This window comes from Butyrivibrio sp. VCD2006, from assembly GCF_000423925.1.
Classification (GTDB): domain Bacteria; phylum Bacillota; class Clostridia; order Lachnospirales; family Lachnospiraceae; genus Butyrivibrio.
Genome location: NZ_AUIX01000023.1, coordinates 1 through 57,671, shown reverse-complemented (window position 1 = coordinate 57,671; position 57,671 = coordinate 1). Strand labels below are relative to the sequence as shown.

The 57,671-nt window shown below is 42.1% G+C and carries 31 protein-coding genes; 8 read left to right on the top strand and 23 right to left on the bottom strand.

Annotated features, from left to right (window positions below; all coding sequences use genetic code 11):
- Positions 1-39: 39 nt before the first annotated feature.
- From G586_RS0109995 to G586_RS24890, 3 genes are all read right to left on the bottom strand, one after another.
- Positions 40-4,299 carry a leucine-rich repeat domain-containing protein gene (locus tag G586_RS0109995; protein ID WP_026527656.1) on the bottom strand — a complete coding sequence of 1,420 codons (4,260 nt, stop codon included), beginning with the start codon at positions 4,297-4,299 and terminating at the stop codon, positions 40-42.
- Positions 4,300-4,523: 224 nt separating this feature from the next.
- The gene (gene cysS, locus G586_RS0109990) at positions 4,524-6,050 is read right to left on the bottom strand and encodes a cysteine--tRNA ligase (protein WP_026527655.1); all 1,527 of its coding nucleotides are present in this window, start codon (positions 6,048-6,050) and stop codon (positions 4,524-4,526) included.
- A gap of 181 nt (positions 6,051-6,231) precedes the next feature.
- Positions 6,232-9,558: a leucine-rich repeat protein gene (locus G586_RS24890; RefSeq protein ID WP_051204700.1), complete on the bottom strand. Its 3,327-nt coding sequence runs from the start codon at positions 9,556-9,558 to the stop codon at positions 6,232-6,234.
- Between the two features lie 138 nt (positions 9,559-9,696).
- Between G586_RS24890 and G586_RS0109980 the strand changes: the two genes are divergently transcribed.
- Both G586_RS0109980 and G586_RS0109975 read left to right on the top strand, forming a co-directional pair.
- Complete coding sequence (locus G586_RS0109980) at positions 9,697-10,377, top strand: hypothetical protein (protein ID WP_155834089.1); 681 nt, start codon at positions 9,697-9,699, stop codon at positions 10,375-10,377.
- Positions 10,364-11,338 (top strand): hypothetical protein, encoded by a 975-nt coding sequence (locus tag G586_RS0109975; RefSeq protein ID WP_026527653.1) that lies wholly within the window; start codon positions 10,364-10,366, stop codon positions 11,336-11,338. The genes G586_RS0109980 and G586_RS0109975 overlap by 14 nt, the downstream gene beginning before the upstream one ends.
- Before the next feature lie 25 nt (positions 11,339-11,363).
- Here the strand turns inward: G586_RS0109975 and G586_RS22470 are convergent, their stop codons facing one another.
- Entirely contained in the window at positions 11,364-13,142 is a 1,779-nt protein-coding gene (locus G586_RS22470) for an alpha-glucosidase (RefSeq protein ID WP_051204699.1), read from the bottom strand.
- Between the two features lie 22 nt (positions 13,143-13,164).
- Entirely contained in the window at positions 13,165-14,652 is a 1,488-nt protein-coding gene (locus G586_RS22465) for a glycosyltransferase (protein ID WP_051204698.1), read from the bottom strand.
- Between the two features lie 173 nt (positions 14,653-14,825).
- Here G586_RS22465 and G586_RS0109960 point away from each other — a divergent pair, with 173 nt between their 5' ends.
- Positions 14,826-15,716, top strand: a complete 891-nt coding sequence (locus tag G586_RS0109960) for a DegV family protein (protein WP_026527652.1) — start codon at positions 14,826-14,828, stop codon at positions 15,714-15,716.
- A gap of 1,344 nt (positions 15,717-17,060) precedes the next feature.
- On the opposite strand, the gene G586_RS0109950 is transcribed toward G586_RS0109960, so the two are convergent.
- From G586_RS0109950 to G586_RS0109880, 13 genes are all read right to left on the bottom strand, one after another.
- On the bottom strand, positions 17,061-19,619 hold the full coding sequence (locus G586_RS0109950; RefSeq protein WP_026527651.1) for an ABC transporter substrate-binding protein: 2,559 nt from the start codon (positions 19,617-19,619) through the stop codon (positions 17,061-17,063).
- Between the two features lie 214 nt (positions 19,620-19,833).
- Complete coding sequence (locus tag G586_RS24885) at positions 19,834-22,329, bottom strand: EAL domain-containing protein (RefSeq protein ID WP_051204697.1); 2,496 nt, start codon at positions 22,327-22,329, stop codon at positions 19,834-19,836.
- 100 nt (positions 22,330-22,429) lie between these two features.
- A complete protein-coding gene (locus G586_RS0109940) occupies positions 22,430-24,814 on the bottom strand; it encodes an HD-GYP domain-containing protein (protein ID WP_026527650.1) in 2,385 nt (794 codons plus the stop codon).
- Between the two features lie 46 nt (positions 24,815-24,860).
- Positions 24,861-25,616, bottom strand: a complete 756-nt coding sequence (locus G586_RS0109935; protein WP_026527649.1) for a response regulator — start codon at positions 25,614-25,616, stop codon at positions 24,861-24,863.
- Between the two features lie 20 nt (positions 25,617-25,636).
- Positions 25,637-29,851 (bottom strand): hybrid sensor histidine kinase/response regulator, encoded by a 4,215-nt coding sequence (locus G586_RS0109930; protein ID WP_196811576.1) that lies wholly within the window; start codon positions 29,849-29,851, stop codon positions 25,637-25,639.
- 17 nt (positions 29,852-29,868) lie between these two features.
- On the bottom strand, positions 29,869-32,010 hold the full coding sequence (locus tag G586_RS0109925) for an HD-GYP domain-containing protein (protein ID WP_196811575.1): 2,142 nt from the start codon (positions 32,008-32,010) through the stop codon (positions 29,869-29,871).
- Between the two features lie 141 nt (positions 32,011-32,151).
- Positions 32,152-34,245 carry an HD-GYP domain-containing protein gene (locus G586_RS24880; protein ID WP_051204696.1) on the bottom strand — a complete coding sequence of 698 codons (2,094 nt, stop codon included), beginning with the start codon at positions 34,243-34,245 and terminating at the stop codon, positions 32,152-32,154.
- 119 nt (positions 34,246-34,364) lie between these two features.
- The gene (locus G586_RS24875) at positions 34,365-36,932 is read right to left on the bottom strand and encodes an ATP-binding protein (protein WP_051204695.1); all 2,568 of its coding nucleotides are present in this window, start codon (positions 36,930-36,932) and stop codon (positions 34,365-34,367) included.
- Positions 36,925-38,028, bottom strand: coding sequence for a BMP family ABC transporter substrate-binding protein (locus G586_RS0109910; protein WP_026527646.1), 1,104 nt, complete (start codon positions 38,026-38,028; stop codon positions 36,925-36,927). The genes G586_RS24875 and G586_RS0109910 overlap by 8 nt, the downstream gene beginning before the upstream one ends.
- A 36-nt stretch (positions 38,029-38,064) precedes the next feature.
- Positions 38,065-38,952, bottom strand: a complete 888-nt coding sequence (locus G586_RS22445) for a transporter substrate-binding domain-containing protein (RefSeq protein WP_051204694.1) — start codon at positions 38,950-38,952, stop codon at positions 38,065-38,067.
- A gap of 886 nt (positions 38,953-39,838) precedes the next feature.
- On the bottom strand, positions 39,839-40,087 hold the full coding sequence (locus G586_RS0109895) for a hypothetical protein (protein ID WP_026527645.1): 249 nt from the start codon (positions 40,085-40,087) through the stop codon (positions 39,839-39,841).
- A complete protein-coding gene (locus tag G586_RS0109890) occupies positions 40,088-40,351 on the bottom strand; it encodes a hypothetical protein (RefSeq protein WP_026527644.1) in 264 nt (87 codons plus the stop codon).
- Positions 40,352-41,306: 955 nt separating this feature from the next.
- A complete protein-coding gene (locus G586_RS0109880; protein WP_035772967.1) occupies positions 41,307-42,497 on the bottom strand; it encodes an acyltransferase family protein in 1,191 nt (396 codons plus the stop codon).
- Positions 42,498-42,826: 329 nt separating this feature from the next.
- Here G586_RS0109880 and G586_RS24870 point away from each other — a divergent pair, with 329 nt between their 5' ends.
- Genes G586_RS24870 through G586_RS0109865 form a run of 3 tightly spaced genes read left to right on the top strand, consistent with a single transcriptional unit; the run spans position 42,827 to position 46,628 of the window.
- On the top strand, positions 42,827-44,113 hold the full coding sequence (locus G586_RS24870) for a helix-turn-helix domain-containing protein (protein WP_051204693.1): 1,287 nt from the start codon (positions 42,827-42,829) through the stop codon (positions 44,111-44,113).
- 11 nt (positions 44,114-44,124) lie between these two features.
- Positions 44,125-45,525 carry a DUF2130 domain-containing protein gene (locus G586_RS0109870; RefSeq protein ID WP_026527642.1) on the top strand — a complete coding sequence of 467 codons (1,401 nt, stop codon included), beginning with the start codon at positions 44,125-44,127 and terminating at the stop codon, positions 45,523-45,525.
- A 5-nt stretch (positions 45,526-45,530) separates the two neighbouring features.
- Complete coding sequence (locus G586_RS0109865) at positions 45,531-46,628, top strand: glycosyltransferase family 4 protein (RefSeq protein ID WP_035772966.1); 1,098 nt, start codon at positions 45,531-45,533, stop codon at positions 46,626-46,628.
- Between the two features lie 328 nt (positions 46,629-46,956).
- Here the strand turns inward: G586_RS0109865 and G586_RS0109860 are convergent, their stop codons facing one another.
- The 3 genes from G586_RS0109860 to G586_RS22435 form a co-directional block, all read right to left on the bottom strand.
- Entirely contained in the window at positions 46,957-49,344 is a 2,388-nt protein-coding gene (locus G586_RS0109860; RefSeq protein ID WP_330363262.1) for an ABC transporter permease, read from the bottom strand.
- A gap of 56 nt (positions 49,345-49,400) precedes the next feature.
- The gene (locus G586_RS0109855) at positions 49,401-50,099 is read right to left on the bottom strand and encodes an ABC transporter ATP-binding protein (RefSeq protein ID WP_026527639.1); all 699 of its coding nucleotides are present in this window, start codon (positions 50,097-50,099) and stop codon (positions 49,401-49,403) included.
- Positions 50,100-50,194: 95 nt separating this feature from the next.
- Positions 50,195-50,431 carry a Fur family transcriptional regulator gene (locus G586_RS22435; RefSeq protein WP_051204692.1) on the bottom strand — a complete coding sequence of 79 codons (237 nt, stop codon included), beginning with the start codon at positions 50,429-50,431 and terminating at the stop codon, positions 50,195-50,197.
- A gap of 194 nt (positions 50,432-50,625) precedes the next feature.
- Here G586_RS22435 and G586_RS0109845 point away from each other — a divergent pair, with 194 nt between their 5' ends.
- Both G586_RS0109845 and G586_RS0109840 read left to right on the top strand, forming a co-directional pair.
- Positions 50,626-52,359, top strand: a complete 1,734-nt coding sequence (locus G586_RS0109845) for a leucine-rich repeat protein (protein ID WP_026527638.1) — start codon at positions 50,626-50,628, stop codon at positions 52,357-52,359.
- A 138-nt stretch (positions 52,360-52,497) separates the two neighbouring features.
- Positions 52,498-53,652, top strand: coding sequence for an ATP-binding protein (locus G586_RS0109840; protein ID WP_196811574.1), 1,155 nt, complete (start codon positions 52,498-52,500; stop codon positions 53,650-53,652).
- Positions 53,653-53,747: 95 nt separating this feature from the next.
- On the opposite strand, the gene G586_RS22430 is transcribed toward G586_RS0109840, so the two are convergent.
- Entirely contained in the window at positions 53,748-55,568 is a 1,821-nt protein-coding gene (locus tag G586_RS22430) for a cellulase family glycosylhydrolase (RefSeq protein WP_242832002.1), read from the bottom strand.
- A gap of 276 nt (positions 55,569-55,844) precedes the next feature.
- Positions 55,845-57,671: InlB B-repeat-containing protein (locus G586_RS22425; RefSeq protein WP_035772964.1), on the bottom strand; the 1,827-nt coding region annotated here is incomplete at its 5' end.

Genomic DNA, 57,671 nt, shown 5'->3' with positions numbered 1-57,671 from the left:
GGCAGCCTTACGGCCGCCCTGCAATGTAAAACTTGTGAATTACTTTTTCTTCTTTTTGAACTTAAAGTTTGCATTCTTAAGTCCGCCTTTAGTCAGCTTCTTTACATTAGCATCAAAGGTTTTCCTATCCTTAGCCATTAGTGTAACCTTAACCTTAGAATTAACTCCCTTGAATGCTCCCTTCGCAACACTCTTCAAGTTATTGGCATTAATCTTCAGTGTCTTAAGATTCTTACAGCCTTTGAAAGCATTCTTCTGAATAGTTTCTATCTTAGACCCTGAGAGATTTACTGTCTTAAGCTTGGAAGCACCCTGGAATGCACTTGATTCAATCTTGGTTACGTTCTTACCAACTGTAATCTGCGTAATTTTCTTGTTGTTCTTAAATGCATCAGCAGATACAGATGTAACAGGGTATGTAACTCCATTAATCGTCACAACATCAGGTACTGTAATCTTAGATGCCTTTGTATTGTTAGATGATGTAAACTGAACTCCACCATCAGCAGTTACTGTATAGGTAGCTCCTGTCCTTGTGTCAGTAAGAGTCTGGCCCTGAGTCTGCTGATTCTGGTTACCGTCTGCAGGATTGGTTGCAGGGGTTGTCTCAGGAGTTGTTTCAGAAGGTGTTACAGGAACCGATGTCGAAGCATTCGAAGGATCAGGTGTCTCTTCGTATTCATCGTAATCGTCATCTTCATCGTCATAGTAATCATCATCCTCATTGTACTCGGTTACCCTTACTACGCATGTGTCTGTCTTGCCACCGTATGTACAGGTTATTGTAGCTTCCCCGACTCCAACAGGCTTTATTTTTATAGATCCAGAATAATCAGGTCCCACTGTATAGTAATCATCATCATAATCGTCATCCTCCCCATAAGTTATTTTTTGATTATAGGGAACCAGCTCTACAGCATCGCCTTCAACGCTCCATTCTGCCTTGTATAAGATGTTACCGGAATAACTACTATATCCGGCGTAAGCTGTCAGAGTATTATATCTTCTGCCAAGATACATATTCATGTAGTTGCTGCTAAGCGTAATTTTGTCCAGAGCACTAACTGTAAATGTTGCAGGATAGCTTGTAGTCAGCGTAGTATCAGCATCAAGCTGATAGCTTGCATTAATCTTTACTGTACCGGACTCCTTTGCGTAGATATAGAAGGATCCGGAACTATCCTTTCTAAATATCTCAACCTTATCTTCGCCTTCCTCAAAAGTGAACTTAACCTTACTGTAATCCACATTTTTATTCGGATGAACATCTAAAGACAGATATGAGTATGTGCCCTCACTAATTGTTCCACTTGCATATATACTAATGGATGGCCCATATACTGTGATATCCATTGCACCCATGCGTTTTCCATCAGATACAGTTACCATAGCATGTCCTTCCTTCATCGGATAGAGCTTGCCGTCACTTGTCACGTTAAGTACATCTGTATCACTGCTGGTCCATGTAAGTTCAGAATCATATGCCTCATCTTCATAATAAGTGTACGATCCCCTTGAATTAAGGTAATAAACTGAAGGCTTTGTATATGATTCTCCCTCATAAAGGATACTATTTGTGGAAATATAGAGCTCCTGAGTTTTTGGCTGTATTCCTGATGTATCAACTGTTAAATTCGGAGTATCTTTAAGTGTCCCATCTGCATTCCTTACAGTAACATCTACCTCAAGAGATTTTATATCTCTCTTAGCAAGAGCGTAGGTTCTTCTGGGAATCTCAAAGTATCCATAAACCTTTTCTCCGGGTCTTATCTTGGCATTTTGTCCGCCATCCTCTGTATACCAGTTAATATTATCAAGAACATCTACTCCATTGATCTTCTCAACATTAAGGCTCACATCCATAGCCTCAGAAGATTTATTCTCAACAAATACAGTCACATCAGCTGAATCACCATATTTTATTACGGTAGAATTGTATGCTGTGTTGGTGAACTCTGAAATTGAAGTTGCTGTGATGCTCAGATCATTATTATTAACAATTTCCTTTTCACCACCTTTTACTCTCTCATATGTGATTCCATTCTGGCTGGAAATCGTGAAATCGTGATTGGCATTTCCTATTGTAAGCGCAACTTTAATCTCATCAATATTCATTGTTCCCAGCTGTGCAAAAGCTCTGGGATAAATAGAAAGTGTAAATTTCTGCTTTCCATTTGCATAAACATCAATGTATTGAGATGCACCAACATTATAGTAGTAGTTTAAATATGAATTATTATAGAACTTAAGTCCGTTTATACTTGTAATATTTAATGAACCTGACTGATACTTAGCCTCTTTATTATCAAACAAGAATTCCAGATTGTAATTACCATTACTATAGTAACCTCTTTCGAGAGTGACCTCCATGTCATCGCCGGAATATACTACTCTATTGGAATCAGGAATATTCAGAATAGGACCGTTGCTGGCTGCTTTCTGTACTTCCTCTTCTTCCGTTTTTTCCTCATCATCTTCCTGGGGCTTATCCTTCTGCGGCTCAAGGACCTCGATTTCACAGGTTTTTGTTATATCTCCCAGCGTCATCGTGATTGTTGTTTTTCCAACCTTCTTGGCACGTATTCTTATTTTGTTAATTTCATAATCATCATCATCATCATAATCCTCATAAGCTCTTGTGATGATCTCAGCAACAGAACTATCTGCAATAGTCCATGTCGGATTAGCTAAAATTGAGCCACTTGAATAGTTACTGTAAACACGTAGAGCTCTAGTTGTAGAGTAATCATCATAATCATCCTCTGTGCTTGTCTCGGGATCAAGATAGTACAAAGTGAGCTTATCACTTGAAAGTCGAATGCCTGCGCTTGTAAGCTTTTTAACCTTTACAAACTGGGAAGCTTTTATTTTTACCCCTGCACCTGTCGTATAGGTTGCTTCAACCTCTGCAACGCCTTCTTTTTTTCCTATCAGGTAATTCCCCTGTATCTCGAGGATATCCTCATTTTTGCTCGTAATTTCTAAATCAGGCTCATCCTCATATGGATCAGGTGTAAGTGTATATGAGAAATACTTCCTGGTTCCAACATAAATATCCTTAGTGCTAATGGTCATAACAGGATCTTTTACCTGAACTACCGTGGAAGCCACTGTACCGTTATACTCGGCTTTGATGACAGTAGTACCTGCATCAACCATTGTAAGGCGACCATCTTCTATTTTAGCTACATCCTCCTCACTTGATGTCCAGGTAACTTCACTATTAGGCATATAGGAGCTTCCTATTAACATCTGATAAGTGACCTCATCACTACCGTAGTAAACAACACTATTGCCGGTAATTGATGCATATGAATATATGGGGCTTTGAGGATTCCCTTTTGTAAGCTTTGCTAATTTCTCAGTGCTTATTGTCGTCTCAGCCAGGGCTTCAAAATTGCCCAGTTTATTTATCACAATTTTCAGATTAGATTCTTTAAGTACATCTTTCCAATAATCGCCTTCATTAATACCCTCATCCTGAATATTTCCGGTTAGAATAAAATTCTTATGTATCCCCGTGCTATTCAAGGCACCACTGTAATATACTCTTGTTTGTTCGGGATTAGATATCGTAATTGATATGTTATCATCAATTTCATTTTGTGCCTCACCATAAAGATAAGATGAAGCGTAGTTATTTGAATATGACTCATCGTATGAATTAAGATTGATTTTCAAAGAGCCTTTATCTGTATCCACTTTTATCTGACAAACAGCTTCATCTGAAAAAACGGATTGAGCCTGTGACTCCTCAGTAATAAGCTTATAATTGAAACCACCTACTGCATTGGTAGTGATTTCTTGTCCACCAATATTCTTAACCTTGAACCATCCTGAAATCTGTTCGATCTTATTTATTTTAAGAAAGTCAAAAGTCGCAGTTGAAACAACCGCATATCTGGTCACAGATGTCTTAGGATTAATTCTTACAAAATGACTCAGCGTCTCACTAGTTGCAGATGCCGTATTTGAAAATACATTATTTCTATCAAGCAGATCAATTCCTATATAACGATTATTAATTTTCTTGGCATACATCTGGACATAGATTGGCTGATTTGTGTTGTTCTTAAGCTCAACCTCTGCATTGTATCCGGTCTCGTTATATCCGCCTGAAGCATTATCCAGATGTGTACTAAGCACAGTTGCCGTAAGTACATCGTTATTAACCAAAACTACGTCCTTATTGTCCCTAACCTTAGCAGAAGCTCTCATTGCCACAAATGGCATAAAAAGAGTTATAATCAGTAATGGAAGAATTACTGCAAAAGTTAGGCGTCTGTTACCAAGCCTCATAGAAACCTCCTTGTTATTGAATACACGTAACACTTTCTTATCAAAATTGAGCACCTCTTTCGGAGACTCACTAAGTCGATAATATTCCAATCATATTCAAAATACAATAATGCATATTATTAAATTTTTATGATTATGTTTTAAAGATAATTTTTGCGCGAAAAAAAAGACTACCAGCCATCATAACCGGTAGTCTTTCTTAATTATTCTTATTTAACTTGTTGTCAGATAAGTGTCCACTTAACGCCTTCGCGTGTGTCCTTGATCTCAACACCCTTGGCAAGGAGTTCATCTCTTATAGCATCAGCTGTTGCAAAGTCCTTTGCCTTCTTAGCTGCTGCTCTTCTCTCGATAGCGTCCTTGATGTAAACTTCAAGCTCAGGATCGATGTCTGCAGAGTCATCTGCAAGTGCATGTCCGATGAGGTCCAAAGAAAGAACCTTGTCAAAGCTATCTACAAGTGCAAGCTTTGTAGCTGCATTTGTGTCAGCCTTAAGTACATCGTAAAGAAGTGTTATAGCCATTGAAGTGTTGAGGTCGTTTGAAACCGCATCCGCGAATTTATCCTCAAACTCCTTCTTCACATTCTGATCTACGTCTGCGCTGTTTCTGATTGCTTCAAGAACCTGTGCAACATCTGTAGCTTCTGCTGCCTCTGAGGCCTTATCCTGCTTGCATTTCTCTGAGAGTGCCTTCAATGTTTCATCAGAAGCGATGAGTGCCTCAACCTTCTTAACAAGGTTGTTGTAGGCTGTCACTGTGTTATCAAGAACCTCGAAGGAAAACTCGAGGGGCTTTCTGTAATGTGACTGGAGGCAGAAGAATCTGTAAACAAGGGGATCATAGCCCTTCTCCTGAAGTACGGAAACTGTGAGAACCGCACCCTTGGACTTACTCATTTTTCCTGCTCTGTCATTTAAGTGATTGGAGTGGAACCAGTATTTGCACCACTCGTGACCAAGGTAGCTCTCGGACTGAGCAATCTCATTGGTGTGGTGAGGGAAAATGTTATCAACACCACCACAGTGGATATCGATGAACTCACCAAGGTGCTTCATGGAAATGCATGAGCACTCGATGTGCCAGCCGGGATAACCAACACCCCAGGGGCTGTCCCACTTAAGAGCCTGGTCCTCAAACTTGGACTTTGTAAACCAAAGAACGAAGTCTGTCTTGTTCTTCTTGGCTGTATCCTCTTCAACGTCATCGCGGACACCGACTGCAAGCTGCTCCTTCTCGATAGCAGATGAAAATACATAGTAATCCTCAAGCTTGCTGGTATCGAAGTAAACGTTACCACCGGCAACGTATGCATAGCCCTTTTCAAGAAGAGTCTCAACCATGTGGATGAACTCAGGAATGCAGTTGGTTGCAGGCTCGATGACATCGGGGCGCTTATTGCCGACAGCATCGAAATCCTTGAAGAATGCCTTGGTATAGAAATCAGCGATCTCCATTACTGTCTTGTGCTCGCGCTTTGCGCCTGCAAGCATCTTGTCCTCACCTGTGTCAGCATCTGATGAAAGGTGGCCGACATCAGTGATGTTCATTACGCGCTTTACATCGTAGCCACAATATTCAAGTGCCTTGATGAGTGCGTCCTGCATGATATATGTACGGATATTACCGATATGTGCAAAATGGTAAACTGTGGGGCCGCAGGTATACATTGAAACCTTGCCGTCCTCTCTGGGGATGAACTCCTCCACATCTCTTTTAAGAGTGTTATAAAAGCTGAATTTATGTGCCATCTCTAGACTGCTCCTTAAAATCAAAAACTATATCATTCGACATTATATCAAAAAATCTAATGTTTTAACAAGATTCACAAAAGCTAAAAACTTGTTATAAACACTTTTTAAAAAGATGCATCTTCGAGAATCCTGCACTCTCAAAGATGCATCTGAAATCATTTATTGTAGCTTAGGTTTATCACTTGCTTGAGATTATTTTAATAAGTTTTTTCTTAGTTTTTCCCTTGACGCCGTTTATTTTAACGCTTGCATCCTTGCTAAGCTTGCCGAAAGCTCCCTTTCCTACTGAAAGAGATTTATTTGCCTTAACTGTAACCTTCTTTAGCTTCTTACAATTATAGAAGGCTTTGCTTTCGATCCTGGTGACATTTGATCCTATTGTAAGTGACGCGAGCTTCTTGTTGCCCTTTGCAGCATTCTTTGCAATTGAGGTTACAGGATATTCAACTCCATTCACTGTTACTACATTTATAGTAGCCCTCTTAACTGCGTCTATCTTTGCCACTGTAGCTTTTCCGTCAACGCCGATTTTGTAAGTAACTCCGTTTTCACTATAGGATATTGGAGTATTCTGCGTGTTAACAGTTACGGGTGTTGTAGCTGCAGAGGTTCCGTTTTCTGTGCTGCTGTTGCCACTATCAGAGCCGCCATTGTTGCTACCAGAACCACCGTTATCGTTGCCTGCTCCGCCATTGTCAGAGCCGCCATTACCGTTATCGCTAGCAGAACCGCCATTGTCGGAACCGCCGTTATCGTTGCCAGAACCACCATTATCACTACCGGAGCCGCCATTGTCTGAACTGCCGTTACCGGAACCACCATTATCACTACCTGAACCGCCGGATTCTCCACTATCGGAACCACCGTTTCCACCGCCGGATTCTCCACTATCGGAGCCACCGCCAGGTTCATCTCCACTACCATGCTCATCTCCGGGCTCTTCCTCAGCCGGAGGCTGATTATCAAAGCCGACATAATTCTTTCCAACCTTCTTACACTTCAGGTAGTTGAGACCATTTTCATCGGCGTACATGGTGTCTTCTAACGAGGTCAAGGTTCCATATTCATAGCATCCATAATTGAACCTGATTGCAAAAACATATTTAACCCCGGGCTTAAGACCAAAAATTCTGGCATTTGTATATTTTGAGTCTATACAGATTGATGCATAGTCTCTCGAATATGCCATCGATCTTGCAGCCAGATAGCAGTTCTTCAATTCCTTCTCTGTATACCTGGTCGGAAGTTCGCAATAACCTATAGCTGTTTGATATCCACCGGTTGTAAGTAATTTTGCGAAGCGCTCCTTGAAATAATCCTGAGCAAAGAATTTCTCTAAGGTTTTGCTCCAGTCAAGATATGCTTCACTTCCTTTTCTTGTCAGGGCTACGTTGTACATATCCGCATTTTTGGTAAATTTCTCTATGCCCTTACGAAGATCATAAGTACCCTTTTCTCCCTCTGTTACAATGCCGCGTTTATATGCGTACATCTTTTTATAGGATAAAGTTCCTTTTTTGAAGCTGCAGAGCATCATTACAAGATAAGATTTATCAGGATCAAGTTCTGTAAAAGTATACGTCTTATCTTTAGGATCGACTTTGATTAACCTTGCATCTACCTTTTTTACAGCCTCGCGTACATTCGGTCCGAAATTTTTCAGTGCTCCAAATTGCCGCTCGTCAGCTTCTTTGTCATAATTCGCCTCCTCAACACAAGCGAGGTAGATTTTCTTCTCATTATTTGGTCCACTTACTACTGCACCGCTGTCATCCTGCTTTGACCAGTCTACTGTGATAGTATCAGTCATGGCTTCTGCAGAAAATTGAAAACTACTGGATCTATAAATCGGATAGATCTCTACACTATCATCGAGATCTTTTCTAGTGTTTTTTTCATGCGATTCCTCTATAGGTGCAAAAACTGCGGAATCATCGTAACTCTCTGTAGTAACATCCGGCAAAACCGAATAGATGCTTTTGATTGTCTGATAGTTTTTCCCTTCTTTTACAAAGGTACTCTGAACGACAATTGATGTAACAAAGGTATAAGAATGCTTTGTGGAAAGTCCGCGTACAGTATAATTCCCCTGATTATAATGGAACCTATACTCCCCACTTCCCGCCATCGCTTTCGCATCTTTAAGAGCAGCTTCCTTACCCTCTGCCTGATCCGCAAAGCCAAGATATGCAGAATGCAGTTCAACGCGCTTTGCACCCTCAGCCAAGGATTCCTCTTTAATCTTCTTGATCAGCGGCCTGATATCTACCTGCGCCGTAGTTCCCGTAACACCTAAAACCTTCATGCTTCCTGCAGTAGAAGCTCCACCCGTATATGCTTCCTCAAGCGTGAAGGATTTGCTTCCTTTGGCCAGACTGCCTGATTTTTTCTTATATTCGTAATCAAACGAAACAGTTACATAATAGCCGGTATTTGGCTCAAGATTTTTGATCGTATGCTGTTTTTTATCAAAATCAACACTTACACGTTGTACTTTACTGAATTCATTTATTTTATAAGGCAGCTTCATGAAGCCAATTGTTGGTTTTTTTATCTTCCATGACTTAGCACCGGCATCCTGCCATTCTTCGATCATCTTTTCTACGCCGCAGCTCCAGTCAACAGTCATTGCCGTATCCGTTGCATCTGCCACAAAAAGTTCTCTGTTTGTGCTCTTTGGCTTTGGAGGGAGCGTTGGTTCACCGGGGTCTGTAGGATCCTTTTGATCATCAGATTCCTCAGAACCTTCCGGCCATGGAACATCACTAATCTCAGGGTCAGGATCCTCGTTAGCATCCTCAGGATCAGGATCATAAATATCAGTACACGCAGGACCAATTAAAATAACAGGCTCAGAGTTAGCATATTTATTTAAATTGCTGGTTAATACCTTAACCTTTATTTTTGTTTCATATTCACGTGCAGTAATAGTATCGTAATTCGTGTCGGAGCAATAAGTGCCTTGGTATCCGGTAGCCTCGATCAAATGAGCACGGTTTACATCCGACCAGGTAATCCAGTAGCATTTTTCTCCGTTCTTCTTTTTTACCTTGAGAGTTAAATCCTGAGGCTGTGGCATACGCTCGGTTATTGTTGTCGAATAGCTTGATATCACACAACCCGGCTCATTCTTATACGACTCTATCGAACCATATTCCTTCATCTTATTAAGTGAACCAATGACATAAAGCGTATATGTTCCAAGGTAATTAAAACCGTGATCTATTTCTGTGCTTGTTCCAGTGATCGTTTGAGCTATGTCCTGGTAACCGTTATAACCGGAAAAGATAAGTCTCTCTGTCCCGGTATCATCCTTGCAGACGAGCAAAACAGAATAATATCCCGGTGTTCTTGCCGTGAAAACATATCCGTCACCTTTAAAACCAAGATTCTCTGCAGGAATCATTGTTTCCGCTCTGGTAATTATGGATGAGCACCCAAATAAGACGATCATGCACATCAAATATGCGATGACCAAAAACAGATTGTTTTTGATTTTCCCCATTTTACTTTCCCCTAAAACTTTCTCCTTAAATACTACTGTCCCCTCAGAAGATGATTATAACACAGACCACCTCTTTCCAGACAGCATAAATGGTACATTTTGTGGCAATGAACCCTGCAATTTGGTAAAATGATTTCCATGAGCAAAAATAATAATACCGAAACGAAAAATGAATCTATATTTCTAAGTGATCAGCTTATGACAACTGCCTGCGCGCTAGTTGTTGTAACCAGTATCATTTGTCTTGTTTTTATTCCAAACGAGGGTGATTCCTTTAACAATTTTGAAATCCTGATTAAGCTATCGACGACCATAGCTATGTATCTGGCATATCGCAATTACAGCTGGGATGTGGCAAAAGGACTAATGGGCGGAGTTCTGTTCTGTATCATGTATCAGGAGGCTTATCTGGTTCTTGGAAAACTGTGGGGCGAGGAGGACTTTGATACTTACCTCATAGTTGGAGTTCAGGGTAGTATTTATCTGGCTGCTGCCGGAATGTCGTTTCTTATGACGATCATCATAACCCTCAATCATTTTCTGATAAATTATGCAAGGCACGGGAATCCTGAAAATGTCATACTAAACCGCATGGCTATCAGCTTTAAATTTGTTGTATATCTTTTGCTTCTCATTGCAAACAGCAAGCTTGGATTTACACGAATGTTACTGTGGAAAAATGCATTCCAATACCTGAATGACATGTCCATATTCCTGCTGCTTGTGAGCATCGAATCTCAATTTGACTCATTTAAACAGCTACATCAGGAACTGCTTGCAGAAAAACGTGAACGGAGAAAAAACAATGAACATACGTAAACGACTTTCCGGATTATGGCTTATGGCCATGACACTCCTTTCACTTGGAGCATATACTGCCTTTTTTGTTGCACAAATGTGGCTGAATGTATTGCACGGCTTTTATCTGTCACTGATGACTCTGCAGCTAATCACGCTTGTCATGTATTTATACGGCCCTGAAAAGATGAAGAATAAGCTGATGCGTGTTGTCTACCATGTTTTTTATGCAACATCGTTTTTGGTAATCCCCGCATTTATCTTCATTTTTATGGGACTGATTTCTCAGTATCATGTAAAAATTAAAGACAGCATCAATGCTACCAGAATGTCCACTGAAAAAATCCTTCCGGGGGATGAGACCTTAGTTTACAACACCGGCAAGGTTTACGTGATTTTTCCCGAGTATTCAGATGTTGAGCTTGTGTGCAAGGATCGTCCTTCAAAATTCGACAAATCAATAACCTGGTGCTCAGGAGCAGCCTTCCAGCACACTGTAAGTCTTGGCTTTTCTCAGGAAAATGTGGAGGGTGATCACGCCGTAAACGGTGAGCTGTATGAAAGCCCTTATAACAAGTCATCCTTCGCAGCCTTTACCTACTCAAACGGTGGTTTCTCATTTGAATTCGATGACCCGCAAGGTGCAATAAAAAAGGCCGCCTCTGAGGGAGGAAGCGGCTTCATGCAATTCGCACTTATAAAAGATAAAAAGACTGTTATGCGCTTTGACAGGCCAAGAGCCCGCTGCTACAGAACTCTCGCTGAGCTTAACGGAAGTCTTTGTATCATCGATTCCGTAAACATGCTTCATTTTGATGAATTCATGAAGGAGCTTAGAAGGCTCGGCGTAACAAACGCAGTCTACATGGACATGGGCGCCGGATGGAATTACTCCTGGTACCGCAATGCAGCCGAAAAGGTTGTAACTCTTTTCGGACTTCCTGTACCCTGGTCTCACAATTGGATCGTGTTTAGAAATTAAGACTTCCGCAGTGGGGAAGTCTTTTTTATTGAACCCTAAACCTGTAAACTCTCGCCTCATAGGGCCTGTACATTCCATGCTGAACCGCGATGGTGCACAGTTCCTTTCTCACAAGCTCCTCTCCTGCTTCAAGAGACTTTTCATCGAGCATACTCTTTGATACCTGCTTTATGGAATCACTGATCTTCAGATCTCCCACCATCTGTTTCCTGTCGGGATAATTGCAGAGCATGAGCTGTCCCTTTTTGCCAATGAACTTATCAGGAATGCTGACCTTCGCAGGAAGCCTTGAAAATGAGCAGATGATCAGATAGCTCACGGTTCCGAGTGAGCGCTCATACATATAAATATTGCTGTCCTTAGGGAAGTACTCCTTGTAATCTCCATAGAGAAGGGCCTTGGAGCTCTTTCTTAAGGAGAGGCATTTTCTGTAAAAATTGAGAACGCTGAATTCGTCCTTCTCCTCAGCTTTCACGTTGATCTTTTTATAATTGGGATTCACATAAAACCACGGCTTCACTGTAGAAAAGCCGGCATACCTAGAATCGTCCCACTGCACAGGAGTCCTTGCCGAATCCCTACTTGATAGGTGAATCCTGCGAATCCTTCTCTTTTCAGTATCCTTGAGATGATATGTGTTGTAATTCGTTATGCTTGATACATCGATATACTGGTCAATGGAGTGGAGACGGATGTTGGTCATGCCAATCTCCTGCCCCTGATAGATGAAAGGTGTGCCCTGCAGGAACAGGAAGCATGCCGCCAGCATGGTTCCACTCTCTCTGTGGTAATGCTCACTTCCGTAGCGGCTGATGATCCTCGGGTGATCATGATTTTCCAGATAAAGGCTGTTCCACGCTTTTCCTGCAAGCGCGTTCTGCCACTTCGTAAAGGCCCTTTTCAGTTTTACCAATGAAAATGGTCTGTGAACGTATTCTGTATAGAGACAGTCTGCCATCATGTGATCAAAGGAAATCATCATATCCAGCGACTTGTTCTCGCCTGTCAGATATTTCAAAGCAGAATTCACAGTGGTCATGGGTCCTTCACCAATCTGAAAGCAGTCATATTCCTCGCAGACCTTGCGGAATTCTCCAAGATATTCATGGATGTGCGGACCGTCCTTGTAATAGGGCATTCCGTTCACGGCAGGCAAAAACGGCAAGCCGTTCGGCAGTCCCTCCTGCTTCGATATAAAATTGATAACGTCCTCTCTGAATCCATCGACTCCCATATCAAGCCAGAAGCGCATTATGGATTTGACTTCCTCACGAACCTTAGGATTGTCCATGTTAAGGTCAGGCTGCTTTTTCGCAAAAATATGAAGATAGTACTGGCCTCTCTGCTCATCATATTCCCAGGCTTTTCCCTCAAAAAGAGAGTCCCAGTTGTTGGGTTTATCGCGCCAGATATAGTAATCGCTGTAAGGGTTGTCCTTGCCCTTCCTGCTCTCTATGAACCATGGATGCTCATCCGAGGTGTGATTGACCACGAGATCCATGATGACCTTAAGGCCAAGCTCATGGGCCTTATTCAGCACCTTTTTAAACTGATCAAGAGTGCCGTAATCCGGATGGATATCCTTGTAGTCGGAAATGTCGTAGCCGTAATCCGCATTGGGCGAAGGATACAGCGGCGAGAACCAGATGCCGTCAACTCCCAGATTTTTCACGTACTCAAGCTTATCGTAGACGCCATAAAGATCGCCTATGCCGTCTCCGTTACCGTCGGCAAAGCTTCGAACCCATATCTGGTAAAACGCCATGCGCTTGTACCAGTCTTTTTCTCTTCCTATATCACTCATACTACGCACCTATTTAAGAACGTTAATCCATTTTCATTCCGTTGATACTGATGTCCAGGCCTTCGCGAACGCTCTGCTCAGCATACTTTAGTCCGCTCTTTACGCCCTTCTTTGCAGCTTCGGAAAGCTCCTTTGACTTCTCGGAAAACTCCTTAACTCCCTCGGGAAGACGCTCTTTGAATTCCTCAAGATCCTCCTTGAAGTCTTCCTTGAAATCTTCAAAGTTTTCCTTCATTCCGCCATATATATTTCTGGGGATATCGAAAATGTGCTCAGTTCCCTTAACTATCATGGATGCTGACTCAAGAATATAATCGGAGCTCTGTTTCTTCCTCTTAGGAAGCGTACCATTTGCAACCATCTCCTTGATTATTCCATATCTCTCATAGGCTGCATGAACCGCATCCTCCCACGAGATGTAGATCTCGTCCATAGCATGCTGTCCAACATCCTTCATGGTGTCGTGTTTATCGGCCACTTCTTTTAAAAGAGCTGCCATCGATTCAGCGTTCTCTTCCACAAGGTAGCCATTTCGTCCATGTGTAATTCCTTCCGCTGCGCAGGAGCCTTTTATAAGAACACTTCCAAGTCCGCAGGCTGCTGCCTCGCGCACTACTATTCCATTGGTATCATATACCGAAGGGAACAGGAACAGATCTGCTCTCGTGTTCCAGGCTCTAAGACTCTCTCTGTCATGAACAGGTCCGACAAAGATCACCTTATCAGTGATGTTGTATTCCTTCACCTTTTCCTGCATCTCTTCAAGGTCAGCGCCGCCGCCGACAAAAACCATACGGAAGTCTATGCCGTCATCGGCAAGAAGCTTCATCGCATCGATTATTATGGGAAGTCCTTTATACTTCATCATTCTTCCGACAAAGAGGAAAACAGGCAGACCCTCCGGCAGATCAAAGTCCTTTGTGACCTCAGCCACCTTTTCAGCAGAAACTCTTCCCTTGGGGAAATCCACGCCGTTACTCATTACGTGATACTCACCCTCATAGCCAAGGGACTTAAGATTATCTCCCGCACCTTCGGAAACCACCCACACTTCATCGCAGGCAGCTATATTTTTGACCATAGCCTTTATGGTCTCATTTTTCAAAAAGCCCTCACCCACTGCTCTTGCAATATCAACGTCGAACTTGGTGTGATATGTGAAAACAATCGGCGCCCCTGTCTCATTCTGCAATATTCTAGCCATAATCGTGGAAGCCGCAGGACAGTGCGTGTGGATAATTTCGGGACCAAACTCAGCCATTTTCGTGATCTCGCGCATGGCAAGCGGATTCCCGGCACGATACCCCGCCACAATATCAGTTGTATCCATGCTGCTGTAAGGAATAACCTCATAGGGATATCCATTGTAATCAGCGTCAGGATAGCGTGGGGTTCCCACAACCACCTTCGCACCTATGTCCTGTGTGAGAATTCTTCCGTAATTCATTACTACATTTGCCACTCCGTCTATTACAGGCGGAAATGAATCATTAAGTAAGCAGACATTCATATTTAATCACCCTCATTTAAAACTTTAATAAAAATTGAATTCCTGATGTCAGTTGCGTCATATATCGTATTATTTATGATATAATGTAGTGGTTTAAACTACATGCATACTACATATTGCATTTTTAGTCTTAAACACCCTTATATTGTATAACTTTTTGGGAGGATTATATAGTGAGTTTTAAAATTGTAACAGACACATCCTGCAATCTGCCTCTAAGATTTCTGGATCCCGAGGACATTAAACAGGTCCCCTTCTCATACTATCCCAAGGACAATGAAAACGACATACGTCAGTGTTTTGACATAGAGAATTTCGATGGAAAAGGCTATTACGAAAGTATCAAAAGTGGTTTACTTTGCAATACCACACAGCCATCACCCCAGTTTTATTACGATGTGATGTCAGAACATGCTAAAGCAGGCTATGACGTTCTTTATATAGCAATGTCATCCGGAATCAGCGGTGCCTACAGCACCTCTCTTATAGCTAAGGAGATGCTTGAAGAAGATTTTCCGGACAGAAAGTTTTTCATGCTCGATACCAAGGCTGCTTCTCTTGCAGAAGGAATTGTTGTTCTTAAGGCAATAGAATATAGAAAGCAGGGTCTTTCCATCGAGGAATGCTACGAGAAGCTTACCTATGACGCAAAGTGTGTATATCAGATATTCACTGTAGATTCTCTTCGTCACCTCCAGAGAACAGGCAGACTTTCCAATGCTGCAATGATCATCGGAACAGTTCTCAATATCAAGCCTATCCTTCGAGGTAACGAGTTTGGTAAGATCATCAATTTTGATAAGGTCCGCGGAAACAAGAAGGCCATCCAGGCCATGGCTGATACCTATGACAGAATAGTCAAGGATGCAGGCTCCCAGACTGTATGCATAGCTCACGCAGATAATCCTGATGACACAGCTTACCTCATCGAGCTTCTTAACAAGAACAATCCTCCTAAGGAGATTCTTTCTGTTATGTATGAGCCCGTAACCGGCACACACGTTGGTCCCGGCACAGTCGCACTATTCTTCATGGGCGACGAAGACTGCAGATTTAAACAGTAAATAAGCCGTTTGATATTTAATAAGTTGTAACTGCAATGGTAACCACCGTTGCAGTTATTTTTTCCGCGGCCGCATCTTCTCTTTCACGGCTTTTGCGGCCGCTCTTTTCTCTATATTTCATCCTCTTCATCCCTTCTCTTTAGCTCTCCCGCGGCCGCAACTACACTCCCTCACCTTTTGCGGCCGCGGTTTTCTCAAAATTCTTCCAAAATCTTAAAGCTTCTATGAAATCAAGGTTTTTTCCAATTTCATAGACATAATTGCTTCTAAATATCTATGAAACCAACATTTTTTCTGTTTCATAGATTGCAGGTCATAGGTTATCTATGAAATAAGGCTTTTTTCAATTTTCATAGATGAATAAAGCTACAAGCATCTATGAAATCAGTATTTTTCACTATTTCATAGATTGCAGGCCATAGATTATCTATGAAATCATGTTCTTCCCTTATTCCATAGACATAGTAGTTTCCGCATATCTATGAAATCAACGCTTCTCACTATTTCATAGATTGAAGGCCATAGATTATCTATGAAATCAGGGTTTTTTCCAATTTCACAGACATAATAGCTTCTAAATATCTATGAAACCAACATTTTTTTCTGTTTCATAGATTGCAGGCCATAGATTATCTATGAAATCATGTTCTTCCCTTATTTCATAGACATTGTAGTTTCCACATATCTATGAAATCAACACTTCTCACTATTTCATAGACTGTACGCCAAAACCCATCTATGAAATCATGTTTTTTCCATATTTCATAGATGAATAAGTCACAGCCACCGCAAAGATTGCCCTACACAAATCGCCCCCATTCTTCCCATCCTGGAATTCTCATCTACAACCGCTGGCCAGGCCACCAGATTGTTCTTAGATTTTGAACCAGAGGCCCATACCTAGCCACCCGCAGGGCTTGCCCTTGACGGGTTCTGAAAGAAACGCCACAATGCAAATGCGACGGCAGAGAAATATCAGATTGTTCTTGAGTTTCTCACCGTCGGCACGATGAAGAGGCGTTTCTTTCAGGTTCAGTCAAGGGTGGCGTAAGATACCAGCACAATTTACCATTCACTCATGAAAGTTCAACAGACTCAAAATTTCTTACCAGATAAACTTACGCTACTCTCTCTTTACACAATAATGCGATTCCATTCATCGTCTTTAAAACTCGAAACTTTGCAAATAAAACACCCTCTTTACTGCTTAGCACAATAAAGAGGGTTTCAGTCAAAATGACAATTCCTTCAAAAATTGATTTTTCAATTACCTACTATAGGCAAGTATTCACTAATAATTGACTTCCCAATTACCAATTGTAATCAAAAACACCCATTATTCTCTTACGAATTCTCACCCATATAGATTGAAATTCTGCTCTGTATAATGTTAGCTACTTCTTCAGCAGTTTTCTGATCCTCATAGAAGGCTTGTGCCTCCTCCTGGATTATGTCAATGATATGCTGCTCGTAAAAAGCAGTATGTGTAACAGACTTAACAAAGTCCACGAGCTCTTCTGTCTCTTCCTTTGAGAGCTCTTCTATTTCGACATCAATATCTCCAATTGTCCATGAACTGCTGGTCTCTACCTTATTTCCTTCGGAGTCAATATAGTAGGGCTTCTCCTGAGCCTTTTCTGCCATGGCCAAAAGAGCTGACTCCTTTATAGGGAATGACCATTCAACACTTTTCTGATATTCATCAGTCATAAAAGACTTCATGAATTCCCAGGCTACATCCTTATGCTTGCAATCACTGTTCATTGCAATCTGCATGAAAGGTGAGATAAATGATTCTCCGCCATCAGCAGTGGGGAATCCGTTAAACAGAATATCCTCTCCAAAGTATCCCTTCTTAAGAACCTGATAGTCATCAAAAGAGCTGATATAATAGTCAAGAAGAAGTGATTTGTTCTCTCTGTAATAGCTCTCAAATTCCTCATAATCAATACCCATGGATTCCTGATCCTTAGGGAACTCCTTGATAAACTTAAGAAGATCAATGAATCCCTGTGAATCAAAGCTGCAGGTACCGTTCTCATAATCAAGGAACTGCATGCCCACTGTGGAATACAACTCCCCAGCTGATTCTATGGTCATTGATCCCATGCCTAGTTTTGGATCGATTCCATTGTTCTTGCAAACATCCTGATAGTTTGAAATAGTGACCTTCTCACCGCCTACTTTTTTCTTAGCTGCTACGCAGGTCTCAATGTGGAAGGAAGGCATCAATGTATATATCTTGCCATCGACCCTGCAGGAATCGATAACATTCTGTAAAAAGTCCTCAATACTTATATCCTCGTCAGCATCGAAATAAGGATCAAGGGGTTCCAAAGCTCCCTTCTTAGCGTAGCTTTCAAAAGGCATGCTATAGTCGATCACAAGCATATCAGGTCCCTGGCCCTGTGTCAGATCGAGTCCTAACTTACTTGCTGCATCAAAATACGCATCACCTGTATCTCCGGCATCCACATCAGAATAATCGACTATTTTTATCCTGTACTTGTCATTGGTTCTGTTGAACTCAACTACCTGCTTTCTTATAGTTTGAGGAATATATACAGTACCGAGCGTCAGCGTCTCTTTCTCAACTACCTGTGAAGGATCCACCTTCGTAAGACTGGAGATAAGACACCCGCCTTCATCCTGATTAGCTACTATTAAAAGCTTGCCATCAGGGGTATCCGTGAAGTAGTTCAGATAATCAACCATGATATCTGAAGCTGTAAAGTCACAGATAAGCTCCGGTTTATCATCACCCAGATTAAATGCTTCGATATTGGAATTATTATTTATATAAAAATCGTAAGCATTACCGGGCTGCAGTGAGCTTCCGCCATACACGTTTTCAGGAAGTTCGGTCTCATCCTCAAATTGCATCGTATCTTTGTTAAGCTTAATTATTTTGGATCTTCCGTCGTTTGACCAGTCCTCCTCGGAAATATAAACATCTCCGGACTTTACTCTGTACAAAGATGCATAGTAATAATCATCGTCAGACTCCTCATGCCTTGTGAAAAGACTCTTCCCTTCACCGGTGTTCTCATTATATAAGGAAAACTCGCCATTACAGCAGGTAAGGATTCCCTTCCCGTCGACATACTTCATGGACTGAACATAGCGCTTGGAATCTTCGTCTGTTAGCGGCACTTCCCAAAGCATCCCGCCCTCGGGTGAGAATTTAGCAAGCTTTAGAGATGCGCTGCTTTCCTCGTCATACACAACTTCATCCTCTGAGTCCTCACCATCATTTCCAGCATCCTCAGAAGAATCCTCAACATCACCTTCAGCAGCACCAGAAGATTTCTCACCATCACCTGCTGCCTCGCCATACGTAGAGCTTTCATCATCTTTAGAAGAACTCTCGCCATCTTCAGCTTCAGCATCCGTGCCATCTCCTACATCGCCTGCTGCCTCATCATCTGAAGAACTCTCGCCATCTTCAGCTACTGCAACTGTACCCTCTTCCACAACATCATCAGAATACTCTTCATCAAAATACTCATCACTATATTCAGTTTTGATCAGGTAAAGATTCCCGTCATCATCACACTCAAGATTCTCGTAATACACGTTCTCAGTGGCTGGGATCGGAACTTCAGCAACTTCTCCATCCTCATAGGATATCTTAAGGATTGCTGTCTTCGATTCTTCCCCACCATATGTATTTACCAGGGTGTAAATCCCATCCTTACCGCTGCAAAAACCGTTTACATTTATATCACCCTCTAAAGGCAGCACAAGATCATCCATAGTGTAAACGTGATCCCTGTCTATCACAGCTTCGGTTGCCACCTTATCCTCACTGACTGTTTCATTCTTTTTCCCACAAGCACTCAAAAAAGCCATAGGGCATATCATGCCTATGGCCAGTCCTCTGGTTAATAAGCTTTTATTCATACGCTCTCCTCCGTAAATATTCTCCCCTCTTTTTAAAGGCGCCCATATACCGTTTCATTTCCCCCAGGCACCCATATAAAACTGTCAAAACGATAATGCATAAACATAATAACACATTATCATCATTATGTCCCGAACACCAAGGCCGCAAAATCTTCACTTCAGGTGAAAAACACCTCAGACTCTGCAGCGGAAAGAGTTTCCGCACTAAGCCTCAAATTCCTTCCTCTTCCTCTATCTCCATGACCTTATCCAGTGCCACCGGATAAATATTCTCGTCCGACACTCCCTCATCACTTCTTAGGACAAAGGAAATATCCACCATTACCGTGACGCTGTTACCATCTATCTTCGTGATGCTCTCCACCGACTTCCTGATGCTCTCGGCAAGATACGCGAGGGCTTCCCTGGTCTTGACATATGTAAGCACTGTAAAAATGCTCTCTTTGGTTCTTGCCACAGCGCATGACTGTCCGGTGACCTCAATGATTCTTCGACCTATTTCCGCAAGCAGTTTTTCCGCAACATCTGAGCCATAGGATTTCATAATCCTTGCGTGCTTTGAATTGCGCATAACAATAAGGCCATAGTTCTTGCCCTTATCGGAGTATTCAACGGCATAATCCATCATGCTTATGAAAAGAGCCTTGGCATTCATAAGCCTTGTTACGCTGTCAACATTTGATGGAAGCGCCAGATTCTCCAGCCTGTACAGCTCCTCATCTCTATCCTGGAAAAATCCGACAAGTCCAACAATCTCACCGTTTCTGTATATAGGCATCTTTTGACAGGTGATCTCATGAACCACACCGGATACGATGCACTGTCCCTTCGCATCCATAACGCGGGCTCCGTTTTTCAGGACCTCGATCTCATCATTCATATATGGCTCATCCGCCACATGCCATCTCATATCCTCATCGGTCTTACCCACAATCTCATCGAGAGATTTGATGCCGTAAAAATCGAGGAATGCCTGACTCGCACCCAAGAATCTCCTGTCCTTATCCTTCCAGAAAAACTTGATGGTGGAATCCCATATCATGTTTTCCCAAAGCTCTGAGTAAGTGACAAGTCCCTTGTCAGCGAGATATTTATCCACAAGAGAACGGGCGGACGCAGTAAGTCCGTCAAGAATCTTGGCAATCTCGTCCGGCACCGCCTTATAGCAGCAAAGGAACTCGCTCCCACCGGCACCCGGTATAGTCATGATTATGATGTTTTTACGCTTATAGGTTCCATCAGTCTGCTTAAGCCTGAAGATTTTCTCAAGATAGCCCTTCTTACTATTCTCAACTCTCTCCATCAAGGTAGAAAGATCCATATACTTCTTGAAGTCATCCTTCTCAGGCGCATAGACTATTTTATCAGCTATCTGCTCAATTGCCTCCTTGAGGTCGGAATAGATATGTGTATCACTTTGCAAATACCGAAGCCTGCCAAGGAGAGGCGCAATAATATTACTCTCAATGTTAATAAGATCAACAACCTCAAACAGCAGATTAAGCTCGCGCAGCTTGTTATCAAGCATATCTCTTTCGCTGGTGTTCTGATCGAGGGAAATATTGATAATTGATCCCTTAATGATGCTATGTCCGTTATGCTTTGCAAGGCATTTTGCCCTAAAGCGAAGGTAATCTCCGTTATCGGTATAATAAAATGTCTCTATGTTATTACTTTTCTCGGTAATATCCGCAAATTCCCTGTATTTCTGAAGAAGAGGCGATGTGGGATTATAAATGATCCTGTCTATCTCAGAAAGCTCCAGTCCGTCATCGTGGGCATGAAGCAGCTGATCCCTGTAAGGCTTGTTGATAAACAGAGTGTGAAAACTCTTTCCGTCATCCTCTATTATCTCAAGCGGGATATCCGTATCCTTCACATGAAAACCGGCTATCTCATAAAAATGTCTCCACTGTCGCTCCTCTGCCTGGATGTTCTTTTCCTTTAGATGAGCCATCATATCATCGATTGGCTGAGGTCGTCCAAAATAAAAGCCCTGAAGCTGCTCACAACCGATATTTCTAAGGAATTCATACTGCTCCCAGGTCTCGACACCCTCTGCCAGTGTCTTAATTCCTATATCCTTTGCCATGGTTATGGTGGAGCGCAGAATAGCCTTGGATTTCTCTGTAAGTGAACTTAAGAAAATCATGTCCATCTTCAGCATGTCAAAGCTATAGTCTTTAAGAAGATTAAGGGATGAATATCCACTTCCGAAATCGTCCATCCAAATCTCATAACCGGCATTTCTGAATTTATCCACAACCTCATGAAGAGTACCTTCATCCTGTACAAAGATACTCTCGGTGATCTCTATATGAATGTAATCTCTCGGGACATCGAATTTCCTTATAGCTTCTTCGACTCTTTCGAACATGTCACATTTCATGAAATCAAGTCGGGAAAAATTAATAGATGCCGGCACTACGCTCTGCCCGGTTTTCACAAGGTAGCTCAGATCCTCGCACACTTTATCAATGATAAAGCAGTCCAGCTTATATATCAGATTGTTATCTTCCAGAGGCTTTATAAATTTAGCAGGTGGAAGATTTCCCCAATGAGGATCATTCCATCTGGCAAGAGCCTCCATTCCGCAAAGCTTACCTGTCAGAGCACGAATAACAGGCTGGTAGTAAACCTCTATCCAGCCCTGTTCAATAGCCATATCAAGATTATTTATTACATGCTCTGCGATTAGCTTTTCCATAATTTCATTTTAGTCGTTTGAATCATAAAAAGAATCAATTTTACAAAATCTTATCAAATTTAAGAAATATTTTAGACTTTTTATCACTAACCCTACGGATTTATTTTATTCTTATATCCGTAAGAGCAATCTGGTCACCGGTAAGCGCTACATATATATTAGTATTTCCATCCTTTACCGTAACAATGTCCTCTATTGCAATGCCCAGGTTTTCAGTAACTATAGTAATCGTATTACCCTTTCTTTTTAGAAGAACGTCGCAGTCAATACCCTTCCTGCACATCTCTTTCCAGTTGTCCCAGCCCAGAAATCCGCTCTTCTTTTCCACAGAAAAGTTGTTGTTTGCCCGCTCATCCGAGCCATCACTTTCACCATTTAATTTAAGGAGCTCATATTTTACATAATTTTCTCCATCCACTTTGCCGTCCTTTGAACTGAAGATCAAAATATAAGGACAGTGCCATACAAGATTTGCTGAAGGAAGACTCATGGAGTGGAATCTTATCCTCAGATGATCCTTCAAAGGAATGCCATGTGTTGCCGCAGAGCAGGAGCGATCTATCTGCAAATTAGGAATATCGGAAACCATCCTGTCAGTGTAGTCGATATCGTCTGCTATTCTGCGAATGTCATTTGCAGAGACAACCTCATCGATTTTTTCCACCCTGATACCGGTAAGGAAACTGTTCTCTCCCGTAAGTCCTACAAATACGGACTTGGTCTTATCCGGAAGTGCCGCAATGGCTTCAACTATCTGATCGGGACTCTCAAGCACTATTCTTATATGATCTTCAAATTTGGAAGTTGTGATCATATAGTCCGATCCGCCATCCCTTAAAGCTCCTCCCGCAGTATCTTTTGAAGAATTCTTGTCAGTGACTCCGGTCTCCATCTCCCTTACATTTGTGGATATACTGTGGCCATCAAACCAGATCTCTCCATATTCTGTATAATGATATGCCATTATCGATTTTTCATTCTCATGAACACGTTCATCAAAGGAGTCAAAAACAATGATCGAAGGCATGCTAAAACTTCCTTCTCCGCTCTGCAGTGGTGTAAATGTGAAATATATCTTCGTCACATGATCTGTAATTTCTATACCCTTTGAAACAGTTTCTCTATATTTGACACTTCGTATCTCTGTTTCAAGCTTATCGTAGTCACTACCTGCGCCTATCATCGTTCCTGAATCAATAAGCTTAACCATAATATCAGCATATACCGGATCAAACTTGGCTCCTGCCTCCATTACAAAGGCTTCGCGTATCATAGGTGCCGGAAGAGGATCCCTGTAGCTCTTTTTTGATTCCATGGAAACATAAGCATCTGCAATAGCGATTATTCTTGCAATATCAGGGATACTGTTGCCCTTAAGGCCGTCAGGATATCCTTTGCCATCATATCTCTCGCAACTGTAATGTGCTCCAAGACTAAGATAGGGATACTCCGTAATACTTGAAAGTATCTCTCCTCCAATCACGGGCTTCTGCTTCATAACCTCATACTCAAACCCCGTAAGATCTTCCTCTTTGCCAATCAGGCTATCGGGAAGCCCTAGCGTTCCAACATTATGAAGAAGAGCAGCATAGTATACCTCATCACATTTATCCGCGTCTTTCCCTGCCACCTGAGCTATTCTCCTGGCAGTTTCCGCAACCTTAACAGAATGCCCCTGTGAGTATTCATCTTTTTTCTCAGCTGCTGTTACAAGTGCTGTTGCAGTCTGATCGAAAAGTCGCTTCATACTCTTTCGTTCGTTCTGCAGATTTTCCATCTCCAAATTGTGGACTCTCTCCACCTCATCGTTAATATCAAGGTAATTGAACACATAGAGCGATACAGAAACAAGAACCATCGCCATATTTACGATGGATATTCCGTAGGAAAAAATCTGGATGATCCCGACAATAATCGGAACCGTAATATACAGGAACAGCGCTGTATTTATGAGCTTACTGAACTTCTTTCTGTATTGGAAAATGACAGTATACTGAATGATGGGACAGATAACGGGGATAACATATGCAATAAGAAAGCCATTGCCCCTGTGATATTGATTGTGTTCATCGAAGGTATAATAAAGGCCGATGAACTGCGACAGGATGGAAAGAGCCAGTCCAAAAATCGCAAGAACTCCCACGAATTTAAGTCTGAAGGGAATAATATCAGTCTTACCATCTTCATTAAGAAGATCCACCAGATAAAGATCAAATGAGAACACAATCCAGGATGTCAGGAAGAATACAAAAAAGTTGGATACCCTGACCATAACATATCCTACATCGCTTACATCACCTGCATAAATGTATGCCAGCCTGTCGAAAAACAGGAGAAACGTAGCGGATAATTCCATGTTAACGAGAACCCATTTTCTCCTCCAGGGCAGAAAGCGGGTTATCATAAGCATAAAAGCCATAATTGTGCTTACAGCGCACAGTGCAAGCATAATATCCATTTGATTGGCTCTTATAAACTCAAACATAGGCTACCTTTTCCTTCGACAAACGGCTACTTAGCGTTAAGTAATATCAACCATGCATAATGAAAAATTCGTTCAGCTTTTCAAGTAATTCGGCACGGTCGATGCTTTTAAGAAAATACCCTTCCGGTTTAAGGGCTACAACCGCCATAACACTTTCCTTATCACCCTTTCCGGTAAGGAACATGACGGGAATATTCTTGGTTTCATCTTCACTTCTTAGCATCTCAAGAACCTGAGGTCCTGTGGTTATCGGCATCTCATGATCCAGGAGAATCAAATCCACCTTATTCTTAGCAAGCCATTTTATTGCCTGCATTCCTGAATTTGCCATTGATACCTTGTAGGTTCCCCTCAGCCATTCCCTGACCATGGTGAGATACTGGGCATCGTCGTCCACTATCAGAATGCTTTTCTTAAAATCGCCTGCTGCCATCTTGGAGAAATATCCCATGACGGCTTTTACATATTCATCGTTATTCACAGGCCTTGAAAAGCTCTCGTAAATAAGCTCCTTCGGCACATAATCCTCGATGGTATCCAGCTTTACCTGCTCTCCTATAAGTATCATCTCAAGACTCTTCTCCTGCATTTTGTCTGTAAGAAAATGCAGCACATCATCGTGAGGCAGAACATAATCATCCAGATAGAGAGTCACAAGCGTTGCCTTCTCAAGTTCCTCATTTATCTTATTTATATTCCAGCCCACAAATGAAGTCTCGCAGCCTGCTGCCTGGGCTTTTTGAACCAAGACCCGGACAATAAATGATTCTTTTTCCCCTATTACAATCATACTATCTGACATATGCGCTCCCTTCGTATGCCCTATTCAGTCATTAGCTTTTCCATCTCATCCCAGTCAAAAGCTCTGAGCAATTTTTCCAGTTCCGCAACCTTTGTCGCATCTTCTTCAGGAAGTTTATATTCCTTTAGCTGTCCGATGATCATCTCAACTGAATCATAATCCATCTGAGGAATCACTTCCTTAAGTGCTTCGTATGCATCTGCAAGTTCATCTGCAGGAATCTCCTCTTTTCCTTCATCCGACTCGCCCTCAGAAAGCCTTGAAAGAATATCCTTAAAGGCAAGATAATTATCCATAAACCTTTTAGCATTGGCATCTATAAAGCTCTTATCTCCGTGATTTCCCGCATCCTCAAGGGCTGCCGCAAGCTCCTCTAAGTCCTTGGCACCAATCAGTCTTGCAGAGCTCTTAAGAGCGTGTACCTTAATTGTATAAAGCCTTATATTATCCGCGTCATAGGCGTCATTTATTACCTTCGCATTACCATCTATTGTATCAAGGAAGAGCTTAAGGCCAAACAGGAAGGATGCTATTCCGCCGGAGCTCTTTATTCCTTCGTCAACAGATATCTCAGGCACCTCTTTTATCCAGAGCATGTCATCAGGAAGCTCCGTCAGCTCTGCAACTGCATCAGCCTCAGTAGCCTTCTCCATCATCTCTTCAGGAAGATGCTTCATGATGGTCTTTTCCAGCATCTCCGTATCAACAGGCTTTGAGAGGTAACCGTTAAAGCCTCTTGATGTGTAGAACTCCTCACCCACACTTGCATTTGCCGTAAGAGCATAGACAGGAAGCTCAGTATCAAACTCACGTATTCTTGCGAGAGTTTCTACGCCATCCATCTCCGGCATCATGTGGTCAAGCAGTACCACATTGAATTTATTATCTCTAATCTTCTCAAGACACTCTTCTCCGCTTGAAGCAGTAGTGACAAATACTTTGGTTGCCTTAAGTAGTCCCTTAATGACGTTAAGGTTCATAGGATTGTCATCAACCACAAGTATATCTGCGTCAGGCGCAATGAACTTTGGAACATAAGGTCCCGTAGCCTCTGTTTCTGCGCGCTCAGAGAATGTTCCTATAGGTGTGGCATCTATAATTCTCTGACTTATTAAAAGCTTGAATTCAGAGCCCTCTCCATACTCACTTTCACAGGTGAGGTCACCATTCATAAGCTCTGCAAATCTTTTGGAAATATCAAGGCCAAGTCCCGTTCCCTGGATGCCGTTATTTTTCTCCTCATCGAGTCTCTCATAAGCCGTAAAAAGCTTATCCATATCCTCGGCTTTTATGCCTATTCCGGTGTCCTTTACGCTAAAGCAAAGATCACATCTGTCATCTTCCCTTTTGAGCATAGTAACGCCCAGTGAAAATCCGCCGTAATCGGTATATTTGACAGCATTTGTAAGCAGATTTACAACTATCTGCTTTATCTTGCCCTCATCACCGTAGAGCCTTCTTGGAATCATTTCATCCACAATGACATCAAAGGTAAGTTCCTTCTGAGTACTCCTAATTCTCACCAGAGAAATTATCGAACGAAGCATATCCTGAACGTTGTACTCAAGCTCTACAAGATGCATTTTTCCTGATTCTATCTTGGACATATCAAGAAGGTTATTGATGAGTCCAAGTAGTGATTCTGACGCATTACGGATATCGAATGCATAGTTCATCATGGACATGAAATATCCCTTGGGGACATCTGTCGCATCCTCACGCATGATCATCTCATCCATACCCATAATGGTATTTATCGGTGTTCTTATCTCATGTGAGATATTGGCCAGGAATCTTGTCTTTGCAGTATTGGCTCTCTCTGCTTCATCCTTGGCAAGCTTTATCTCGCCATACTGCCTGCTGATAACGGTATACTGCATGACCTTGTAAACGATAAAGCCCACTATAAGAGCGAGAACCATGAAAAACAGAACCCTTACAATCAAAAGCTCTGTGAATCTGGGCTTTTTTATAATTTCATAGACTTCCTCCAAAATTATCTCATCATTATTCTTGTTAATAACCTGTATGTGAAGCTTATGATTTCCATAGGGAAGCCCCGTATACTCCAGACTGCTAAGCTCGCTTCTCAATACCGTAATTCCGGCATCATCATGCCCATCAAGATATAGCTTAACCTCAGGATTGAGCATTGTATAATCAAGAACCGATGCACGAATACGGATACGTTCATCAGTGGGAGGAAGCACATACCTTCCGTTTGAGTCCGGAAAGATCCTTTCTTCTCCACAGTAAACCGAATTCACTGACATTTTTATCTCAGGTTCATTCTTAAAAATTCCGTATATCCCGACCTTTATTACTCCATACCTTCCTGCAATATACATGCCCCCATCTGAGTTCAATGCACTGTAGGAATTGGAGGTTATGGCGTAAGGAAGTCCATTCTTTATGGTATAAAGCCTGTATTCAGTAACATTATCATTTAACATGTCACGAGTACTCAATTTATAAAGTCCATATGAAGACAATATCCAGGCATAACCATCACTGTCAAAATAAATATCATAGTTATTATTATAAGGAAAAGTTGTTACAGTTTGAATCTTGCCTTTCTTTATATACTGAATGGAATTGGATGTAACAAGCCAGAATACTCCATGATTATCATCCTTCTTTATTCGCATGACTACGTCACTTGTAAGTCCGTCATCCCTGCTTATCCTGGAGATATTTGTTCCATCTATGGCATAAATACCATCTCCATCAGTTCCGACATATATCGTTCCATCATCATCTTCAACAGCATTGAAAAATACAGTGTTTTTTGCTCCCTCTGCTGCGCCAACATTACTAACCACTTTTCCATCTCTGATTATCGAAAGGCCTCCGTTTGTGCAGACAAGAATACCGCCATCCCTTGCCTGCGCCGTACTTCTGACCTCATTACTTAATAATCCATCCTCAGTAGTGAAGGACGTTATATCTCCTGCCTTGGAAACACAGACTAATCCCAAACCATTGGTATAAGTGGATATCCAAAGGTTATGGAAGACGTCCTCCATAACGCATCTGACTCTGGCCTCGCCGATATATTTTGTAACATCATTAAAAACAGGGCGATTGTCGGAAAGAATAATATATAATCCTTTATCTGTGCCCACATAAAGCTGTCCACCATACATGCAGACCGCATTAGTCACCTCAGGTGAAATATTTGCAGCATCCGTCACATCGACAAAGTTGTTTGCAACTATCTTCATTACACCCTGAGTCGATGATGCGACCCAAAGATTTCCCTGATAGTCCGATGTTGTCATTTCAATTGCGCTATCAATCGGTAGATTTTCAAGCGCATGAAATTTATCTTCTTTATCTATATATCCGATCGCATTTGTGGAGGATACCCACAAGCGTCCACAATCATAGCTAATCCAGTGAATACCGTTAATAGGAGCAACCGATATTCTTTTCATATGTCCGGCAGTGTTTCCAAACTCTCCATAATACAACGAGGATCCATCAGTAGCCAGATATATTTTACCTGGTCTGTCAGGATCCGGAAGAATAGATGTTATATGCTCCATTTCAAGTTCTTCACTGTTAAAACAATCCGTCACCTTGCAGTTATCTATGGAAAAAACAATACCATTCTTGGTCTGACCATATATTGTTCCATTGCTGTCAGACTCAAGTCTTAATATGCGCTCATCATTTATTCTCTCATCAGTGATATTCTTAAGCACTCCGTCAGGTGTAACATAGGCCACTCCTGAAGTAGTTGCTATGAAAACATTGCCATCAGTATCCTCTGCAAAAACCCTTATGGATGATGAAGGAAGACCATCCTTGTAGGTATAATGTGTGCGCTTTTCACCCTCAATTACCACAACACCGTTATCATTTGTGCCTACCCATATCCTCCCCAGACTATCCTTAAACAGGCCTCGTCCACTTGTCAGACCATCTGAGGTGTCGAGTCTTTCGAAAACCGTCCCATCATAACGGATAATTCCGCTATATCCGCCAATCCAGATATATCCATCGTCGGTTCCCATAATATAGTTAGCATCAGAGGTATCGAGTCCGTTTGTTGCATCATAAATCTCAGCAGTATATCCCATACCCGGAATCTGCTGTGATGCGGCGTATCCGCCTCCTGTCTTCTTAGCTCTCTCAGAGGCAGAGTTCACCTTCATACCGGGCAAAAATGCCGGCAGGACAAGAAATACCGCTATTAAGATTCTTAAGCTTATTAGTTTTACGGATCTCACTCTGCGGATAACCTCCATCAGGCATTACTGCTATCGTGATACTTATTAAGAATTACCTTTACCTCAGGCAAAGATTCCAAAAATACTTCTATGCATTTGGCATCAAACTGAGTCCCTGCGCCTTCCTGCAAAATTTCGATAGCCTGTTCAAGTGGGAATGCCGGCTTATATACTCTGGGTGATACCAATGCATCAAAAACATCTGCCACTGCCATTATTCTTGCCGAAAGCGGGATAACCTCTCCGTGAAGTCCCTCGGGATATCCTTTTCCATCCCATCTTTCATGATGATAAGCCGCCATATTCCTTGCTTCCTTAAGATAGCTTCCACCCTTGACAGTATTTATAGCTTTTTCAATAATGGCTTTTCCTTCTATGGTGTGAGTTTTCATCACTTCAAATTCTTCATCAGTGAGCCTCCCAGGCTTATTTAATATCTCATCGGGAATCTTAATCTTTCCCACATCATGAAGAGGCGCGGATCTGACTATATCAGAGATAAATTTGGGTGTTATCTTTTCAGCGTAATAACCCTTTCTCTTAAGTCCTTCAACAATGATCTTTACGTAAGCAGCTGTCTTTTGAACATGTGCTCCGGTATCGGAGTCGCGGCTCTCGACCATATCCGCCATGGTTACAATAAGACCATCCTGCATCTGCACGGTTGATTCAGACAGATGTCTTATATTACGCATCTGCTCAGCCTGATTCAGCGTCATTTTGCAAAGAGTCTGATATAACCTCTCCACTTCATCGTCTGTCTGAATGTCCAGGGCACGGATTTTTCTTACATTATCATCTAAAGCCTTCTGATCATCTCCCGACTCAGCGAACTCATCCACACAGGCCGTGAGCGAACTTATGGGATAAGTGATATAAACACTGGTCATCCACATTTCATATGCAACTATCAGTATGAAAATTCCGGCCATTATGAGGAGGACCCTCACAACAAAATCCGTCATGTAAGAAGCAATGCTATCAAGCGCCACATCGCAGACCACGTAGGCCATAGTCCTTCCATCCGATGTTCGGACAGGGTAATAAACAGACTGAACTCTGTGTGTGTACTCTTCCTGTTCAATGGGTTCGATTTCCTGCCCTTCAAGCAGAGCCGGTACATATGGCTTTATTTCCTCGCCGAAAGGAACCATCCTCCCGGGCTCATATCCGACCTCATCTTCCGTATCAAGGTCAAAAACAAACTGATAGCCTTCTTCCGTTATCACAGCGACATACAGATAGGTAACACCGGAACCGCTATCTCGTATTTTGTAAAGGAGTTCCTTTGTGTCCAGATATCCCGGGGCAATTTCTCCCTCTCTCACAAAGGTAGGTATCATGAATGCCTCAATGACATCCGAAGCCAGTTTTGCTGTTTTCATGGCACTCTCTGTCTCATCTATCCTTGAATTATTAAAGAAAAGCCTAAGTCCCGTCCATGACATAATGAGAATGATCAAAAGCGAGGTAATAAGCAGTCTTGTCGTCTCTCTTGAACGTACAGATACTTTAATATCCTTTTTTTGCTCCCTTATCTCAGCAATTTCTTCTTCCGTTATTCGGGATTGTCTTACTGTATATTCCTGGATTTTTTCCTTGATCTCTTCAGGTATAAGCCTAAGTATTAAAAGAGCCAGTATTGCTGAAAGTCCCTTATCCACAATATTGAGTAATATGCTCAGTATCGGCACAGCAACAAGATACGGAAAGCCTGTGGCCTGGCTGAAATCATAGGCCGCGCTCTCTATAACGTTCTCTGTCTGTATCCCGGTGAGAATCCACTGGATAATAGTGCTGATGATTCCCACAAAGGCAGCCACAGACATGATATATAAAGCTACATCCCTGAATTTCTTAGTTGAATGCTTGCGGAAAAATGAAGCCGTATGAATAGCTACCAGCGCATTGATGGATGAGAAATATAATGCATTTGGATCAAAGAATATACAAAGAAAATTAGACCCGACTGCAGTGACAATACCAAAGAACGGGCCTGCGATCAGAGTCATTGCAATTGTTGCCACCGTATCAAGATATAGCGGAATATTAAGTGAATACATAGTGAAATAAAGGCATCCGTTTATAAGAATCCCCAGTAACACCAGTGATACGCACATTATCCAGTTTTTATTTATTCCCGGCGATCTTTTACTCACTAATATTCCCCTCATAGAAATACTACGCCCATCATCTAATTATAACTGAAAAGTCGTAATAAAGTTATTAATATAAAGTAAAATAAAAGCAAAAAAAGACTTCGGAGTGGTCTACTCCAAAGTCTTTTGTCTTGCATCATATCAAATCAAAATTTTAATATCGGTTATAACACATTGGTCACCGGTAAGTGCCGCATAAACCATTTTATCGTCTTCCTTAATGGTTGTTGTGCTCTTAATGAAAAGTCCAAGCAGCTCTGTGGTCATGACAATGACATTATCGTTTTTCCTGAAGGAAATAGTACAGTCAGTGCCTTCTCTGTTGCCCTGCTTCCAGGTCTCCCAGTCCTCGAAATTGTCATTCATGTTTACTACAAGCTTGTTCTCTGAGTAATAGCTGCCATCCCAACATTCACCATCAAGTCTTATCAGAGCGTATTCCTGATAATCCTCTCCGAATACCTCTGCGTCCCTTGAGGAATAGAGTAAAACATAGGCACAATGCCAGATAAGTCTTGCAGTATCCATGCTCTTGGTGTGGAACTTGATCTTAAGTCCTTCAGTAACCGGAATGCCCTTAGAATGCTCTGTACGGTGACTTATCATCTGAATACTCGGGATATCACCCTCAGGTCCATTTATATAGCTTATCTCATCAGCAATCCTGGGAATATAACCCTCTCCCATACTTTCCTTGGATTTACTCAGTACCACATCGGTAATACTGCAGTGCTCGCCGGTCAGTCCCATATATACGAATCTTGTTGCATCGGGAAGAGCTATGATAACCTCCGCCTTCCTTTTTCCGTCATCAATGACAACCCTGAAGTGATCATTGATCTTTACAGCTTCTATGGCATATTCCCTATCTATAGTCTCAATATCAATAGGCTCTGTCTCTTCATCATTTTCATATTCGATGATATTTATTCGCTTGTCTCTAAATCCATCACCATTTAATGTACCATCGGCAAAGAGTTCACAATATTCATAATATCCGAGTTCTTTTACCTGGCCTTCATCCTGATGATATCTTCCGTCAAATGAATCAAACAGAACCAGTGCAGGCCCGCGGTCATTTTCAGTGGTCACCTCATCACGATGATATTTAAAGTGAAGCTTGACCAGATTTGTCATAACAAGCACACCCGGTGTAATCTGGCTTCTGAATTCCTTAAAGTGCATTCCATTCTTATCTGAGAGCGCCTTTACGGTATTCTTTTCCATCGTTCTGAATTCTTTATCAATATCAAGAATGCTATGGGCCATTTTTACTATCCTGGGATCAAACTGAGTCCCGGTACCCTTGACTATCTCCTCCCAGGCGAGCTGCTGGGGAAGCGCATGGCGATAGCTTCTGCTCGAGGTCATGGCATCAAAGGTGTCAGCTACTGCAATTATTCTTGCTATCTCAGGTATGTCCTCACCCTTAAGTCCATCAGGATAGCCCTTGCCATCAAAACGCTCATGATGATAATGAGCACCGATACTAAGGTAAGGATATTCACTGATACTCGACAGTATCTGGTTACCAATGTTCGGATGCTGCATGATTACCCTGTATTCCTCATCCGTAGGCATTCCCTTTTTATTTATTATGCTGTCTGAAATTCCTATCTTTCCAACATCATGAAGAAGTGCTGCGTAGTAGACCTCTCTTAGTTCATCCTCTGTCTTTCCCATCGCCTTGGCTATTTTAACCGAGTACTCGGCAACCCTCATGGAATGTCCTCTTGAGTACTCATCCTTGGCATCTATGGCACTCACAAGAGCTGTTGCCGTCTGTTCGAACAGCTTCTCGGAAAATATCTTCTGCTCCTTCAAATGCTTGATCTCGTTATTCTGAAGTTCTCCTATCACCCGATTCCTTCGATAGATCAAAACCACCGCCAACAGAGTACAAAGTCCTGTAAAAAGTCCGGGGATTATCTGAAGATTGTGAGCAAAAATGATTCCCACAAAAAGATTCACAAGAGTCATGGCATAGAAACAGAGACTTGCTAAAAAGCCTGCCTTCCCATAAAAAACCACGAGCGCTATGATAAGAGCATTACCAACAGAATCAAACGCTCCGGCAAATGAAACAAGCGACAGATGCTGCTGTCCAATAATTATCTCATCAGTCGAAAGCGCACAATACCTTGTGACCCTTGAAACAATAAAATATAGAATAATCAGAATAAAAAAGCCAATCTTAGGCACATGCCAATCATGACAACGGCAATTGGTCCCCATGTCACTCCTCACAAAAATTCCCCAAACAATCTCTTATAAAAAATGAAAAATACCAGAAGGCCTAAGACGTGAAAACTTAGGTCTACTGGTATTATACTATAAATTAATTAAATTAACGATTATATTATTTCCAATATTTTCTTATAATTTCCATATTCCTCAAGAACCTTTTCCGTGTTCTCTTTTATGTAATCAAGATTGTTCTCTTTTCCTGCCATCTCGAGAAGCCTTGCCTTCTCAGAAACATCCATCGCTCCGATGATCCTTGCCGCGGTTTTAAGCGCATGGACCTTCGTCGTGTATTCCTCGATATTTCCGGCATCATACAGCTCTCTTATCTCCTCGGACTTTTTGTCAATTGTATCTCTAAAGAGTCTTACAATATCAATGAAGTCCTCCTCAGATCCGGCATAGGAGACGCCTGCGTCGATATCAACGTAGCCCTTGTCCTGAAGTTCACGCAGTTTATTAAGTACATCTGCCTCTGTAGCATTTTCTGAGGGTTCCTCATCCTGTGAAGAAGTTTCCTCGACAGATGCATCCTCATCTGTCAGTTCGGACTCATCCTGCAGCTTATCCTGAGGAAGATATTTCATGAGCATCTCTTCCAGACGCGCGCCGCTAACCGGCTTTTCAAGATAATCATCAAAGCCCACCTTAATATACATCTCACGTATACCCGCAAAAACATTGGCTGTCAGCGCAATACACGGGATATCATGATTTATTCCCTCTTTATTCTCTCTGATATGCTTTAGCAGTTCAACGCCATCCATCACCGGCATGCGGTGATCTATGAGAGCAAGATCATATTTAGTGGCAATCATCATTTCAAGGGCCTGCTTACCGCTAAGAGCCGTATCCACCTTAATCTTTGTCTGATTGAGAAGTCCCGAAACAACTCTGAGGTTGATATCCGTATCATCAACCGCAAGTATTCTGACAGATGGTGCAACAAAGCTTGGCTTGTAGCTTTCCTGTCTCGTAACCAGTCTCTCTGCTGCCATGACGTAGTCGCCTATAGGCTCCCAGTTATCAACCTTCTGTCTGACAATGAAGGAGAATTCACTTCCTTTTCCATATACGCTCTTAACATCAAGCGTGGTTTCCATAGCGTCAAGAATCTGCTTAACAATACTCATTCCGAGGCCGGTACCTTCGATGGTCTTGTTCCTGTCTTCATCAAGTCTTTGGAATGCCAAGAAGAGCTTTTTAATGTCCTCTTCCTTCATTCCTATGCCGGTATCTTTAACAGAAAATCTGACATCAATATAATCCTCTCCCTTAGATTCATAGCTGATACTCAGCTCGACGAATCCGGCCATAGTATATTTTACTGAGTTTGTAAGGAGATTTATCAGAACCTGCTTTAATCGGGTCTCGTCTCCTACAAGTGCATCGGGAATCTCCTGATCAACATGAACATTGTAAATAAGCCCCTTACTTTCTGCTTTTCCCCTGATCATCACATTGACATCGGTAAGTATCGCAGAAAGATAGTAGGTGTCATATCTTAGCTGGAATTTTCCTGCTTCCATCTTTGAAAAGTCCAAAACGTCATTTACAAGAGTAAGAAGCTGATTAGCCGAGCTTTTTATACTGAATGCATATTTCTGTACATTCTCATTCCTGGTTTCTCTGGTTATAAGTTCATTCATTCCAAGGATTGCATTGATAGGTGTCCTTATCTCATGGGACATATTTGCCAGGAACATTCCCTTGGCCTTTGAAGCATCCTCTGCAGCCTTCTTTGCTATTTTGAGTTCTTCGCTCTCCCTTACCTTAACAGAGAAATTCATCAAAACAATCGAAAGAATAATCATTATAAAAAAGAGAATTAAGTAAACCGCCATAACCATATATGGAATGGATTTATAATCACCCATTGCTTCATCAACACTTATGGCACCCGTTAAAATGAAATGCGTATTTTCTATCTGGGCAACATAGAAATACATATCTCCATAGATCGTTTTTACTCTCTCTACCCCGGCAGGCTCCAGATTATGAGCTAAACGAAGTCTTTCAAATACCTTTCTTACCGACTTACTTCTGTAAAAACTTCCAAATTTTTCCTCAACATTTAAAAATGGCAGTACCTCATCACCATCTCTTGTCATCAGCGAAACAGCACCAAGATTGTGTATAAAATCAAGACTGTGATGCTTTTTTATATATGCGGTGGAACAAAGCGAATAGATAACATAGCTTACATTATCACCGTGGAGGATTGAATGGGAAAACAAAAATGCCCCGGTATCCATGTAGGAAATCCCATCATTTCCGGTCATTGTACTTAAAAGAGCATCGTATTCGTTTGGCGGGATTCTCTCTCCATAAACAGCTTCACCTTCACCGTTCATAATACCCATGAGAATGCTGGGCTCATTCTTGAACACAGTCTCTATAACGTTTTTTGCCTGGATGATGTTTTCTTCCTGATACGTAGTTCTTTCGTCTTCGAGTAGTAATCCTATATGCTCAATGGTCATCATTTCGGTGCTCAGCTCTTCATAGTAAAAATCTGCTGCAGTCTCCGCTTCTCTCATGATTCTTCTTTCAACCATGTTATTGATGATATCCCAAAGATATTTCTGGAAATAAAGGCCAAGTACGCCCATGAGCAAAGCGAACACAACAAGCACTGCAGACATCTGTCGTATGACTCTCTGGAGGTTTTTATTCATAAATCTTCACCCCCTTCACATACCAGTTCATCTTTCTAAGGAGGGCATTATCACTTATTCTCTGTCCTTTGGAACACTTCTTCTCTCCCATGGTCGTATATATATCACCATAAAATACATCCTGTACATTTATCAATTTTTCTATTCTGTCTGCTATTTCCTCCCTTACTTCCTGTGGTATTGCAGATGAGATCAGATCAATTTCTACCGTCCCAAATACTACTCCGTGCCAATAATATTTGCCCGGAGACATATCACCGATAGAATAATCATCCATAATTCTCTGATATAGATTTTCCCAGTTAAAGTTAACTGAAGCCAGATATTTGTCTGAATAATCCGTGCTTGAATTATTATAGCCAATTGAATATGCACCAAGCTCTTCAGCAGCATCTATGGCTGTATGAAGACTTGCATGATAAGTGATAACATCTGCCCCGTCCTCTTCAATCAGCTTTCTGGCCAATTCTTTTTCCAGTTCAGGATCAGTCCAGGTGTGCATATATCTGACCTTGACTTCAGCATCAGGATTCACAGCTCTGGCTCCTAAAGTAAATGCATTGATTGATCTTATTGTCTGCGTAGATTCGTTTCCTGCAACAAAACCAAGCACATTTGTCTTAGTCATTCTTCCCGCAAGCATACCTGCAAGATATCTTACCTGGTAATGTCTTCCATAATAGGTTGTCATATTATCGGGTGTGGAATCCGGTGACGTGGTGTAGAATTGCACCTCCGGATATTTTTCGGCCATTGGATAAAGCTTTTTATCAAAGCCATTACTGGTCATAAAGATTACATTACAGCCCTTCGCCACGAGCCTCTCTATAGCAGGTTCAGCATCTTCAACTGTCTCCGACACATTTTCTTCTATCTCAAGTTTTAAATTATGACTTTTACAGGCGTAGTAAATCCCCTCATAATGTCTCTGATTCCAGCCTCCATCATCAACATTATCAATAAACAGAGCTCCGACTTTAGTCGCCTTCACTTCAGTTTTTCGTGACATCGTAAGAGAGAACACTACTGCTCCGAGTAGTGCCACCAATAAAAAGGTTAATATAATTATCCAGATGTTTTCTCTGATTTTTTTCATGCCGGATTCCTATTTATTCTATATGCAAACCTTTTCTTAATTTTCATCGCTGAATTCTTTCGCTATCATGTATTTGAGGCAGGCTTCATCACCCAAAACATAATCAATTTCGTCATTATTGAGAGCCACAAGAGCCTCTTCCAAAGTAGTAAATGTTTCAACATTGCACTTAACCCCTGGAAATCCTCCCTTGTCTTTCCCTGACAAATAATCTTCGCCACTGGTCTGACCCTCTACCCCTATGGTCTTGGTTGTATCAAGTTCCAGTAAAGCCTTTTCCACATCTTCTTTTGTTTTAGCTTCTGAAAATGCATTATCATTCTTTTTCAAAGCTACACTCTGTCCGGCATGATAATAAGGGACAGAGAAATCCACATACTTTTCCCTATCTTCCCTAATGGTTATTCCTGCAATACAGGCATCACATTTCTTCTGCGCAACAGTCAAGAACAACATGTCAAAATTTACATTAACAAGAACTAACTCTTTTCCCATAGAATCAGCTATAGCCTTAATGAGTTCTTTGTCGATGCCATAATATGCATCTCCCTCATCGTAATCAAAAGGCGCAAAATCTCCGGTAGTCGCAACAACCAGCTGATCACTGTAGTCACTTAACTTGGCTGAATATACCGGAACAGGAGCCTGATTTTTGTCAAAATAATGCCCTGTAATCTCCTCATAAGTTCCGTCAGTTAAGCCCTTTTCTATGAAAGCATTTATTTTTTTAAGAAGCTCAGGATCATCCTTATTAACACCTATTCCATATTGTTCCTCCGTAAGAAGAACATCTAAAACCTCAAGATTGTTTTGGGTCTCATCCGCATCAGCTCCGACCATACCGGTATTTTCATCGCCGCATGATACCAGCATTCCTGAAGTCATCATAAGAATTAGAATAAGTGATAATGCTTTTTTCCGCATAATTTTTCCTCGTGAAGATTAGTCATTAAAGCCATCTCTTTGGATTACCGTGCAAAGTGTTAATTGATATACTTCTTAAGCTTTATCTTGCGCGCAGGCTCTACATGCGACGGACATGGTGTTAATTGATAAAGCTCTTATGCTTTATCTTGCGCGCAGACTCTACAGGCGACGGACATGGTGTTAATTGATAAAGCTCTTAAACTATGTCTTACGTGCTGCCCCTACAGACTGCGGACATGGTGTTAATTGATAAAGCTCTTATGCTTTATCTTGCGCGCAGACTCTACAGGCGACGGACATGGTGTTAATTGATAAAGCTCTTAAACTATGTCTTACGTGCTGCCCCTACAGACTGCGGACAAAATGAAAATTGGTAAAGTATATCACTTTCATTATGGAACATACGCATAAAATCATGATAAACATATAATGAAATTACGATAAAATTAGGGGAATTATGAGTAAAATAACATGATACGGCAAACCCGAATCCGCAATACAGACTTTTGATTAATTAAGATACTTTAGTCATGATTTGTTTTTTTACAGGCGATAAACTACCTGATTGTTTTACGTGATTGTTTTAATCTTCCCGCCTCTTCTCGCGGCCGCACTCACTCTATTCAACCTACTGCGGCCGCGCTTTTGCCTTCCTTCATATAATTCTTAAAGTTTTTCTGCCTCTTTCCGCGGCCGCATATACTCCATTCATCCCTTTGCGGCCGCGCTTTTACCTCCCTACTTGTAATTCCTGAAGTTTTCCTGCTCCTTTCCGCGGCCGCATATACCCTTTTCACCCCATTGCGGCCGCGCTTTTGGCCTCCCTCACATAATTCCTAAAGCTTTTCTGCTCCTTTCCGCGGCCGCATATACTCTATTCACCCTATTGCGGCCGCCCTTTTACCTTCCTTCTTGCAATTCTTGATGCTTTTCTGCTCCTTCCCGCGGCCGCATATACCCTTTTCACCCCATTGCGGCCGCTCTTTGCCTTCCTTCTTGCAATTCTTGATGCTTTTCTGCTCCTTTCCGCGGCCGCATCTACTCCATTCCCCCCATTGCGGCCGCGCTTTTCGCCTCTTTCACAAAATTCCTTAAGCTTTTTTGCTTCTTCCCGCGGCCGCATCTTCTCCATTCATCCCTTTGCGGCCGCGCTTTTCACCTCTTTCACAAAATTCCTTAAGCTTTTTTGCTTCTTCCCGCGGCCGCATCTACTCCATTCCCCCCATTGCGGCCGCGCTTTTACCTTCCTTCTTATTATTCTTGAAGCTTTCCTGCTCCTTTCCGCGGCCGCATCTACTCCATTCACCCCATTGCGGCCGCGCTTTTCGCCTCTTTCACAAAATTCCTTAAGCTTTTTTGCCCATTTCCGCGGCCGCATATACTCCATTCCCCCCATTGCGGCCGCGATTTTACCTTCCTTCTCGTACTTCTTGAAACTTTCCTACTCCTTTCCGCGGCCGCATCTATTCTATTCACCCTATTTCGGCCGCGCTTTTGCCTTCCTTCGCATTATCCTTGAAGCTCTTCTGCTCCTCTCCGCGGCCGCATATACCCTTTTCGCCCCATTGCGGCCGCGCTTTTGGCCTCCCTCACATAATTCCTAAAGCTTTCCTGCTCCTTTCCGCGGCCGCATATACTCTATTCACCCCATTTCGGCCGCGCTTTTGCCTTCCTTCCTGCAATTCTTGAAGCTTTTCTGCTCCTTTTCGCGGCCGCATCTACTCTATTCATCCCTTTGCGGCCGCGCTTTTACCTTCCTTCACATTATCCTTGAAGCTCTTCTGCTCCTCTCCGCGGCCGCATATACCCTTTTCGCCCCATTGCGGCCGCGCTTTTGGCCTCCCTCACATAATTCCTAAAGCTTTTCTGTTCCTTTCCGCGGCCGCATATACTCTATTCGCCCCATTGCGGCCGCAGAACAGCTGCTCATAGATCTGGATCCGGAGGTTTTAAAGTAGCCACCCTGCCCAAGGCAGGGCTCGTCCTTGATCTCCCATAAATCATAATGCTAAGCTGAGAAAACCGATGATGATAATAATCAGCTGCTCATGAGTCTATCACCGTCGGTGATGAAGAATCAGCATTATGATTTATGGGTGTCAAGGATGGCGTCCACAGCCACAGATAACCTATTTAAAAAACTTAGAATCTCCCCACATAAAAAAGATTTCATTTGAGAAATCCTAGCGCGTACAGTATTACAGAGCAAAAAACTTCCCACACCTCACAACAAGGCATGGGAAGTCAATATTTATTGTCCTTTTCAACTTTAATTTTCTAGTCTCAAGAAGAATATCCTGCTATTATCACTTCATCTAAAAAAATGTTTTATAATCTATTTCCATTTAATATCATGAAGCCTTCTTCAACTGAACTTCTTCCTTTTTCCCCTTTTTACCAATACCGAGGATAAGCTGATGAAGCTTCTTCAAAAGTATTGCGGAAGGTACACCCAGCGCGAATACTACGAGTACATACAGGAACACGTTCTTAATCGGGAAGGGTGACTTAACACCACCGTCAAATGTGTGATCGCAAAGTTCAACGAAGAGTCCGTGGATCAGGTAGAATTCAAGTGTAATTGTACCCATGAACTTAAGGAACTTGTTGCCAATCTTAACCTTCATTCCAAGAAGAAGAGCTGCGAATACAAAGTCTACAGTAACAAAAACCTGAGACAGAAGTGTCATACGACGACGGAAAACTTTATCAGGTGCGCCCCAGTTCTCTCCATAGTATGACCACATATCCTGCGCAGTTACTGAATGGAGATAAAGCGGATAAAGAGCAGCTACCGCAATGATCAGGTATACCCAGTAATACTTCTTAAGATGAGGAATGATCTTGTCCTCATATTTTGCAAATAGAACTCCGATAGGGAAAAGATGTACACAGTTCCACCACCACTCGCCGCGGATCCAGAGATCGTTGTGATCGATTGCGGTACCAACAAGCTGATATCCTACAACAAACGCCACAACTGCTGCCACTGCAATTCCATCCTTCTTGATGAACTTGAAAGCAAGGAAAAATGCAAGGTAGAAGAACGGAAGCACGATAACATACCATGTGTTGGGGTTACAAAGCTTGATGCTTGTAAGATAGAGAAGCGCTCCCTGTCCGTCAATCTTCTCACCAACAAGAAGTCTTGCAATAAAGAAAATCACAGTTGTTGAGTAAAGTGCAAGAACTACGGGAAGTATGCGCTTTTTAATAAATCCGTTCAGATAACCGGGCTTATTCTTGAAACTCTTATATGCGCCGTATCCGTTGAAAAACAGGAAAAATGAAACCATTATATATCCAATCGGAACGAAGAATTCCAGACCGGGCACGATTCTGCTCTTAGGGAAAAGCCAGGATGCGCAGGTCTTCTGACCTATATGATGAAGCATGATGCAAACAGCAAGGAATCCCTGAAAAGCCTTGCTCTGCTCCAAAGAAAGACTGTCATTCCACTGACCCTTTCCGGCCGGCTTAGCATGCCAGAGCAGAAGTATCGGCAGAATGAAATACACCGAGTAAATAAGTTGTTTTGCCATATTAATATGACCTCCTCCAATATAAAAATATCCCCTCATTTGTCAGCCCCCGCTGACATTCCCCCGCTAATCAGAAACTCTAAAACCCTTAACCACCGTCCCGAAAACCAGAGGATAAATTACCCATAACCATCATCCCAAAAAAGTGCACAAATGTCTTTGATAATCTTGCTTTATTATTGTGTGTTTTTTGCGATTATTATAGCCGTGAGCAATTTCTGTTTTAAATTTGACAAATCCGTAATAACGGATTATTGTTTATATGAGCTGAGAACACGGATTCGGAGCATATAGCAGCCATTTATCCGCAGTAACGGATTGGAGATTCTATGAGCATAAGTGAACTGATTTTTTATCAAATGAAGAAAAAGGGAATATCTCAAAAAAAATTCTCAGAACTGACAGGCATTCCGGAAAGCACTATCAGCGACTGGAAAAAGAAGGGAAATATTCCAAAGGCAGATAAACTCTATATCATAAGCAAGACTTTAGGCATCAGCCTCTATGAACTTCTTGGTATAAACGACAGCGCAACAAACGATGCTTTGGATTATAGTCTTAGTGATTCTGAAATTCATCTTATTGAAGCGTTCAGGAGTTCAGCTCCTGAGCAGCAAAAGCGAATCATCACTTACTCCATGGAATTGTCAGCTATAGCAAAAGATGGAAAAGATCATCCCAACCAAGAAATCACGCAGCTTGATAATCTAAAGCCAAAAGACGCCAACAGAAGCACTGCTGATGCGGAACTTCTTTTGAAAAAACAGCTTGCACGAAGGCTTAGAAGACTGGCAAGATTAGATAGAATACAAATTGATGAAAGCGATCACTCATCGGGTTTAAACAAACATCTTTTCAAATACCTTGATTACCTTGGCATAGATAAACTTGACTATGTAAAAAAATACCTCTCTTCTGTACAGCCCTTTATGCTCACAGAAATGAAGTCTCAGGAAAAGTTTGAAAATGCCATATGCGTTCTTGATGGCTACTATAGAATATCTCTATACATAAAGGTTGATGCAACCAAGGGTGAGGAAATAGTCGTTTCATTTCATGAGAATAATAAAGATGGAATAGCCAAGGTCAATTCCATCTCCCGAAATGATTACGTTTATGTTTTTGCAGATTCCGTAGGAAGCCACTTAAAAGGGACTGACGATTTTTCAATTAATCTCTTTATAACAAGAGGTGTGAGTACATTCCCTATAAATGTACCTGCAAGACAATATGATGAGGAAGGATTTCTGGTAAGATACTCTTATATCAACAACGCGCTTATCGATATATCGAACAGATATCTGGAAGATTTATATACAGCAGACATAGACTTTTCAGAAGTAGAACCATTCTCATCAATACAGCAGTTATCATTTACGTCTTTTGGTAACGATATTTTTTCAAATATATCATTGCTTATCGATAGTATACTAATTCAGAAGGATGCTATTGGAAGACAGATTTCAGATGCCGCACTGGTGATTTATTGCAATTCACTGGAGTTGTTGGATGCGGATAAAAATGAACTCATGATCACTCTTCGCGAGAGGTTTAAAGTAAACTCAAAAAGAGTTATCCCGGGTCTTATCGACAGAATAGATTCAAATATCAGGTAAAGGAGACAACCATGGCAAAATTAAAGTGCCCGCACTGCGGACAGATTTTTCCGGTAGATGATGCAGAACTCAGTTCAATAGTAAGTCAGATCAGAGACGAAGAATTCACTAAGGACGTTGAGAAGCGAACAACCGAGCTGGCACAGCATCTTGAGGAAAAGCACAAGCTTGAGCTCGATGCTATCAATTCCGATATGCGCCTTAAGCTTCAGTCAGACTATGAAAATCAGATGAAGACGCTCCGTGAATCATATGATAAAGATACACAAAAGTTAAGGGATGCTCAGACTCAGGAGACACAGAAGCTCAGAGATGCATACGATGCAGAGATTAAAAAGCTCCGCGAATCTCTTGAAGCCGAAAACAAGAAACTGAGAGAATCCCTTGAAGCGGAAAATAAGAAGCTTCGCGAAACCTATGATACAGAGAACAAAAAGCTCCAGGAAGAAGTTTCCAAGGTGACACTTGAGAACCAGAAGCTCTCAGGTCAGATTGAAAGTGCTGAGGACAAAAAGAAGGTTGCCGTCCTTGAAGCCGTCAAGGAAGTCGAAGATGAAAAGCATATGCTTGAGCAGAGTCTGCAGGCTGAAAAGGACAAAACCCAATACATCCTCGATCAGAAGGACAAGGAAATTGAATTCTATAAGGATTTGAAGACAAGAATGTCCACCAAGATGGTTGGTGAAACCTTAGAGCAGCACTGTGAAATCCAGTTCAATCAGCTCAGAGCAACCGCCTTCCCCAACGCATATTTTGAGAAGGACAATGATGCCCGCTCAGGAAGTAAGGGCGATTTTATTTACAGGGAGTGCGATGAGTTCGGAAACGAAATAATCTCCATCATGTTCGAGATGAAAAACGAGATGGATACTACTTCCACAAAGCACAAGAACGAAGATTTCTTCAAGGAGCTTGATAAGGACAGAAATGAGAAAAAATGCGAGTATGCAGTTCTTGTGTCACTTCTTGAAGCTGACAGCGAGTTTTACAATGCGGGAATCGTCGATGTCTCCTACAGGTATGAGAAAATGTACGTCGTGCGTCCCCAGTGCTTTATCCCAATGATCACTCTGCTTCGCAATGCCGCAATGAATGCACTCATGTACAAACAGGAACTCGCTGAGATCAGGAATCAGGACATTGATATATCCAATTTTGAGGACAGCCTGTTAAAATTCAAGGACGACTTCGGCAGAAACTACGAGATTGCGCATTCTCATTTTGACAAAGCCATCGAAGAAATCGACAAGACTATACAGCATCTTGAGAAGGTAAAGAGTGAGCTTGTGGGCTCAGACAGACAATTGCGAATCGCCAACAACAAGGTGGATGATGTGAGCATTAAGAGGCTCACGAAGAACAACCCCACCATGCAGGCAAAATTTGAAGAACTGAAAAACCAAGGAAAGTGACTAACATGAGCAATACTCAAGGCAACAGAAAACTTAAAGTTTGTATGATCGTTCAGGACCCTAATGTAAAGGGCGGCATTGCTGCAGTGACCGGTGGCTACTATGGCAGCCGCCTTGAACAGGACTACGATATAACCTATGTGGAATCCTACCGCGACGGAAGTAAGCTTGATAAACTAAAAAAAGGTCTCCAAGCCTACCGCGAATTCCGTAAGGTTTTGAAAACCAACCGTCCGGACCTTGTGCATGTCCACTCTTCCTTTGGACCAAGCTTTTTCAGAAAGTATCCCATAATAAAAATGGCGCATGATGCAGGGATTCCAATCGTCAACCATATCCACGGTTCAGCCCTGGATGAGCTTTACACCAATGCGCCTTCCTGGAAAAAGCGAATGGTCGAAAGAAGCTATGGCTACTGCGACAAGCTCATCGTACTCTCAGAGGAATGGAAGAAAAAAATCTCTGTAATTGTACCCGCAGATAAAATCGAGGTTGTACCCAACTACAGTGTGATTGTACCTGAGATGATATCAGAGGACGTAATGGAAAAGCGCTTTGAAAAAAAGCAGATTCTGTATCTTGGACGCTTTGACAACCTCAAAGGTGTCGTTGATATCCCTGCAATCGCTGACAAGGTTATAAAGATTTTTCCGGAAGCAAAATTCGTTCTTGGAGGTACCGGTGAAACCGAGCCTGTCATAGCCGAAATTGATAGACTTGGCTTAAAGGACACTGTACTTCTTCCCGGCTGGATAAGAGGCGATGAAAAGATAAAACTTCTTAAAGAGAGTTCGATTTTCCTTCTCCCCTCTCACATGGAGGCCATGCCTATGTCTATCCTGGAAGCCATGGGATACGCCCTTCCCGTCGTATCCTGCGATGTGGGCGGAATCCCCCAGGTTGTGTCAAAGGACGTCAATGGTAAATTGTACATGCCACAGGACGTGGATGGTATGGCTGATGGAATCATCTCCTACTTTTCTGACAGAGAAGCCTGGAACGAAGCCAGCCGCCAAAGCCTTAAACTCGCAGACGAAGGCTACAGCTTTGATACACATATCAACAAACTCGAAGCTATCTACAATTCTGTTTGCACGAAGTGATAAATAATAAAGTAATAAACTACTAGAACTCCCCATCCCTCAATGATTACTGAGCTTCGGACTCTTCTGGTTTTTGGTAAATATCTTGGACTCTGTGGGGCGACGGACAGACTTGCTCCTTACTTCCTCTGCCGAAATTTCAAAATCTACCTTGGGTTATATGTGTGATTTTGCATCATGGTTGAGTAAATTTCAGGCGATAGCACTGAAATTTATGAGTTATGCAAAATCATACATGTATATAACACAAGGCAGATTTTGGAATGTTTTGAGGCATGGAAGTAAGGAGCAAGCCTGTCCATCGCCCCACAAAAACATTTTTTCCAACTCACTCCACATTTTTAAGTGCGTCGCTCATCGGTATTCTGCCAATCCTGAAGTATTCGATAACGGCAACAACCGCATAGGTAATTGTCCCAAGCAAGAACATCTGAACATACACCTTCGGATCAAGCCAGATCACCAGCCATCCGCTCATCATCATCTTTAACATTTCTCTGAATATCCACACCATCACATGGGACAGCAGCAGATACGAAATGAGTAGTGATACCACCACAACAAGCGCTGTGGGAACAATGTATAAGAGCGCGATCTCCTTCTTTGAATAGCCAAGAATCTTAACCATGGAAATTGACTGGGCATTTCTCTCTATGATCAGCTTTGACAACAGATACATCAGCACAATGAAAAGAAGTACCGAAAAGCCGTCAACCATATACATCAGATGTCCCATGGAGATCATAAGCTGTCTGGAAACTCTTGTAAGTGCTTCCTCATCAATAACCGTTCCGATGTACTTGCTGTCGATATCTGTTATCTCACTGTCCGAAAAATATCCGGCAAAGAATTCCTCATCATACCCAAGAACCTTATTCAGATGTTCCTTACTCATGAAGACCGAAACACCGCCATCATAGTCATAAACTCCGGTTACCTTAAAGCCATAGTAGGTGTCCTCGTAGGGTTCCTTCAATGTAATGACATCGTCCTTTTTAAGGTCATATTTATCAGCATATGCTGATGAAACCAAGACGGTTTTATCATCGAAGTCCGCGTGAATATATCTGCTGTTTTCCTCTACTCCGTAGAGCGTAATTTCCTCGACTCTTGCCCCGTTTTCTCCTGTTGTCTTCAATGTGTATGCTGAGAATTTCTCGGCATCCTTGTTATTTGTGTTTATCTTCCCTCTCAAAGTGATATAGGAGAACATTGAAGAAATCTCGTTATCCGAATCCACCGCACCTGCCGGAATCTGCAAAAGATATGTATATTTTGCAAGCATCGAATCCGTCACTGTATCCTGAAAGTGCACAAGTAAAGGCGGCAGCATCATTCCAAAGAACAAAAGCACATTTGCAAAGAAAAGTCCCGCAAACAGCGTGATATAGCTGCTCTTGTTCTGGATCAGAATCCTTATCCTGAATCTCTCAAAAAACCCGATTTTCCTTGATAGCTTAATTGCATGCTTCTGATTTTTTCCCGAAAGATCCCTTCTTATCAGCTTAAGAGGACTGATTGAGAGCTTTCTTCTCAGAATGAAGTACGTTACTGCAACCATTATAAAAATCGGAATCAGTGTCGTCTTAAAAAATGCCTCACCATTCCATATAGTCACATAAGTAGGAAGTGAATAGCTTCCATAGTACATGTCCACGCAAGTTTCCTTGAAAACTGTGTATCCGAGAATATTTCCGATAATCGCAGAAATGATAGTTACAATGAGCGGCATCGTCATGTAGTGAACGATCAGCTCGTTTATCGTATATCCGGAAGCCCTCAGCGTTCCTATGACATTGGCTTCCTTGTGAATTGTATTATTGATCGTTATTCCAAATACGAAAGCTATGATAACAATAATGATATATAGCAAAACTTCCATCATAGCCTTGTCACTTTCGATATCCTCTCCTGTAAACCTTATGGACTGATTAACGTATCTCGGTATAAAGTTCTCAAGGTCTGTAGTCGCTGTCAGCTTTTCCAGTAGTTCATCCGAAGCTTCTTTTTCAGCGATCTCATCTTCAGGCTCATCGTCATATAGCCATGAGTAGTTATAGTGCAGATCATCCTCCTTATATTTGGAAAACTGATCAGCCGAAACCACTGCCACACCAAAGGCAGAGGCATCAAACATCATATCGTTATTGCTGTAAAAAAGCGCGCTGTAATCAGATAGCGCCACAAGGCCTGCTATTTCATAGGTGTCACCATCGTGGGTCAGGGTATCTCCTACTGTCAGATTGTTGTTATCCGCATACATTCTGTCGATGGCGATTTCCAGCTCCTTTTCCGGAAGCCTTCCATCCATCACACAAACCTTGTCTATCTCATTTCTCTCACCGAAAATTCGAAGCTTTGTGTCATTATCGAATTCTTTTTCCACATAAAAATTCTCATAGACACTTACTCCCTTTCGTTCTATCGATTCCTTCTGGGCTTTTGAAAGCGGCTCCTCAGTTCTGAAGTTACCGTTTTCAATAATGTATCTGTCAAAGCTATCGTCATATGCCTTGATCATACTGGATCCCGCAACCAGAAAACCGGATACAAATCCAATCGAAAGAACAAGCAATATAAAGATGACTACGTATTTTCCGGCATCCTCCTTAACTTCACGAAGTAGCCGTTTTCTCAAAGGATTTTTCATTCTTTTCCTAGCTATTTGCTTTTCCTGCAATATAGCATTTTCTTCCAAAACTGCTTCTCTTGTCATATATTCCACTTCCCCGTAATGCGTGCAAATAACGCACTAATTCCAAGCCTTTTCCCTTACCAATCAAGCTCCGCTGCCTTTATCTTAGCTTCATTCCTGTAGCTCTTTCTGATCACGCCATCCCTAAGCTTAACAACATAATCTGCCATGTTCTTAATAGCGTCGTTGTGGGTAACCATGATAACCGTGTTCCCGTACTTCCTGTTAACCTCCTCTATGAGAGCCAGAATTTCCTTGGATGTGTTGTAATCGAGGGCACCTGTCGGTTCGTCGCACAGCAAAATATCAGGATTTTTCACGATTGCCCTGCCAATAGCACAGCGCTGCTGTTGTCCTCCGGAAAGCTGGCTGGGAACCTTATTCCTATGTTCCTTAAGTCCAAGAGTTTCAATTATTTCATCTATATCAAGTGGATTTTTGGACAGATATGCCCCAACTTCGATGTTTTCCCTCACTGTCAGGTTAGGGATGAGATTGTACATCTGAAAAATGTACCCAAGATGCTCTCTTCTATAGCTTGTAAGAGCTTTTTCATCCATATCGGACATGCTCTTGTTTCTTATTATGATTTTCCCGGAATCGGCACTGTCTATTCCGCCAATTATGTTTAGCAGAGTGGATTTTCCGGATCCTGAAGGTCCAAGGAGCACAACAAACTCCCCCTTCTCCACTTCAAGATTAATATCCTTTAATACCTCGACGTGACTACTCCCCTCGCCGAAGGACTTTCTGATGTTAGATAATCTAAGCTGCATAATATTCTCCTCATTTAGTTTCCCATACAACAAACCCTTAACGGTTTTCCGAACATACCAAAAAGATCCAGCATCCCCGCGCTATCTCTTTGGATTCATTCCTTTACCGTTATCATATCAATACGCTCAATGATCCCCAGATCCTCCAACAGTCTTATCATACGATAAACCGTAGCCGCACCGATAGTATTATCTTTGGAAATTACCTGGTAATAAATATCCTTACAGGTTGACCCATCATTCTTCAAAATAATATCCAGTATCAGCTTTCTCTGTTTGGTGATTCTGAAGCCCTGTTCTCTAAGGGTTATTATCGCTTTTTCATTACTCATGCTCTCGCTCCTGTTAGTTGTTGCTAACTCAAATATATAATAATGCCTAATATTGATTTTGACAAGCATTCTCAATAAGATTTACTGCCGATGTTTTGAGCCTTTCCCGAAATATATGCAATTTTATTTCTATGTTATCGAAAAATAATGTATAATTAATTTGTAAAAAATTCTTTTGTGGGAGGTAAAATTTTATGTTTATAAAGAAGGGAAGCCTTCGAAATAGATTACAATCTGTAATCTTGGCAGCTGCTGTTGCAGTCGCTATCATTCCAACGACACTTTTTGTAACAAATCCTATAACTGCAGAAGCATCAACGGATTCCGTAGCAGACGTTCTCGGCAGCTATAGTGCAAATGAGAAACAGATTTTCACGGCACTAAATTACCTTGATACCAGAATTTTCAATTCCAATACCGAGGTAACCGGTGCCAACAAGTCGGAGTTTGATTCCGCAAGCTTCTACACAATGTATACAGGTGCTACTGAAAAAAAGAAATACACGGTGGAGGAAGTAAGATTTGCAAGACGTGCATATATCTACTCAAATCCTCTAAACATTGCCGGGGCAATGGCTCAGCTTAAGTTTTTGTATATCAAGAAAGAAGGCAAGTACTCTTGCTACGCTTTCCTTCAAAGAACCAGTGAAAACGACTACTCCGGTGAAACCCAGAAGCTTAAAGCAGCCATTAAAAAGATCATGAAAAACATCGACGATGACACCAATTTCGTAAAAGAGATGCAGTGCTTCGACATGGTTATCGACAACACAACATATTACAATATTGCAATTGATAACAAGGATCTTAAGAATACAGCTTACGGCGCTCTGGTTATGCACCGCGCTTCCTCACAGGGTTATGCCCTTGCCTTCGAGGCACTTCTCGATGAAGCTGAGATCAGCAATGATATTCTCTTCAATAACAATAAGTGCTGGAATCAGGTAAAAATCGGAACAAAGTGGTATGAGAGCGACCTTGTGGCATGCGATAAATCCAATAAGGGTACTATCGACTACACAAGATTCAACACTTCCCAGAAGAAGATGAAGAACTACGGACTTACCCGTGTAAATTACTGCACTAAGCTTCGTGAGTCCAAGGGAACCTATTCCACAACAAAAAATAAGATACAGAAGTATGAGGATTCAATGTTCAAGGATTCCAAAAACTTCTCACTTGGAGTTCTTAATCCCGACAACACAGTAACACGTTCCACTCTTCTGAGCTCAGAAACAGTTGTGAATATCGTACCTGTTTATCTCAATAACAGTCAGATGTACGATTGCAGTGTACTCCTTAAGTCACTTACATTATCTACAAAAAATAATGACAGCTACTTTACATGGACTCAGTGGACACCCCAGACCCCTTACATAACCGTTACAAAAGGCGCAGGAAAAGGAACAAACAGAACATTTAACGTTACCATGGTTCTCGATGATGGCGCAAATAACGGAAACGGAACTACTATTTCCTTCTCATTTACTTTAAATGATAACGACGACACGAGAGGTAATTTCAAGTACAAGATCACAGGTGAGGATACAGTATCTCTTGTAAAATGCACAAAAAAGAACATCAAGAATTTAACTATTCCTTCAGCCGTTGTTCTTAATGGAAAGAGCTACAAGATTACCAAGATTGAGAAGAATGCATTCAGTAAGTGCAACAAGCTCGAGACAGTTATGATCGGCAGTTACGTAAACACAATCGGGGCAAATGCTTTCTCAGGAAAAGCAAAGCTTATACGTGTTGAGACTCTGGGCTATAACGTTAGTACCTTCGGTAAGAACGCATTTAAGTCAGCTGATTCCAACACAATGTTCCTTATCAAGGCTGCAAGCTACAACAAGTTCAAGAAGGTAGTTAAGAAGTACAAGAAGGCAGGCGGAAAGAATTCCGTTTACAAGTACAGAGCATATTAATTTCAAAATAACTTAAATCTTAGAGGCATTCGTCCCAGAAAAATCTCCGGGTCGGATGCCTTTTTTGTAATATTTCAAGTTTGTGTTAGAATTAGAAAAATGTAAAGGCACCATTTTTCATTTTTAGAAAGAGATATTATGAAGTATACAAAGACATACGAAGAAATGCTGCAGGACAGCAGAAAGAAACTATTCATAGACATCAGAAATCAAGATGAGTTTGAAAAAAACTCCCCTCCGGAAGCTATTAATATTCCGCAAAGTGAGTTTATGGAAAGAATAGGTGAGCTTCCAAAGGATGAGCCTATCTACCTCATCTGCTACTCCGGGAAGCACTCCGATGAACTCTGCGAAGAGCTAACTCCCAAAGGCTACGAGATCTACAGTATCGCAAGCGGAATTTACAGCTATTACAAATACACAATAGAACACCAGCTTTCAGATGAAGAAGAACAGAACAGACGCTGCAAGGAGATTGAACGAAGCATCATCAAGAAGTTCAGACGTGAGCTCTGGAGCCAGTTTACCAAGGCCATAAACACCTATGAGCTTATAAAGGATGGTGACAAAATTGCGGTATGTATCTCAGGTGGTAAGGATTCAATGCTGATGGCGAAGCTTTTCCAGGAACTGACAAGACACGGCAAGAAGAACTTTGAGGTTGTTTACCTTGTTATGAATCCGGGATATAACGACATCAACTACACTACTATCCTTAATAATGCAAAGCTGATGCAGATTCCCATAACCGTATTTGATTCCGACATTTTTGATATAGTCGCCGGAGAAGTCGGAGCCAGTGGTTCCCCGTGTTATCTCTGCGCGAGAATGCGAAGAGGCGCGCTTTACAGCAAGGCAAAAGAGCTTGGCTGTAACAAAATCGCTCTTGGACATCATTATGACGATGTCATTGAGACCATCCTCATGGGTATGCTCTACGGCGGTCAGCTTCAGACCATGATGCCAAAGCTCCACAGCACTAATTTCGAAGGTATGGAGCTTATCAGACCCCTCTATCTTATTCGTGAGGAGAGCATTATAAAGTGGCGCACTTCCAACAATCTCACCTTCATCAACTGTGCCTGCCGCCTTACAGAAAGCTGCGCAAGCTGCGGTGGTACCGAAAAAGGCAGTAAACGTGCGGAGATAAAAGAGCTTATTTCTGAACTGAAGGAAAGAAGCCCCTTCATCGAAGCTAATATCTTCAAGAGTGTTGAAAATGTGCATTTGAATGCGATGATAGCCTACAAGGATGCAAACGGCCAGAAGCATCACTTCCTGGATAGGTATTAAGTCAAAAAACGAGAGTAACAACTCCCTTGCTTTCACAAGGGGTGTTACTCTCATTTTTTTGGAGCTATATAGTATTGATTTTGGGAAGACGAAAATTAGTTGTAGAAGTCTGTAACTGTCTCGCCGTTATCACCAAGCGGAACCTGGTGATCAAGGCCTACAAACTTACCTGTGCTACCATCAGACCAAAGTGTCTTCTTCATCATGTTGTACTTAGCATCATCCCATGTTGCCCAGTCGTCCTTAAGAAGTCCACCTGTGTCACCTGAGTTAGGATTGATGCACCAGAATGTATGATTGATGTGGTTCTTTGCGATGAACTCGGACATGAGGTTAAGGTACTTCTCATTGTCTCCGCCATCCATGAAGCCGCCCCACTCACCGATAAGGAGAGGTGCAATGTTCTCATCCTGAATGTAGAACCAGCTGTCATACCAAACATCATCAAGAAGTGTCTGCTCTGTGAAGTCCTTATCAAACCATGTCTGCTTATATACAAGCGGGCCATAGTCGTGAGGAGAGTAAACGAGCTGACTCTGATGACTTCCAAGGTCTACAGGATATTTGCCGGCATTTCTGAGGTTTCCACCCCACCATCCGCCGTAATACTTAAGATCTTCCTCTGAAGCATTGGGATCCTGTGTGCCTGAATTGTAATCATAACCTGCTCTGGGTGTCTCCTCGATACCTTCTACCATGATAAGGAGGTTCGGGTTAACATCGAGGATAGCCTGACCGCAGATGCTTGCAGCATACTGCCAGTTGTTCTCATCTGTTGAATCATCCCACTTTGCAGCGTTTGAATCAGCCTGAGAATACTTGCCGTGAGGCTCGTTCTTAAGATCGCATGCGATGATTGTATCGTCGTTCTTGTACTCATTTACAAACCATGTCCAACCATCGATCCAATCCTGAGTTGTGAAGCCCTTAGGGCCATACCATACATTGTAGTTGTGTCCTGAGTTGTTGGCATCTGCACTGTGGAGGTCCATCATAACCTTGATACCGTTCTCCTTGCACATTTCAAGGAAAACATCAAAGATTTCTCTGGAATCCATATCGGAGCCATCAGCTCTCTTAAGCTCTTTGTTAGAGTTTGTATTGATATTGACCTTGATCTTCTTTCCTGCCTTCCACTCAAGAAGAAGCTCTGTGGAAATCGGAACACGTACAAGGTTGATACCATGATCAGCCATGCCTTCAACTACGTTCTTCATGTTTGCATTCCATAATCCGTGGAATACTCTCTCAGAACAGTTGAAACCAAACCAGTTTGCACCTGTGAGGTAAACTTCATTGCCCTGCATATCGAGGATACGGGATCCGTCAGTATGAAGCCAGTCATCGCCTGTTACAGCATCGCCGTGTTCTTCCTGCTGGCCGCCCTGACCCTGACCACTCTGGCCCTGGCCCTGCTCTTCCTGCTGGCCGCTCTGACCCTGGCCACTTTCGCCCTGGCTCTGCTCTTCCTGCTGACCGCTCTGGCCCTGACCACCCTGGCCCTGGCCCTGCTCTTCCTGCTGACCGCTCTGGCCCTGACCACCCTGGCCCTTACCCTGCTCGTCGTCCTTTATCTCACCTTCTGCAAAGATCTCAACCTTGTCACCGATGTGACTTGAACCCTGAATACCGAATTCAACAGCGTTGCCGGGCTCAATTATTGAGTTCCATTCCATAGGTGTGATCTTATAATAATCTCCGTCCTCAGTAATGTTTACATTCCAGCTGGAATCAATTCCAACATCATTCTTATTTACAAAAAGAGTCCATGTTTCTGCTCTCTTTGTTGCATCATTCTTAACCTTGATAAGTACCTGATAGCCTGAACCCCAGTTGTTGATTGTGTAGGATGATGTAAGTCCTGTTGCAACCGGATCAGGAGTAACGATCGGATCGTCGGGATCGGGTGTTACGATCGGGTCATCCGGATCGGGTGTTACGATCGGGTCGTCCGGATCAGGTGTTACGATCGGATCATCGGGATCGGGTGTTACGATCGGATCATCGGGTTCATCGGGATCCTCCGGATCGTCAGGATCGGGAGTGATGATCGGATAATCAGGATTAACATAAACTTTTTAATGCTATTACGAACATGTCGAAATTACCAAATACTGAAAAAAGGGAACCTCCACCGATTGGTGGAGATCCCCTTAAGAAGATCACAGTTTCCATTACGGAAATTTATTTTGTTATTCTTCTTTTTCCTTACGCCTCTTACCTGTTGCAAGAAGTGTAGCTACCGCTCCTGCCGCAATAAGAAGTACGAGAGCTCTGGAGTCATTGGTATTATCGTCTGTGCCTCCACGTCTTGCTCCAAGAACCTGCTTTTCTTCCTGCTCTCTCTTTTCTCCAAGAACAGCCTTTCCATCATCTGGCTTTCTCTTTTCACCAAGCACTCCGGGATTGTCATTACCGCCATTGTTGTTGTCGTCGTTATTGTTGTCATTGTAGACGGGGTTATTCCTTCTGCGAGGTGTTTCGACATCATCATCGTCATCATCATCGTCGTCATCATCGACGGTCGGTGCAGGTGTCGGGTCAGGTGTCGGATCCGGTGTAGGTGTAGGTGTCGGATCAGGAGTAGGTGTAGGTGCCGGTTCAACCTGATCAGGATTCTTCGTCACGATACTGTAAATAACAATATCATTTGCAGGCATTTCGAATTCCTGTGCTGCTGCATCTAACTTTGTCTTACCTGTCAGTAATCCAATCAGGCCCTCAAAAGCATTCTTAATCTTAGCTCCCAGACTTGTATTATTTACAACATCTTCCTTGTTCCAGATACCAAAGCTATAACCATCAACTGTAGGAAGCTCAGGACAGGTAACTTTTTCGCCAAATGCAACCGTCATGTTATGTGTGGCAATTTCTGCAACCAGCTGATCCCAGTTAGCAGGTTTTTCTACGCCATCAGCGATTCTGTACTCAAAGGTTACATTGTAAAGCTTAGCCTTGAACTTAGCCTTAAAGGTTGTATCAGCATACATATTTGTCTGCTGGGTTGTACCATTAGCCTTGTTAAGGTAATTTATAGCATCAGCTGCTTCAAGCTTTTCTGATATGCCTTCAAGTTTTTCCTCAGTTTCAGTGCCATCGTTATTTCTTACTACATACCAGGCATCAAACTCATATCCTGTATCAGGTGTAGCCTTTGATCCTGTTATGCCTTGTGTTGAAAGCACCTGGATTCCAAGGTTTTCTGAGTCAGATACACTTCCACCTGCCTCAGCTACATACTTAACATCGTACTTCTGAGCATCATCCTCAGTAAATACTGCCGTAAATGTTGTATCCTTGTAGACATTTCCGTCCTTGTTGAGTTTTCCTTCGATTACTTCAAGTGTAAGTTCAGCCTGATCTGTTATGAGATCATCACCCTTATACCAGCCAACAAGCTTGTATCCGGCTTCTGCTGTTGCTTTGGAACCTGTGATTCCTTCTGTTCCAAGAACCTGGATGCCTTCATCTTTGGCATTACTTACTTTACCCGTATTAATATCTTTGGACTCATAAGTTACTGCGTAAGTCTGTTCAGCATCTGCCACAAACTTTGCTACAAACTCTGTATCAGCATAAAGGTTATCATCATCAGTATTGAGGTTTGCTATTACAGTGTCTGCACCAAGTTTAGCTTCTGAGCTTACCTTTATCTCACCCTTATACCAGCCTTCAAACTTGTATCCTGTCTCAGGCTTTGCTGTTGAACCGCTGATTCCGGTTGTCACGAGCTTCTGGATATCTGCATCACTATCGTTTGTTACGGTACCCTTAGCTACATTCTCTGACTTGTAAGTTACTTTGTACTTCGCATCAGGGTCTGCCTTGAACTTCGCATCAAAGCTTGTGTCTGCGTACAGTCCGTCAGCATCTGTCTCAAGATAATCTTTAAGTACATCAAGTGTAAGTTGTGCATTATCACTTACTTTAACATTGCCCTTATACCATGCATCAAAGATGTATCCTGCCTCAGGCTGTGCTGTTGATCCGGCGATTCCATCTGTTCCAAGCTTCTGGAT

Bases quoted from the DNA above. Each gene is read 5' to 3' on its own strand.
- G586_RS0109995 (WP_026527656.1), bottom strand. From the start codon at position 4,299: ATGAGGCTTGGTAACAGACGCCTAACTTTTGCAGTAATTCTTCCATTA.
- cysS (WP_026527655.1), bottom strand. From the start codon at position 6,050: ATGGCACATAAATTCAGCTTTTATAACACTCTTAAAAGAGATGTGGAG.
- G586_RS24890 (WP_051204700.1), bottom strand. From the start codon at position 9,558: ATGGGGAAAATCAAAAACAATCTGTTTTTGGTCATCGCATATTTGATG.
- G586_RS0109980 (WP_155834089.1), top strand. From the start codon at position 9,697: ATGAGCAAAAATAATAATACCGAAACGAAAAATGAATCTATATTTCTA.
- G586_RS0109975 (WP_026527653.1), top strand. From the start codon at position 10,364: ATGAACATACGTAAACGACTTTCCGGATTATGGCTTATGGCCATGACA.
- G586_RS22470 (WP_051204699.1), bottom strand. From the start codon at position 13,142: ATGAGTGATATAGGAAGAGAAAAAGACTGGTACAAGCGCATGGCGTTT.
- G586_RS22465 (WP_051204698.1), bottom strand. From the start codon at position 14,652: ATGAATGTCTGCTTACTTAATGATTCATTTCCGCCTGTAATAGACGGA.
- G586_RS0109950 (WP_026527651.1), bottom strand. From the start codon at position 19,619: ATGAATAAAAGCTTATTAACCAGAGGACTGGCCATAGGCATGATATGC.
- G586_RS24885 (WP_051204697.1), bottom strand. From the start codon at position 22,329: ATGGAAAAGCTAATCGCAGAGCATGTAATAAATAATCTTGATATGGCT.
- G586_RS0109940 (WP_026527650.1), bottom strand. From the start codon at position 24,814: ATGTTTGAGTTTATAAGAGCCAATCAAATGGATATTATGCTTGCACTG.
- G586_RS0109935 (WP_026527649.1), bottom strand. From the start codon at position 25,616: ATGTCAGATAGTATGATTGTAATAGGGGAAAAAGAATCATTTATTGTC.
- G586_RS24880 (WP_051204696.1), bottom strand. From the start codon at position 34,245: ATGGGGACCAATTGCCGTTGTCATGATTGGCATGTGCCTAAGATTGGC.
- G586_RS24875 (WP_051204695.1), bottom strand. From the start codon at position 36,932: ATGAATAAAAACCTCCAGAGAGTCATACGACAGATGTCTGCAGTGCTT.
- G586_RS0109910 (WP_026527646.1), bottom strand. From the start codon at position 38,028: ATGAAAAAAATCAGAGAAAACATCTGGATAATTATATTAACCTTTTTA.
- G586_RS22445 (WP_051204694.1), bottom strand. From the start codon at position 38,952: ATGCGGAAAAAAGCATTATCACTTATTCTAATTCTTATGATGACTTCA.
- G586_RS0109895 (WP_026527645.1), bottom strand. From the start codon at position 40,087: ATGGAGAAGATGCGGCCGCGGGAAGAAGCAAAAAAGCTTAAGGAATTT.
- G586_RS0109890 (WP_026527644.1), bottom strand. From the start codon at position 40,351: ATGGGGGGAATGGAGTATATGCGGCCGCGGAAATGGGCAAAAAAGCTT.
- G586_RS0109880 (WP_035772967.1), bottom strand. From the start codon at position 42,497: ATGGCAAAACAACTTATTTACTCGGTGTATTTCATTCTGCCGATACTT.
- G586_RS24870 (WP_051204693.1), top strand. From the start codon at position 42,827: ATGAGCATAAGTGAACTGATTTTTTATCAAATGAAGAAAAAGGGAATA.
- G586_RS0109870 (WP_026527642.1), top strand. From the start codon at position 44,125: ATGGCAAAATTAAAGTGCCCGCACTGCGGACAGATTTTTCCGGTAGAT.
- G586_RS0109865 (WP_035772966.1), top strand. From the start codon at position 45,531: ATGAGCAATACTCAAGGCAACAGAAAACTTAAAGTTTGTATGATCGTT.
- G586_RS0109860 (WP_330363262.1), bottom strand. From the start codon at position 49,344: ATGACAAGAGAAGCAGTTTTGGAAGAAAATGCTATATTGCAGGAAAAG.
- G586_RS0109855 (WP_026527639.1), bottom strand. From the start codon at position 50,099: ATGCAGCTTAGATTATCTAACATCAGAAAGTCCTTCGGCGAGGGGAGT.
- G586_RS22435 (WP_051204692.1), bottom strand. From the start codon at position 50,431: ATGAGTAATGAAAAAGCGATAATAACCCTTAGAGAACAGGGCTTCAGA.
- G586_RS0109845 (WP_026527638.1), top strand. From the start codon at position 50,626: ATGTTTATAAAGAAGGGAAGCCTTCGAAATAGATTACAATCTGTAATC.
- G586_RS0109840 (WP_196811574.1), top strand. From the start codon at position 52,498: ATGAAGTATACAAAGACATACGAAGAAATGCTGCAGGACAGCAGAAAG.